48 protein-coding genes and 1 riboswitch (2 of these 49 cut by a window edge) are annotated in these 57,671 nt (G+C 71.6%); of the genes, 23 read left to right on the forward strand and 25 right to left on the reverse strand.

Translation table 11 applies throughout. The features are described 5' to 3' along the window. Positions 1–880: the 3' portion of a PHP domain-containing protein gene (locus ACWDVW_RS08675; RefSeq protein ID WP_449946161.1), read on the forward strand. The gene continues 20 nt to the left of window position 1, outside the view; the window shows 880 of its 900 coding nt (coding positions 21–900); its start codon lies off the left edge, out of view; the stop codon is at positions 878–880. On the opposite strand, the gene ACWDVW_RS08680 is transcribed toward ACWDVW_RS08675, so the two are convergent. Beyond that, positions 833–2,335 (reverse strand): class I adenylate-forming enzyme family protein, encoded by a 1,503-nt coding sequence (locus tag ACWDVW_RS08680; protein WP_449946163.1) that lies wholly within the window; start codon positions 2,333–2,335, stop codon positions 833–835. The two genes, ACWDVW_RS08675 and ACWDVW_RS08680, sit on opposite strands and share 48 nt — an antisense overlap. Positions 2,336–2,443: 108 nt before the next feature. Between ACWDVW_RS08680 and ACWDVW_RS08685 the strand changes: the two genes are divergently transcribed. After that, on the forward strand, positions 2,444–4,111 hold the full coding sequence (locus ACWDVW_RS08685; RefSeq protein WP_449946165.1) for a thiamine pyrophosphate-binding protein: 1,668 nt from the start codon (positions 2,444–2,446) through the stop codon (positions 4,109–4,111). 43 nt (positions 4,112–4,154) lie between these two features. Then, on the forward strand, positions 4,155–5,462 hold the full coding sequence (locus tag ACWDVW_RS08690; protein ID WP_449946167.1) for a protoporphyrinogen/coproporphyrinogen oxidase: 1,308 nt from the start codon (positions 4,155–4,157) through the stop codon (positions 5,460–5,462). Here the strand turns inward: ACWDVW_RS08690 and ACWDVW_RS08695 are convergent. After that, positions 5,451–6,344, reverse strand: a complete 894-nt coding sequence (locus tag ACWDVW_RS08695; RefSeq protein ID WP_449946169.1) for an aminoglycoside phosphotransferase family protein — start codon at positions 6,342–6,344, stop codon at positions 5,451–5,453. The genes ACWDVW_RS08690 and ACWDVW_RS08695 overlap by 12 nt on opposite strands. Positions 6,345–6,517: 173 nt before the next feature. Between ACWDVW_RS08695 and ACWDVW_RS08700 the strand changes: the two genes are divergently transcribed. From ACWDVW_RS08700 to ACWDVW_RS08725, 6 genes are read left to right on the forward strand one after another with little or no spacing between them, the layout of a single operon-like run. After that, positions 6,518–7,528, forward strand: a complete 1,011-nt coding sequence (locus ACWDVW_RS08700) for an ABC transporter ATP-binding protein (RefSeq protein ID WP_449946170.1) — start codon at positions 6,518–6,520, stop codon at positions 7,526–7,528. Continuing rightward, the gene (locus ACWDVW_RS08705) at positions 7,529–8,353 is read left to right on the forward strand and encodes an ABC transporter permease (protein ID WP_449946172.1); all 825 of its coding nucleotides are present in this window, start codon (positions 7,529–7,531) and stop codon (positions 8,351–8,353) included. It begins immediately after the preceding gene. Further along, positions 8,350–9,171: an ABC transporter permease gene (locus ACWDVW_RS08710; protein ID WP_449946174.1), complete on the forward strand. Its 822-nt coding sequence runs from the start codon at positions 8,350–8,352 to the stop codon at positions 9,169–9,171. The genes ACWDVW_RS08705 and ACWDVW_RS08710 overlap by 4 nt, the downstream gene beginning before the upstream one ends. A gap of 16 nt (positions 9,172–9,187) precedes the next feature. Further along, positions 9,188–10,264 (forward strand): hypothetical protein, encoded by a 1,077-nt coding sequence (locus ACWDVW_RS08715; protein ID WP_449946176.1) that lies wholly within the window; start codon positions 9,188–9,190, stop codon positions 10,262–10,264. 2 nt (positions 10,265–10,266) lie between these two features. Beyond that, positions 10,267–12,111, forward strand: coding sequence for a GMC oxidoreductase (locus ACWDVW_RS08720; RefSeq protein WP_449946248.1), 1,845 nt, complete (start codon positions 10,267–10,269; stop codon positions 12,109–12,111). A gap of 22 nt (positions 12,112–12,133) precedes the next feature. Further along, positions 12,134–12,610, forward strand: coding sequence for a hypothetical protein (locus tag ACWDVW_RS08725; protein WP_449946177.1), 477 nt, complete (start codon positions 12,134–12,136; stop codon positions 12,608–12,610). 18 nt (positions 12,611–12,628) lie between these two features. On the opposite strand, the gene ACWDVW_RS08730 is transcribed toward ACWDVW_RS08725, so the two are convergent. Further along, entirely contained in the window at positions 12,629–13,843 is a 1,215-nt protein-coding gene (locus ACWDVW_RS08730) for an aminotransferase class V-fold PLP-dependent enzyme (protein WP_449946250.1), read from the reverse strand. 51 nt (positions 13,844–13,894) lie between these two features. After that, a riboswitch (SAM riboswitch) is annotated at positions 13,895–14,015 on the reverse strand. 209 nt (positions 14,016–14,224) lie between these two features. On the opposite strand from ACWDVW_RS08730, the gene ACWDVW_RS08735 reads away from it, so the two are divergent. The 8 genes from ACWDVW_RS08735 to ACWDVW_RS08770 all read left to right on the forward strand — a co-directional run bounded on the left by ACWDVW_RS08735 (position 14,225) and on the right by ACWDVW_RS08770 (position 30,356). Beyond that, the gene (locus ACWDVW_RS08735) at positions 14,225–15,160 is read left to right on the forward strand and encodes a cyclase family protein (protein ID WP_449946179.1); all 936 of its coding nucleotides are present in this window, start codon (positions 14,225–14,227) and stop codon (positions 15,158–15,160) included. 395 nt (positions 15,161–15,555) lie between these two features. Beyond that, entirely contained in the window at positions 15,556–19,134 is a 3,579-nt protein-coding gene (locus ACWDVW_RS08740) for a hypothetical protein (protein ID WP_449946181.1), read from the forward strand. Between the two features lie 53 nt (positions 19,135–19,187). Beyond that, a complete protein-coding gene (locus tag ACWDVW_RS08745; RefSeq protein ID WP_449946183.1) occupies positions 19,188–19,373 on the forward strand; it encodes a hypothetical protein in 186 nt (61 codons plus the stop codon). Continuing rightward, entirely contained in the window at positions 19,370–21,613 is a 2,244-nt protein-coding gene (locus ACWDVW_RS08750; protein WP_449946185.1) for a LamG domain-containing protein, read from the forward strand. Before ACWDVW_RS08745 ends, ACWDVW_RS08750 begins: the two co-directional genes overlap by 4 nt. 33 nt (positions 21,614–21,646) lie before the next feature. Then, a complete protein-coding gene (locus tag ACWDVW_RS08755) occupies positions 21,647–22,921 on the forward strand; it encodes a ComEC/Rec2 family competence protein (RefSeq protein WP_449946187.1) in 1,275 nt (424 codons plus the stop codon). Between the two features lie 2 nt (positions 22,922–22,923). Next, entirely contained in the window at positions 22,924–27,399 is a 4,476-nt protein-coding gene (locus ACWDVW_RS08760) for a DUF6603 domain-containing protein (RefSeq protein WP_449946189.1), read from the forward strand. Beyond that, entirely contained in the window at positions 27,392–29,230 is a 1,839-nt protein-coding gene (locus tag ACWDVW_RS08765) for a hypothetical protein (RefSeq protein ID WP_449946191.1), read from the forward strand. Before ACWDVW_RS08760 ends, ACWDVW_RS08765 begins: the two co-directional genes overlap by 8 nt. Before the next feature lie 148 nt (positions 29,231–29,378). After that, on the forward strand, positions 29,379–30,356 hold the full coding sequence (locus ACWDVW_RS08770; protein ID WP_449946193.1) for a phosphotransferase family protein: 978 nt from the start codon (positions 29,379–29,381) through the stop codon (positions 30,354–30,356). A 37-nt stretch (positions 30,357–30,393) separates the two neighbouring features. On the opposite strand, the gene ACWDVW_RS08775 is transcribed toward ACWDVW_RS08770, so the two are convergent. Further along, on the reverse strand, positions 30,394–30,930 hold the full coding sequence (locus ACWDVW_RS08775; RefSeq protein ID WP_449946195.1) for a TetR/AcrR family transcriptional regulator: 537 nt from the start codon (positions 30,928–30,930) through the stop codon (positions 30,394–30,396). Positions 30,931–31,017: 87 nt separating this feature from the next. Between ACWDVW_RS08775 and ACWDVW_RS08780 the strand changes: the two genes are divergently transcribed. After that, positions 31,018–31,908, forward strand: coding sequence for an NmrA/HSCARG family protein (locus ACWDVW_RS08780; RefSeq protein WP_449946196.1), 891 nt, complete (start codon positions 31,018–31,020; stop codon positions 31,906–31,908). 72 nt (positions 31,909–31,980) lie between these two features. On the opposite strand, the gene ACWDVW_RS08785 is transcribed toward ACWDVW_RS08780, so the two are convergent. The 12 genes from ACWDVW_RS08785 to ACWDVW_RS08840 are packed head-to-tail and all read right to left on the reverse strand — an operon-like array spanning position 31,981 to position 42,194. Then, positions 31,981–32,367: a RidA family protein gene (locus ACWDVW_RS08785; RefSeq protein ID WP_449946251.1), complete on the reverse strand. Its 387-nt coding sequence runs from the start codon at positions 32,365–32,367 to the stop codon at positions 31,981–31,983. A gap of 59 nt (positions 32,368–32,426) precedes the next feature. Continuing rightward, on the reverse strand, positions 32,427–33,158 hold the full coding sequence (locus ACWDVW_RS08790) for a 2-keto-4-pentenoate hydratase (RefSeq protein WP_449946198.1): 732 nt from the start codon (positions 33,156–33,158) through the stop codon (positions 32,427–32,429). After that, on the reverse strand, positions 33,113–34,192 hold the full coding sequence (dmpG, locus tag ACWDVW_RS08795; RefSeq protein ID WP_449946200.1) for a 4-hydroxy-2-oxovalerate aldolase: 1,080 nt from the start codon (positions 34,190–34,192) through the stop codon (positions 33,113–33,115). The genes ACWDVW_RS08790 and dmpG overlap by 46 nt, the downstream gene beginning before the upstream one ends. Further along, a complete protein-coding gene (locus ACWDVW_RS08800) occupies positions 34,189–35,124 on the reverse strand; it encodes an acetaldehyde dehydrogenase (acetylating) (RefSeq protein WP_396694482.1) in 936 nt (311 codons plus the stop codon). Before ACWDVW_RS08800 ends, dmpG begins: the two co-directional genes overlap by 4 nt. Next, a complete protein-coding gene (locus ACWDVW_RS08805) occupies positions 35,121–35,915 on the reverse strand; it encodes a 2-keto-4-pentenoate hydratase (protein WP_449946203.1) in 795 nt (264 codons plus the stop codon). The genes ACWDVW_RS08800 and ACWDVW_RS08805 overlap by 4 nt, the downstream gene beginning before the upstream one ends. Beyond that, positions 35,912–37,423 carry a 2-hydroxymuconic semialdehyde dehydrogenase gene (locus ACWDVW_RS08810; RefSeq protein WP_449946205.1) on the reverse strand — a complete coding sequence of 504 codons (1,512 nt, stop codon included), beginning with the start codon at positions 37,421–37,423 and terminating at the stop codon, positions 35,912–35,914. Before ACWDVW_RS08810 ends, ACWDVW_RS08805 begins: the two co-directional genes overlap by 4 nt. Before the next feature lie 18 nt (positions 37,424–37,441). Continuing rightward, complete coding sequence (locus ACWDVW_RS08815) at positions 37,442–37,717, reverse strand: EutN/CcmL family microcompartment protein (protein ID WP_449946207.1); 276 nt, start codon at positions 37,715–37,717, stop codon at positions 37,442–37,444. Further along, positions 37,717–38,043 (reverse strand): BMC domain-containing protein, encoded by a 327-nt coding sequence (locus ACWDVW_RS08820; protein ID WP_396694474.1) that lies wholly within the window; start codon positions 38,041–38,043, stop codon positions 37,717–37,719. The genes ACWDVW_RS08815 and ACWDVW_RS08820 overlap by 1 nt, the downstream gene beginning before the upstream one ends. 22 nt (positions 38,044–38,065) lie before the next feature. Further along, a complete protein-coding gene (locus ACWDVW_RS08825) occupies positions 38,066–38,356 on the reverse strand; it encodes a BMC domain-containing protein (RefSeq protein ID WP_117230022.1) in 291 nt (96 codons plus the stop codon). A 10-nt stretch (positions 38,357–38,366) separates the two neighbouring features. Next, entirely contained in the window at positions 38,367–39,206 is an 840-nt protein-coding gene (locus ACWDVW_RS08830) for a DODA-type extradiol aromatic ring-opening family dioxygenase (RefSeq protein ID WP_449946210.1), read from the reverse strand. Beyond that, positions 39,199–40,179 carry a DODA-type extradiol aromatic ring-opening family dioxygenase gene (locus ACWDVW_RS08835; protein ID WP_449946212.1) on the reverse strand — a complete coding sequence of 327 codons (981 nt, stop codon included), beginning with the start codon at positions 40,177–40,179 and terminating at the stop codon, positions 39,199–39,201. The genes ACWDVW_RS08830 and ACWDVW_RS08835 overlap by 8 nt, the downstream gene beginning before the upstream one ends. After that, the gene (locus tag ACWDVW_RS08840) at positions 40,176–42,194 is read right to left on the reverse strand and encodes a hydantoinase B/oxoprolinase family protein (protein ID WP_449946214.1); all 2,019 of its coding nucleotides are present in this window, start codon (positions 42,192–42,194) and stop codon (positions 40,176–40,178) included. The genes ACWDVW_RS08835 and ACWDVW_RS08840 overlap by 4 nt, the downstream gene beginning before the upstream one ends. A gap of 165 nt (positions 42,195–42,359) precedes the next feature. On the opposite strand from ACWDVW_RS08840, the gene ACWDVW_RS08845 reads away from it, so the two are divergent. Next, positions 42,360–43,184 (forward strand): IclR family transcriptional regulator, encoded by an 825-nt coding sequence (locus ACWDVW_RS08845; RefSeq protein WP_449946216.1) that lies wholly within the window; start codon positions 42,360–42,362, stop codon positions 43,182–43,184. Positions 43,185–43,189: 5 nt separating this feature from the next. On the opposite strand, the gene ACWDVW_RS08850 is transcribed toward ACWDVW_RS08845, so the two are convergent. From ACWDVW_RS08850 to ACWDVW_RS08885, 8 genes are all read right to left on the reverse strand, one after another. Next, entirely contained in the window at positions 43,190–44,809 is a 1,620-nt protein-coding gene (locus ACWDVW_RS08850) for a thiamine pyrophosphate-binding protein (RefSeq protein ID WP_449946217.1), read from the reverse strand. After that, positions 44,806–45,555 (reverse strand): enoyl-CoA hydratase/isomerase family protein, encoded by a 750-nt coding sequence (locus ACWDVW_RS08855; protein WP_449946219.1) that lies wholly within the window; start codon positions 45,553–45,555, stop codon positions 44,806–44,808. Before ACWDVW_RS08855 ends, ACWDVW_RS08850 begins: the two co-directional genes overlap by 4 nt. After that, on the reverse strand, positions 45,552–46,910 hold the full coding sequence (gene purB, locus ACWDVW_RS08860) for an adenylosuccinate lyase (RefSeq protein ID WP_449946221.1): 1,359 nt from the start codon (positions 46,908–46,910) through the stop codon (positions 45,552–45,554). The genes ACWDVW_RS08855 and purB overlap by 4 nt, the downstream gene beginning before the upstream one ends. After that, positions 46,910–48,460, reverse strand: a complete 1,551-nt coding sequence (locus ACWDVW_RS08865) for a class I adenylate-forming enzyme family protein (RefSeq protein ID WP_449946222.1) — start codon at positions 48,458–48,460, stop codon at positions 46,910–46,912. Before ACWDVW_RS08865 ends, purB begins: the two co-directional genes overlap by 1 nt. A 4-nt stretch (positions 48,461–48,464) precedes the next feature. Beyond that, on the reverse strand, positions 48,465–50,474 hold the full coding sequence (locus ACWDVW_RS08870) for a hydantoinase/oxoprolinase family protein (protein ID WP_449946224.1): 2,010 nt from the start codon (positions 50,472–50,474) through the stop codon (positions 48,465–48,467). 73 nt (positions 50,475–50,547) lie between these two features. Next, positions 50,548–51,378, reverse strand: coding sequence for an ABC transporter permease (locus ACWDVW_RS08875; protein WP_449946226.1), 831 nt, complete (start codon positions 51,376–51,378; stop codon positions 50,548–50,550). Next, complete coding sequence (locus ACWDVW_RS08880; protein WP_449946228.1) at positions 51,375–52,199, reverse strand: ABC transporter ATP-binding protein; 825 nt, start codon at positions 52,197–52,199, stop codon at positions 51,375–51,377. Before ACWDVW_RS08880 ends, ACWDVW_RS08875 begins: the two co-directional genes overlap by 4 nt. A gap of 17 nt (positions 52,200–52,216) precedes the next feature. After that, a complete protein-coding gene (locus ACWDVW_RS08885) occupies positions 52,217–53,173 on the reverse strand; it encodes an ABC transporter substrate-binding protein (protein ID WP_449946230.1) in 957 nt (318 codons plus the stop codon). Positions 53,174–53,506: 333 nt separating this feature from the next. On the opposite strand from ACWDVW_RS08885, the gene ACWDVW_RS08890 reads away from it, so the two are divergent. The 3 genes from ACWDVW_RS08890 (at position 53,507) to crcB (ACWDVW_RS08900) (ending at position 55,387) form a co-directional block, all read left to right on the forward strand. Continuing rightward, on the forward strand, positions 53,507–54,280 hold the full coding sequence (locus tag ACWDVW_RS08890) for a MaoC/PaaZ C-terminal domain-containing protein (protein WP_449946232.1): 774 nt from the start codon (positions 53,507–53,509) through the stop codon (positions 54,278–54,280). A gap of 208 nt (positions 54,281–54,488) precedes the next feature. Continuing rightward, positions 54,489–55,016 carry a fluoride efflux transporter CrcB gene (crcB, locus tag ACWDVW_RS08895; RefSeq protein ID WP_449946234.1) on the forward strand — a complete coding sequence of 176 codons (528 nt, stop codon included), beginning with the start codon at positions 54,489–54,491 and terminating at the stop codon, positions 55,014–55,016. Then, positions 55,013–55,387: a fluoride efflux transporter CrcB gene (gene crcB, locus ACWDVW_RS08900; RefSeq protein ID WP_449946236.1), complete on the forward strand. Its 375-nt coding sequence runs from the start codon at positions 55,013–55,015 to the stop codon at positions 55,385–55,387. The genes crcB (ACWDVW_RS08895) and crcB (ACWDVW_RS08900) overlap by 4 nt, the downstream gene beginning before the upstream one ends. A 38-nt stretch (positions 55,388–55,425) precedes the next feature. Here the strand turns inward: crcB (ACWDVW_RS08900) and ACWDVW_RS08905 are convergent, their stop codons facing one another. Beyond that, positions 55,426–57,000: a DUF4139 domain-containing protein gene (locus ACWDVW_RS08905; protein ID WP_449946238.1), complete on the reverse strand. Its 1,575-nt coding sequence runs from the start codon at positions 56,998–57,000 to the stop codon at positions 55,426–55,428. Positions 57,001–57,455: 455 nt separating this feature from the next. On the opposite strand from ACWDVW_RS08905, the gene ACWDVW_RS08910 reads away from it, so the two are divergent. Then, the coding region annotated (locus tag ACWDVW_RS08910; RefSeq protein WP_449946240.1) for an endo-1,4-beta-xylanase crosses the window boundary (this coding region is incomplete at its 3' end): on the forward strand, positions 57,456–57,671 show 216 of its 1,325 nt. The annotated region continues 1,109 nt past the right edge of the window.

A 57,671-nucleotide genomic window follows, 5' to 3' on the forward strand; every position in this document is an offset into this window, starting at 1 on the left:
CGTCATCGCCGACCTGCACGGGCACTCCCGGCTCTCGGACGGCTGGAACCGTCCCGCCGAGCTGGTCACCGTGCAGGCCCGCGCCGGTGTCGAGTTGGTGTCGCTGACCGACCACGACACGCTGACCGGCACCGCCGCCGCAGCGGCCCGGGCCGCCGAACTCGGCGTGTCCTACGTGGTCGGTGTGGAGATCACGGCGGCTCCGGTGCGGCACGACAACCACCTGTTGGCGCACGGCGTACGCGCTGACGACCCCGGCCTGGCCGCGGTGCTGGCCACCAACCGGCGGATCTGGCGACGGGACGCGTTGGCCGCCCGCGCGGCGCTGCGTGAGGCCGGGTTGACGGTGCCGGACAGTGCCGCGTACGACGACGGCGACGCCCTCGTCATGCCGCACAGTGTGGCGCGGGACGTGATCCGGACCGGGCGGGCGACCCACCCGCAGGTTTGGCAGGTCATCGACGACGCGCTGGCGCGACAGCCCGCCGAGGCGTACGCGGGGATGCCGGAGCCGGCGGAGATCGCCGAGGTGGTGCACCACGCGGGCGGACTGCTGGTGTGGGCGCACCCCGGACGGTCCCGCAGCCCGGAGCGGATGCGGGCGGTGCTGCCGCTGCTCGACGGGATCGAGGTGCACACCCCCCGACACGACAGCCACGCCACCGCCGAGTGGGCCGCGCTCTGCGCCGAGACCGGCATTCCCGCCTGCACCGGGCGCGACCACCACGGCTATCCGAGGTACCAGCCGCCGCCGGTGCCGTTGGACGCGCGCTACCTGGAACGGTTGGCGGACCGGATCGTCCGGCCGGACGGTCCGGTCCCGCCGGCGCGGTCAGCCGCTGGTGGCGGCGGGCGACCCGACCAAAGTGGACCGGCGTAGCTTGCCGGTGTCGGTGTGCGGGATCGCCTCCCGGAACTCGTAGGTCAGCGGCATCTTCGCGGTGGAGAGCAGTAGCTGGCAGTGCCGCCGCAGGTCCGCCTTCGCCGGTGGCGCGTCGGCGACCGCCGGGACCACCACCGCGTGCACGGCCTGCCCGAGTACGGCGTGCGGGCGGGCGGCGACGGCCACGTCCGCGACACCGGGATGTTGACGCAGCACCTCCTCCACCTCGGCCGGATAGACCTTCACCCCGCCGACGTTGATCATTTCGGCGCGCCGACCGACGATGTGCAGGTAGCCCTCCTCGTCGAGGAAGCCGGCGTCACCGAGGCTCATGAAGCCGTCCCGCTCCGGCAGGGCCGGCCCGTCGCCGAGGTAGCTGGGCTGGCGGGTGAAGCGGGAGCGCAGGAACACCTCCCCCACCTCGCCCGCTGTCGCGACGCCACCGTCCTCGCGGTACACCCGTACCTCGCAGTCCACCGGTCGCCCGACGCTGCCCGGGTGCCGCAACCACTCGTCACCCCGGATCCACAACGCGCCGATGCGCTCCTGACTGGAGTAGCCCTCGTAGAGGGTCTCCGGCGCAAACACCTCCATCCAGGCGCGCTTGAGCTCCGGCGGGGCGCCCGCCGAACTCTGGTGCACACAGGTCACCGAGGAGACGTCGACCTCGCGCAACGCCGGCACGGCCAGCAGCCGACGCATCAGGCTGGGCACGATGATGAAGTAGTTGACCCGGAATCGCTCGATCAGTTCGGGGATCCGGGCCGGCACCACCTGCGGCACCAGCACCACCGTGTGGCCGAGCGCCAGACCGTGGTAGAGCTTGGTGAACCCCGCGTGGTGCAGCGGGATCATGGCGAGCTGGACCTGCCCGACGTCCAGACCCACCGCCCGGTCGCCGGTCGACGGGAAGTCCTCGGCGGCGTACACCCAGTCGGGTCGGCGCAGGATGATCCGGGGACGTCCGGTGCTGCCGCCGGTGGCGTGTGCGGAGCGTGGGGTGCCGGCGGGGAACGCCGCGCAGTCGACCTGCGGTGCCGTCCACAGCTCCGCCGCCGGCACGGTGGTCACCGCGTCGTGCGGTGCGGTGGCCACGACGACGGCCGGGTGGGCGGTGTCGAGCAGGACGGCGAACTCCCGTTCGGTCGACTCGGGGTCCAGCGGCAGCACGGTGGCGCTCAGCTTCCAGGCGGCCAGGGTGGCCACCACATGGTCCAGGCCCATCGGCAGGCGTACCGCGACGAGTACGCCGGGGCCCACTCCGGCGGCTGCCAGTCGACCGGCCGCCGCGTCGCTGGTCCGGTCCAACTCGCCCCAGGTCAGCGAAGGGGTCCCGACGGCGTCCGGCACGGTGACCGCCGTTCGCTCGGGATGCCGGGCGGCCAACTCCCTGATCCGGTCGCCGATGCGGATCGTCGGGGCCGTCGTTGACAGCTTCTCGGAATGGATCATAAGGTCAATCATATCGAGAACTGTCTTTCGCAAAGACCTCCGAGCCCGGTCCGAGCCGAACCGTCCACGGCCCTGCTGCCGGTCCGCCTCGATGTCAGGGAGTCCTGAATGCGGGTGCAGGAAGCGATCGCCGCCTCGGTCCACCGGCTCGGGGTTCGGCACGTCTTCGGCCTGATGGGTCGGGGCAACATGGGCTTCCTGCTCGACATGGTGCACCGGCACGGGATCGGCTACATCGGCGCGCGGCACGAGACGAACGCGGTCACCATGGCCGACGCGTACGCGCGCAGCACCGGTCGGCTCGGTGTCGCGACGGTCAGTGTCGGTCCGGCGTTCAGCAACGCGCTGACCGGGATCCTGGAGAGCGCGCGGGGCCAGACGCCGCTGTTGCTGTTCGCCGGGGACACCGCCACCACGCACGGGGACTACGGGCAGTTCCTGGCGCAGGCGCCGCTGCTCGACGCGGTCGGGGTCGCCCATCGTCGGCTCGACGCGCCGCACCGGATCGGCCCGGAGATCGCCGAGGCGGCCCGGCGTGCCGTGCACGAGCGTCGGCCGGTGGTGTTGACGGTGCCGCTGGACGTGCAACGCCAGCCGGTCGAGACGTTGGTCGAGCCGGTCGGGCCGCCCGAGCCGGCACCGCACCCGCTCCCGGACGCCGCCGCCCTGGACGCCGCGGTGGAGGTGATCCGGCGTAGCCGTCGACCGGTGCTGGTCGCGGGCCGTGGCGCGCTCGCGCCGCAGGCCCGGGCGGCGCTGATCGAGCTGGCCGAGCGGGTCGGCGCGGTGCTCGGCACGACCCTGCACGCCGACGGGCTGTTCGCCGGTGAGCCGTGGAACGTGGGACTGCTCGGCGCGCACTGCACCGCGTACGCCGCCGAGCTGAGTGCGACGGCGGACACGATCATCGCCTTCGGCACCGGCCTGGACCGGTACACCACCCGGGGCGGGCACCTGTTCCCGCAGGTGCGGGAGATCGTGCACTGCGAACTGGATCCCCGGCGTAGCGCGTCGGCTCCGGTGACCGTCCGGTTGACCGGGGACACCACGGCCACCGCCCGCTCCCTCGCCGCCGAACTGCGGCGCGGCGGACACCGGGCCACCGGGTTCCGGACCGGCCCGTGGGACCCTCCGCCGCCGTCCCCGGCACCCGCGACCGGCGCGCCGGCACCCGGCTTCGTCGACCTCACCGAGTTGCTGTCCACGCTGGACGCCTGGCTGCCGGCGCACCGCTCGGTGGTGCAGGAGAGCAGCCACGCGGCCGGGAACGCGGTGGGTCACCTGCGGGTGGCCGCGCCCCGGGCACGGGTCAGCACGTTCGACTTCGAGTCGATCGGGTTGGGTCTGGCGACCGCCGTCGGCACCGCCGTGGGCCGTCCCGACGCCCCCACGGTCGCCGCCGTCGGTGACGGCGGCGCGCTGATGGCCCTCGGTGAGCTGGAGACGGCGGTCCGCCACCGGTTGCCGATCCTGCTGCTGGTGCTCAACGACAGCGCCTACGGCGCGGAGGCACGGGAGTTGGAGATGCGCGGCCTGCCCATCACCGACGCGCTCTTCCCGACCACCGACTTCGCCGCCGTCGGCCGGGCGTTGGGGGCGGCCGGGACGGTGGTCCGGGACGTCTCCGACCTGGTGGCGATCCGGGACTGGATCGCCCGCCCGGAGGGGCCGTACGTCCTGGACTGTCGGCTCGACCCGACCTTGGTCTCCGGCTGGTTCCAGCTCGCCATCGCCTCGCCCGACGGTTACCTGCGCAAGCCCCGGTGGCAGCCATGACGAGACGACGGCCGGCACCGGTCGGGCAGGAGGGACGAGACACGTGATCGTCATCATCGGAGCCGGACCGGCCGGTCTGTCGGCGGCCTACCACCTCGGCGACGAGGAGTACACCGTCCTGGAGTCGGAGGACGAGCCGGGTGGCCTCTGCCGCTCCTTCGACCTGGGGGGCGCCACCTTCGACCTCGGTGGGCACGCCTTCTTCACCAAGCACGACTACGTCCGGGACCTGGTCGAGCAGCTCTGCGAGCCGGGGGTGTACGCGCAGCCCCGCGAGGCGTGGGTGCACAGCCACGACACCTTCGTCCGGTACCCGTTCCAGAGCCACCTGCACGGGCTGCCGTCGGAGGTGGTGGAGGAGTGCCTGGTGGGCCTCTACGAGGCCGCCCGTCGGCAACCGCTCGCCGCGCCACCGGCGAACCTGCGGGAGTGGATCGAGCTGACCTTCGGGCCCGGTATCGCGGCCCGCTTCCTGCTGCCCTACAACGAGAAGCTGTGGGCCTTTCCGCTGACGGACATCGCGCCGGGCTGGACCAGCAACCGGGTGGTCACTCCGGACGTGGCGGCGATCGTCGGCGGGGCGCTGCGCCCGGACCGATTCTCCGACTTCCCGAACGCCGTCGTGCGGTATCCCGCCACCGGTGGCTTCGCCAACCTCTACCAGGGCTTCCTGCGTACGGTCGGCGAGCGGATCCGGCGGCACAGCGTCGTCGAGGTCCGCCCCGGGGAGTCGACGGTCCGGGTCGAGGGTGGCGCCACGATCGGCTACGACCACCTCGTTTCCACCATGCCGCTGGACGAGCTGGTGCGGCGTACCGACGGTCTCGACGACTGCTGCCGGGACGCCGCGAACGAACTACGCCACAACAGCCTCTATCTGGTGAACCTGGTCTTCGAGCGGCCGGCCATGACCGAGATGCAGCGGGTGTACTGCGCCGATCCCGACATCCCGTTCCACAAGCTGGTGCTCAACTCGAACTCCAACCCCGAACTGCGCGCACGCCCGTGCTTCGGCATCCAGGCCGAGGTGAGCTTCTCCGCGCACAAACGGGTCGACCCGGAGGGCCTGTCGGAGCGGGTGCTGGCCGCGCTGCGGCGAATCGGCATCGCCGGGGCCGACGACCAGGTCAGCGCCGCGAGTGTGGTCACCGTGCCTCGGGCGTACCCGGTGCAGACGTCGGCGACCGTCGAGGCACGCGCGCATCTGCTGGAGGAGTTCCAGCGGCGTCGGATCCACTGTGCGGGCCGGTTCGGCGAGTGGCTCTATATCAACTCGGACGACGCGGTGCTGCGCGGCCGGGCCCGGGCCGAGGAGATCCTGGCACACCAGGCCGGCAGCTCAGTCGACTGACTCCGCCGGGGGCAGCCCCAGCACCGCGGTCATCCACGGCAGCGCGACCTGGAGTTGGCGCAGCTGGAACTCGCGGACCAGCGGCAGCTTCGGCAGGAACGGCAGACCGGCCCGGCTGGCGAAGAAGCCGGTGACCAGGGTGACCACCGTCGGGTCGGGATCGGTGAGCACCTCTGCCGGCTGCGGACCGCCTTCCAGGGTGAGACTGGGCAGCCAGAATGCGAGGTCGAACTGCGGATTGCCGAGGGCGGCATGATTCCAGTCGAACAGCACCGGTTGGCTGCCGCGAAAGCAGAGGTTGTCACTTCGGACGTCGAGGTGGGTGACCGAGTCGCCGTCCATGCCGGTGAAGTCGGCGGCATCGAGAATGGTGGGCAGGCATTTGTCCAGCCACTGCGGGGAACAGACCCGCAACGCCAGGAACTGCGCCGGGTCGCGGGCGATCTCGGGCCAGCCGCCCTGGCCGTACTGGGTGTGCGAGGCGGGGACCAGACCGTCGATGGCGGGGCGGGCCGCCAGGTCACCCAGCGTGTCCCGGACCGCCCGGAGTTGCTCGGGTGACCAGGGCGGCGGCCAGGTCGAGGCGGAGAGGTCCTCCAGCACGAGTACGGGCAGCTCACCGTCGTCGTACCAGCCGAGCAGCTCCGGCATGAACGGCGCGTGCAGTTGCCGGTAGACGGCGTGCTCGCGGCGCAGCCAGATCGCGCCGGGCTCGTCGTCGGCGTGTTTGACGAAGACGGTGCGGCCGTCGTCGAGCCGCGCGAGCCATCGTCGGTTGTTGGAATATCCGCGCCGGACGCGGACCGCGTGCACCACCCGTTGCCCGGTCGCGTGGGCGATCCGTTCCGCCTCGTCGATCGCGATCACCGCGTCCGCCTGCATCGAGTCACGATAACAGAGGGCGTGATCAACCGATTCACGGCAGTCAGCCGTGACCGGGGACGGCGATCAATGGGTATTGCCCGCTCGACGGCCACCCCATATCGTCTGGCAATGCTGATTCGACCGGGCCGATCCGCCGTCACGACGGGTGTTCGCGGCCGGGCCGACGCGCGGTGATCAGGGCGGAGGGACTCTCCAAGACGTTCCGGCGGTACGAGCGCGAGCCGGGCGTCCTGGGCAGTCTCCGGACCCTGTTCAGCCGCCGTCACACCATGGTGACCGCAGTGGACGAGGTCTCCTTCGAGGTGGCGGCCGGGACCCGGGTGGCGTACCTCGGGGCGAACGGCGCGGGCAAGTCCACCACGGTCAAGCTGCTGACCGGCGTGACGACCCCGACCAGCGGGCGGTGCACGGTCGACGGGATCGAGCCGTACCGCGAGCGGGTTCGCAACAGCGGCAACATCGGTGTCGTGTTCGGCCATCGCAGCCAACTCTGGTGGGACCTGTCGGTCCCGGACTCCTTCCGGATCCTCAAGCACATCTACGACATCGACGAGGCCGCCTACCGGCGCAACCTGTCGCTGTTCCGGGACGTGCTCGACATCGACGCGCTGGGCAACACCCCGATCCGGGAGCTCAGCCTCGGGCAGCGGATGCGCGCGGAGATCGCCGCCAGTCTGCTGCACACCCCCGCCGTGGTCTTCTGGGACGAACCCACGATCGGTCTGGACCTGGTGCTCAAGGAGGCCGTCCGGGCCCTGGCCAACCAGATCAACCGGGAACACGGCACGACGATCTTCCTCACCAGCCACGACATCAGTGACATCTCCGCCATCTGCGACCAGGTGCTGGTGGTCGACCAGGGCCGGATCGTGCACCAGGGCACGCTCGCGGCGCTGCTGCGGACGGCCCGCCACCGGGCGGTGCACTTCGACCACCGGGGAGACGAGTCGCCCGAACAGGTGGCGGCCCAGATCGAGGAGGCACTGACCGGCACCACCGTCACCGTCGACGACCAACGGCGGGTGACGATCGACTTCCCCGTCGACCGGCTCACCGCCCGGGAGGTGCTCACCTGGGTGTTGCACCGCTTCGACGTGACCGACTGCTTCGCGCCGGAGCCGGACCTGCAGACGGTACTGCGGGAGATCTACGGTGGTCGTCAGCCGGCGGAGCACGGCTGAATGACGGTCGGTGTCCGCTCTCCCCGTCTGCGCCGCTACCTGCCGTTCGCGGTCAGCGGTCTGCAGGCGACCCTGCAGTACCGCGCGAGCTTCTTCGTCAGCCTGGCCACCACGGCGACCAGTACGGCGGTGGTGGTCTTCCTGTGGCGTACGGTCTATGCGGCCAGCCCGGACGCGGGTCCCGGCGGTTTCGGGATCGAGGGCATCACCACCTATCTGATCGCCGCCCAGGTGCTCGGCGTGCTGCACGCCAACCAGGTCGACAGCGAGATCGGGCAGGACATCCTGCGCGGCGACATCGCCGTCGCGCTGATCCGCCCGGTCAGCTACCCGGTGATGCGGATCTTCACCGCCCTGCCGGTGCTGATCACGAATCTGCTGATGGTGGGCCTGCCCACGTTGCTGATCTTTGCGGTGCTCTTTCCCCTGCAGTCCCCGGCCCCGGTGGACCTGCTGCTGTTCCTGGCGGCGGTGCCGTCCTCGGCGGTCATCGCGTTCAGCCTCAACATGCTGGTCGGGCTCTGCGCCATCGTCACCACCAACATCTGGGGCATCCGCATCGTCAAGGAGAGCGTCGTGGTGTTCTTCGCCGGTCAGCTCGTACCACTCGACCTGATGCCGGCGCCGCTGGCCGCCGTCGCCTCGGTCCTGCCCTTCCAGTCCATGGTGTACGCGCCGGTCCGCCTGCTCACCGGCCGCTACGACGGCGCGCCCGACGCGGCGGTCATCCTGGCCGGGCAGGTGGGCTGGGCGGTGCTGCTCGCCGGCGCGTGCGCGCTGCTGTGGCGGGTGTTCGTCCGACGCGTACAGGTGCTCGGCGGATGACCCGCCCCGGTCGCGCGCCGCGCCGTTCCCCGCTGCGCTACGCGCGGCTGACCTGGTTCCTCGGCGGGGTCAGCCTCCGGCGACTGGTGGCGTACCGCACCGACTTCCTGCTCGGCGGCGTCGGTTTCCTGCTCCGGGTCGGCGTCCAGGTCCTGCTGATCGGCAGCATCTTCCAGTTGGTGCCCACGGTCGGCGGTTGGTCCCTGGACAAGGTGTTGTTCCTGCTCGGCTTCGCGCTGCTGCCGCGCGGGCTGGACCGGCTCTTCACCGACTACCTGTGGGTGGTCGGTGAGCAGTTGATCCGCAGCGGCGACTTCTACCGCCACCTGATCCGGCCGGTGAACCCGCTGTTCAGCGTCCTGTCGGAGCGCTTCTTCTGGCCCGACGCGCTCGGTGAGCTGCTGGTCGGGTTCGCGCTGCTCGGGTACGCGGGCCGGCGGCTGGGGCTGGACGTGGACGCCGAGCTGATCCTGGTCGGTGCCGGTCTGGTCGTCTGCGGCACGCTGATCTACACCGGGATCAAGCTCGTCTTCGCCTCGATCGCCTTCTGGACGATCACCAGCCAACCCGCGATGCACGCCGCCAACCAGCTCTCCGAGTTCGCCGCGTTCCCGCTGGAGATCTACCCGGGCGTGCTGCGGTCCGTGTTGACGTGGGTGCTGCCGTTCGCGTTCACCGCGTACATCCCGGTGGAATTCCTGCTCGGCGGCGACGGTCGGTTGGTCTGGCTCACCCCGCTGGTGGCGGCGGGCGCGCTGGGCGTCGGGTACGGCATCTGGAGCATGGGCATCCGCCGGTACGAGATGACCGGGAGCTGAGAGGAGAGGCATCGGCATGAGAAGACAGCTACCGCTCGGTGAGCCGCTGGCGCGGGGTTACCAGTTCTATGCCTTCCCGTTGGCGATCCTGGCCACCGAGGCACGGGCCCGGGACTGGATCCTGAGCAACTACATCCACGTCGCCTTCGACCCCAAGGCGCCGGACTCACCGGTGCCGTTCGGCTTCTATCTCTATGACCACGCGATCAGTCCGTGGCTGGAGGTGGTCCGGGCCAGCCGCGAGTGGGTCGCTTGCGTCGGCGGGGACATCGTCGCGCTCTGCCGCGACTCCATCGGCGCCGGCTACTACCCCTATCTCAACCTGGACGAGCACCACCTGCCCGGCCGGGCGCCCTACCAGCAGTGGCACCAGACCCACGACGTGCTGCTCAGCGGCGTCGACGACGACGAGGGCACCTTCACCATCTACGGCTACACGGCCAACGGGTCGCTGCGGACCACCACGGTCGGGCAGGACGACGTCGCCCGCGCGTACGCGAGCCTGGACGAGGTGGAGAACGACTGCTTCCAGGTCTACTTCTACCGCCTGCGACCGGACGCCAGCTATCGGATGCGGCTGCACGTGGTGGGCGGCGCGTTCGAGGAGTACCTGTCCGGCGCCAACCCGAGCAGCCGGGTCGACATGCTCCAGGAGGAGTGGGACCGGGCGTACGGTGTCGACTCCTACGCGCCGATCCGTGGATATCTGCGCGACTACCTCACCGGCGACGCGGCGTACGACATCCGGTACCTGCACGTGTTGTGGGAGCACAAGCGGCTGATGACCGAGCGGTTCGTCCGGCTGGCCGAACTCGCCCCGGCACTGGCCCCGCTGGTGGACGACTGCCGTGCGATGCAGACCGACGCGGTGGCGTTGCGCAACGGGATGCTGTGGCACGAACAGAAGGGACGGTCCTCCCGATTCGACGAGGAGGCCATGCCGCGCCTGGAGCGGATCTTCGACACCGAGGTACGGGTGCTGCGGCAGGCCGTCGAGGAGATCCGGCGCCATCGGACGCGGGAGTCGGACCCGGATCACCGGCACGACCGCGAGGGCCTGCCGGCGGGAACGAGAGGGGATGACGGAGCGTGAGCATGGACGCGATGTGCACGGTCGTCCTGCGGATGCCGGCGCTGCGGCCGGACGACCACCTCCGGTTGCGGATCGTCGGCGGCGGCACGCAGGACTTCCGGTACGACGAGCCGCCCGGCGAATGGACGACCACGCTCGATCCGGCGGCGCATCCCGACGGCCTCGACGTCGTCGTCGTCCTCGACGGTGACCCCCAGCTCGACGGGCCGCTGCACCTGACCGCCGCCGACCTGGCCGCCCCGACCTGCCGCATCGACGGGCGGGTCCACTTCGCACGGCACCACGACATCCTCGTCGGCGAGACGCACGTCGCCCGGCACTTCTTCCCCGGCGACCCGGACTCCGACCAGCGCTACGACGTCATCGTCGTCGGCTCCGGCGCCGGCGGCGGCACCCTGGCGTACCAACTCGCCGAGACGCCGTGGCGGGGCGGCCGACCACCGCGCGTCCTGCTGCTGGAGGCCGGCAGCTATCTGTTCGGTACGCACACCGGCAACCTGGCTCGCTACCAACCGGTCGGTCCCGACGTGTACCCCAACATCTTCCACCACTGGGGGGCCTTCGGGCGGCGGCGCTGGCGGGCCGCCGACGCCGAGAGCGCCAGGGCGCGGATCGCCCAGGGCTTCAACCTCGGCGGCCGGACCCTCTTCTGGGGAGCCTCGGCGCCCCGGATGCACCGCTGGGAGTTCCGCGACTGGCCGGAGACGGTCCGCGATGAGCTGTGCGACGTCTGGTACGACCGCGCGGAGCAACTGACCCGCGTCACTCCCCTGGTCCCGTCGTCCTACCAGACGATGGTCAAGGCGAGGCTGGGGGAGTTGCCGGCGTTGGCCGAGTTCCGGCACTTCGATCCGCCGATGGCGATCGAGTACTGCGGCCCGGTCCCCGGGGCGGTGCCGGCGGGTATCTGGTCAGCGGCCGAACTGCTGCTCAGCCGCGCCATGCAGGACGACCGCTTCGGCAACCTGCGGGTCCACCTGAACCACGAGGTGGTCGGGGTCGAGCGGGCGGCGGGCGAGGTCACCGGCGTGGTCGCGTACGACCATCTGGCCGGTCGGGACCGCACCTACCGACTGGCCGACGACGGCGTGGTGGTGCTGGCCGCCGGCACGGTCGGCACTGCCGCCGTCGCGCAGTCGTCCGGCCTCGCCGAGGACAGTCCGCTGGTCGGGCGCGGCATCACCGACCACCCGATCCACGTGGTCAAGTTCTGGGTGCGGCAGGGCGGCGACTGGTACAGCCGGTTCGACTCCAGCAAGACCGTCTCCCGGCAACTCACCGACGTCACCGACACCGACCCGGCGCATCCGTACAGCGTCACGCTGGACCTGGGTGCGAACCTCAACCAGTTCCGCTTCGTCAACTCCCTGGAGTTCACCGGCGCGAACCTGGCCACCGTCGACGGGAAGATGCCGGGCGAGCTGGTGTTCATGGTCGAGGCGCCGCTGGTCGAGCAGAACGCCGTCACCCGGACCGAGACCCGGCCGGACGGCGTGAAGCCCGCCGCGCTGCCCACCATCCGCATCCATCCCAGCCCGCGCGCCCACCAGGTCCAGGACACCCTCGACACGATCACCGCCGACGTCGTGTCCGCCTTCGGCGGCGAGGTGTACGAGCAGCTCTGGGCCCCGCTCGGCGGAGTGTCGCACGAGGTCGGCACCATGCGGATGGGTCGCGGCACACCGGGCCGGGAGCGGCCGGGGGTGGTCGACGAGGACCTGCGTGTCGTCGGCCACCGCAACCTCTACGTCTGCGACCTGTCCGTCTTTCCCAACTCACCGGCGGCCAACCCGACGCTGACGTTGGCGGCGCTGGCACTGCGCCTCGCCGCCCACCTCAGCACCTGACGGCACACCCCGAGGACGACGAATGACTTCCGATGACCATTCGTTCGAGGAGTTCCCGCTCCGCCAGGCTGCACTGCACCTGGTGAAGGAGAGCCCGGAGGGACGCGCTCTGAAGAGGAGGCTCGAAGCCTTCGACGATCTCGATGACCCGGCGAAGGAGAAGGCCGCCGCGGAAATCCGGGAGGTCATCGCCGGCATCGTCGCGCGCGCAGTCACCGAAGAGCACCACCGCGCCGAGATGTTGAACGCCTTCGTCCATTCCAGAAGGGGTTCCGACGCGATCGTGTCCGACCCGGGGACGGAGGACCAACACCCGATCGTGACTCACGTGCTGGAGGTCGCGGAGGACATCCTCGCGGAACTGGGGAAAGAGATGTTGATCGAGGCGATCCTCCCCGGTGCGCACCTCGTCATCCCACCCGACGACTTCGTAAGAAGCCTCTTCACGGCCGTAGAGATGATCGAGATCCAAGAAGATCCGTTCCATCGACCGTGGTGACGCCGGCCGCCCGGAAGCTCACCGCACGACCTCGCGTAGCCCGTGCAGGAGCCGGTCGACGTGCTCGGCGGTCGTGCCGATGCCGATACTGGCCCGGATCGCGTACCCGTCGGTCGGGCGGCCGAGCCGCTCGGCGGCGCCGGCCAGCAGCTTCCGGGTGAGCGGGTGGGCGCAGAACAAGCCGTCGCGTACGCCGATCCCGTGCTCGGCGGAGAGGCGGTGGGTGATGTCGGTTGCCTGTCGGTCGGCGACGGTGAAGCTGACGATGCCGACCCGGTCGTGGTCGGCGTCGAACGTGCGCAGCTCCGCCACCTGCGGCAGGGTGTCGAGCCCGTCGCGCAACCGGGTCAACAGCTCCTGCTCGTGGCGGGCGAGAACGTCCGGCGCGGCGGCGGAGATCGTGGTGCAGGCCGCGGCGAGCGCCACCGCGCCCAGCAGGTTCGGGGTGCCGGCCTCGTGGCGCGCCGGGCCGGTCTGCCACTGCACCTCGGCGGGCTCGTCGCCGACGTGTCTGGTGGCCCCGCCACCGGACAGGTACGGGTCGGCGGCGTCGAGCCAGTCGGCGCGGCCGGCCAGGACTCCCGCGCCGAACGGCGCGTACAGCTTGTGCCCGGACAGCGCCAGGTAGTCGATGTCGGTGCCGGCCATGGAGACCGCGCGGTGCGGGGCCAACTGGGCGGCGTCGACGACGATCCGCGCGCCGTGCCGATGCGCGATCTCCGCGATCTCGGCTATCGGCCAGACCTCTCCGGTGACGTTGGACGCGCCGGTGACCGCCACCAGCACCGGCCGCCCGCTGCCCAGGTCGGCCAGTGCACGGGTCAGCCCGGACGTCACCTCGGGCAGGTCGGTGGGCACCGGCAGTCGGTGCACGTTCGGCCAGGCCAGGAGGTTCGCGTGATGTTCGCCGGCCCAGGTCACCACCGTGGTGTGCGCTGGCAGGGCCCGGGCGAGCAGGTTCATCGCATCGGTGGTGTTCCGGGTGAAGATCACGTGGTCGTCCGGCCGGATGTCGAGGAAGTCCGCGACGGTCTGACGGGACTGCTCGTATGCCAGCGTGCATCGGCGCGAGGCGGCGCCGGCGCCCCGGTGCACGCTGGCGTACCAGGGCAGCAGCTCGGTGACCGCGGCGGCGACCGCGGCGAGACAGGGTGCGGTGGCGGCGTAGTCGAGGTTGGCGTACGCGACGGTGGTGCCGTCGGACAGGCGGACCGGAAGGTCGTTGCCGAGCACGGCAGGAGCGATCGTGGGCACACTGGTCCTTCGTGACGGTGGACCCGTGCGGGTCCGCGCTTGCCTCTCCGGCGATCGCCGGCGGCCTGGTCCTCACCCGGAGGCACCCCACCGCGGATGTACGAGGGTTGCCGGTCAGCAGGCCGGGGCCTTGACGCTGACACTCATGACCGCTGCCGATGCTGCCACACCGGCGAGCGCCTCCGCCAGAGCGCTTCGCGCACCCGGCACGTCCCCGTTCGTACGACACCGGACGGTCCCCTGAGTCGTCCCTCCCGGCGCGGTGTGGCAGGTGTGCGGGAGGGACGGGATAGCCTGCCTGCGGTGTCCGGCGACCGCGTGACCGGAGGAGTCGATGCTTCGATGACGGCAGGGCGGCCGATGCCGACTCAGGAGGACGTGCTCGGGTATTTCGACACGCTGTCGAACTGGGGTCGGTGGGGCGACGACGACCAACTCGGCACGCTCAACCACATCACCGACGACGTCCGGTTGGCGGCGGCGCGAGCCGTACGCCACGGCCGGAGCGTGTCGTGCGCGTGGGAGGTCGCCGTGCCGGGAGAGATGGAGCGGTCGACGACGGCGTGCCCGTGCGCCGCCGACATGCCGGGCGCCGAGAACATGCCGCCCGCGTTCCACGCCGACCGGCGCTGGGGCTTCTCGTCCGAGCGGCTCAGCCTCTCGTTCCACGGCAACACCGTCACCCACCTCGACTCGCCGTGTCACATCTTCTGGGACGGCGTGATGTACAACGGGCGGTCGCACGCGGTGGTGGACGCCGCGACGGGGTCGGCGTGGGCGGCAGTCACGGCGGCGGCGAACGGGATCGTCACCCGTGGTGTCCTGCTGGACGTGGCGAGGGCCCGGGACGTGCCGTGGTGGGAGCCGGGGCAGGCCGTGTTCCCCGAGGATCTCGAAGAGGCCGAGCGCCGGCAGGGCGTACGGGTGGGGTCCGGCGACGCGGTGCTGTTGCGGACCGGCCGTGGTCGGGTCCGGCACGAGGGCGGTACGGCCGGCGGTGTCACCCAGGCCGGCTGGCACGCGTCCTGCCTGCCGTGGCTGCACGAGCGCCAGGTCGCACTGATCGGCGCGGACACCCCGCAGGATGTCCAGCCGTCGGGATACGACGACGTCCTGATGCCGGTGCACGCCGTGAGCCTCGTCGCGATGGGTCTGTGGTTGCTCGACAACTGCGACCTGGAGGCGTGCGCGACGACCGCCGCCGACCTCGGTCAGTGGGACTTCCATCTCGCCGTCGCGCCGGTCCGCCTGGCCGGGACGTCCGGCAGCCCGGTCAACCCGATCGCCACGTTCTGACCGGAGCGGGCCTGACCTCGACCGGCCCCCCATGTGCGGGTCGCGGCACGGGACGAGACGCGAATCCGACGCGGTGAGCGCACGGTTGCCCGGCCCGCCGCCACCACGCGCAGTGACTACGGTCACTCGCCGCCGTCCGACTCCGCGTCCCTGCGGCCCGGTGTGGTCGGCCGTGTGGACGTGGGTCGGCCCGGCGTGTCGACGATTCGTCGGAACACTGTCCGGAAAGCGTCTCCACCACGGGGAATAGCACACTCCATCGTGGACGTAACAGCGGTTCGACTGTCAACTTTGCGAAGCACTTTCGCACTCGGATCTGCCCTACGGTGAACCGGCGTTACCGCAGCGACCAAGCCGCAACCATTGGGGAACGCATCACCATGCGCATACTCGCCGTGCCCGTCAGGGTGGACGCCCTGTGGCTCGCCACCGATCGAACCGTCACCGGACCGACCGCCGACTTCACCCGCCTGCCGTACATCGACGCCGACACCGGCCGGGACGCCGACTTCGGTGAGCGCAACCTCAGCGACGCGATCCTGCCAGGGCCGTTCCAGCAGGATCTGCTGTTGCCGGCCGGCATCCACCTGCACTGGTCGCTGCCGGACGCGCTGACCCGGTTGACGCACGGTGCCGCGCCCGGTGGCGGCGCGCCGGTCGTCGACCTCCCCGGGGTGCCGAACCGGTGGCTGGTGACCCGGACCGCGCCGGACGGAGCCCAGGACCGCTGGATGGTGGAGAGCGACGCGCTGGGAGACGTCGACCGGGGCGGGGTGACCTATCCGCTGCTGGCGGCCGATCCGCGCGGCACCACCGGACGACCGTGGCGGTATCTCGGCCGGACGCTGCCGCTGTCGGCCTGGCCCGGTGCGCCGACCGACCGGGTGGCCGCGCTCACCGCGCTCGGCTACGGCGAGCCGACCTTCGCCGCGTTCTATCCGAACTCGTCGAGCGTGTTCGGGTTGCACGACGACGGCTACGGGACGGTGCCGCCACCGAACGGCATGCGCTACGACGTGGTCGGGTGGTACGCCGAGACGGCCGACGACGAACTGCTGGCGGTGGTGGCGGCGGCGCAGGGACGAAGCTGGCCGCAGACCATCGCCGACGAGCTGGACTGGGCGGTGCCGACCGACACCGGCGGTGACGCTCCGGCGCGGATGCTCTGCTTCGGCCGGCTGACCTTCGCCGCGACGGCGAAGCGGGCACCGGTGCCCGGCCCGGCGACCGACTCCGAGAGCGGGGTCTGGGTGGCGAACACCGCCACCGAGGCGCTCGCCGCACACCTCGGCGCGGTCCTGACCGGGGTGACCGAGACGGAGACCGAGGAACTGCTGGAGGCGCTGACCGTCGCCGACGAGTTGGAGAGCGGCCTGCTGGATCTGCCGACTCGGCTGGCCCAGGCCCGGCACGAGGCGTCGTTCGGCACGGTCGCCTCGGGCGTGGCCTGGACGGTCCGACGGCAGGACGACCCCCTCGACGGCGGCGACGAGGGCTCGCCGGTCACGGTGCCGCAACGCCAGGCCCGGGAACGGCTGTCGCTGCCGGAGGACCTCGGCGACCTGCTGGTCACGCTCAACGAGGCGCAGTCGGCGTACGACGCGGCGGCGGCGGAGCTCACCGGGGCACGGCGGCGGATCTTCGCGGACTGGACCCGGTACCTGGTCTGCGCGTACCCGCCGCCGGGTGCCCGGGAGGACTATCCGGACCCGGATCTCGTCGGCTGGTACCTGCGCCGGGAGGTGTCGGCGTTGTCCGCGCGGCTGGCCCGGCTGGGTAGTTGGCCGCCGGTCGGCACCGGCACGAGTCTGGCGCACCGGTTGCAGGCCGCCCGGCAGGCGGCACAGCAGGCGCTGGAGACGGTCAACGTGACGGCGACGGCCACCGCGCGGAGCAGGTTCGAGTTGCAGCAGGTCCCGGGGACGCCGTACCAGGTGCCGAACGAACCGGTGGTGCTGCTCACCGGCGCGGCGGCCACACCGTCGGACCGGTACGGCCAGGACGGCACGGACCAGCCGGGTGGACTGCTGCCGTGCGTGGCGGTGGATCTGGCCGTGGCCGAGGCCGACCTGCGGACCGCAGCCGGTGTGGCCCGCCTCGGTGACCTGGTCGCGGCGTTGGCCACCAAGCTCACCACCGGGCAGCCGCAGCATCCGGCGCTGCGTTCGTGGACCGGACAGCCGTGGCATCCGGTGCTGTTGCACTGGGAGGTGGAGTTCTTCCCGGCGCGGGCGGGCAACAACCTCGACCCGTCCGGGCGGGACTTCGACCCGACGTTCGTCACGACGAACTACGAACTACCCGACGGGGACCGGGAGCTGCGCCCACGGCCGGACAAGGACGTGCTCGACACGGCGGCGAACGTCTACACCGGCAGCACGGTGTTGTCGGCGGCGGCGCGGCCGGTGCTCTCCACCCGGATCATGCGGTACCTGCGCGGCACACCGTTGGCACGGGCGAACGGCGAGCGGACGGCGGCGGGGCTCGTCCCGTGGACCGCCGACCAACTGGACGACGATCCGGGCCCGTTGCTGGACTGGTGCGCGGCGCAGCAGGACGATGCGCGGTGGGGCACGCTCGCGGCGGCGTACCGGCATCTCGCCGAGCACGAGGGAAGCAACCTCGCGCAGAGCCTGGGTGGTTTCAACGACGCCCTGGTGATGCTGCAGATGGTGCGTCAGTTGCCGATCACCGATCCGTTGGGTTTCCCGAGCGGCCGGGCGCTGGCGGCGCTCGTGCAGCAGGCGGTGGCGGGTGAGGGACGGTACGCGCCGGTGCCGCTGAGCGACTTCAACCCGGTCCGGGCGGGGGCGCTGCGGGTACGGCGGCTGCGGATCGTGGACAGCTTCGGCATCGGGTACGACGTCGACACCGACCAGCCTCGCACCACCACCTGGTTGAGCATGCCGAACCGGCCGACCTGGGTGGCGATGCCGCCCCGGTTGGCGGTGCCGGCGCGGGTACGGCTGGACCTGCTCGACGCCGAGGCCGCCGGGCGACCGCTGAGCGGGTTGCCGCAGTCGTCCCCGGTCTGCGGGTGGCTGCTGCCCGATCCGCTCGACGACGGGCTGCGGGTGTACGCGACGGACGGGGACTGGCTCGGCACGCTGTACCTGACCGCCGACCCGGCCGCCCCACGGCAGGCGTTGTGGGAGTCGGCCCCACAGGGACCGGTCACCGAGGTCGGGTCGATCGGCAACGTGCGGCTGCGCGCGGTGGTGCAGCGGCTGCGCGGGCTGGGGGCCGACGGGCTGGCCGGCTTCGTGTCCCGGCTCGACGAGTCGCTGGACGCGGTCGAACCCGAGGACCCGGCGCAGCACCGGGCCCGGGCGGTGCTGGTCGGTCGGCCGGTGGCGGTGGTCCGGCTGGCGCTCGATCTGGACGCGCCGGGCCTGCCCGTGATCCACCAGGACTGGAACGTGTTCCGGCAGGATCTGCGTCGCGTCGGTCGGGAGACCAACGCGTACCCGTCCGTCCGGTTCCCGGTGCGGCTGGGCGAGCACGGCCGGCTGGGCGACGGCACGCTCGGCTACTGGCGGGAGCAGCCGGACGGCACCCTGGGCGAGCAATACCACGACGTGATGACGCTGGCCGAGCAGGACGGTGACCCGCCGCTGGTCGTGGGGATCGACCTGCCGACGCTGACCCTCACCGCACTCGTGGAACCGGCCGGGGCGGTGCACGCCACCACCGGGGTGCTGCCGACGGTCTCCTGCCGTCTGGATCCCACGCACCACCAGGAGCCGCTGGCCCGGCTGGAGGTCGGCTTCCTGGCCGCCCCGGTGCTGACCGACGCCGACGCGCCGGCGCTGGTCTCACCGGCGGCCGACCCCGACCGGGTCTGGTCGTGGCGCGAACGCGACGGCGCCTCCTGGGTGGAGGTCGCCGAGCCCTCGGAGCTCGCGGAGGCGTTCCCCACCGCGCTGACCGCCCGTGAGGGCTGGCTCAGCCTGCGTCCGCGCCCGACCGTCTGACCGCTCTCCCCCTCTTCCGGCACGTCCACACCTCGACCCAGAAGGCGACCCTGATGCCACAGATCACCCTCAACCTGTCCCTGGAACAGACGAACATGGTCCTGGAGGCGCTCGGCCAACTGCCGTACGTCCGGGTCTACGAGCTGATCGAGACGATCGGCCGGCAGGCCGGCGCCCAGGTGCAGGCCCCGTCCGTCGAGGCCGAGCAGGCCCGTCTCACCCCGGTGCGGTCGGCATGAGCGCGGAGCCGCTGCTGTTCTGGCAGCTCGACGACATCGCCCCGGGCAACGTCATCGTCGACTACGGCAAGGGGCAGCTCGACGGCCGCATCGAGGGCGATCCGACCGTGTCGCCGGACGACCAGTTCGGCGCGGTGGTGACGCTGGACGGGGTCGGTGACGCAGTGGTCTCGCCGGTGAACCTGCCGTCGTACACGACCTACACGATGTGCGGCTGGTTCCGGGTGCCGACCCAGGGTTCGGGCATGCAGACGCTGATGGGCCGCGACCGCCACGGCGTGCACGTCAACGTCCTCGGCCACATCTCGGCCGACCTGCCGGGCACCAACACCCGGTACACCAGCGGCGCCGGCCTGTTCACCTACGACACCTGGCACCACCTCGCGGTGACCCGGGACACGACGGTGTTCCGGATCTACCTCGACGGTGTGGTGGCGCTGGAGACGAACGTGGCGGCGCCACCGGTGGTGCAGGGCAACTTCGTGGTCGGGCGGCCACCCGGCAACGCCAGTCAGTACCAGCCGATGTCGGTGGCCGCGGTACGGCTGTACGGCGCGGCGTTGAGCGGTGCCGAGGTCAGCGAGCTGATGGCCGTCGACGAGTCGCCGGTGACGTCGTTCGTCCGCACCCACCCGCTCGACTTCGAGTTGGCCAACGTCGACCAGCAGCCGGTGTTGTACATCGACGACGCCGCCACCAGTCAGACGCTCACGTTGCGCGTGACCAACTCGTCCCGGCACGACATCACACTCTGGCCGCTCAGCGGAGCGCCGTCGGCGGCGAACCGGCACTTCACGTTGAACCTCCGGCCGGGCACGATCGCCCCGGCGAGCACGGTCGGGCTGGCCGCGAGCGGATGGGCGCTGGCCGCCAACGAGGCCCGTACGGAGCTGTATCTGCGCGGTCTGGCGAACGCGGTCGTCCCGGCCGCCGCGTCGGTCGAGTTGCCGTTGACCGGACTGCGTGCCGACGGCACCGACGGCACCCGGGTGACCCGGGTCGAACTGGCCTACCAGCGGCTCAGTTACACCGGTGAGACCAGCGAGATCGTCGGGACCCGGCAGCAGTCGCTGGAGGTGGTGAACCACCGGGGTCGGCCGGACATCCCGCTGGACGTCGCCTTCGTCGGCGGCAACCGGGTGCTCAGCGACGGGTCGGGCACCAGTTCGCTGCGGCTGCGGGTGGCCAACGTCTCCCGCCGGGTGGCGATCGCGCTGGCCGGTTCCGCCACCGTCGGCAAGGAACGGGCGTCGGCACTGGTCCTCTCGTTCGACGTGCAGTTGGCCAACGAGACCCGGGACTGGGCGTTGACCACGGCCGGCCAGGTCGGCTCGGTGCAGGTGGCGTTGAGCGGGGCCACCGGTGTGGCATGGGACGTCGAGAAGATGATCGACGACGAGCGTGCGATGTGGACGCTGACCCCGAAGCAGGACACGACCATCGCCGCCGAGGGCTGGTTGGAGCTGGGAATCGGGCCGATCCACGGGCTGGCCACACCGGGCCACGCACCAATGGTGCTGTCGTACCGCAACGTCCCCGGGTTCCAGGACGGGTTCGTCAGCGTCGACGTGGAGCGGAGCCCGCTGCTGTTCACCGGCACCAACGTCGCGGTGGGCGGTGTCGCCGCGCCGTTCAAGCTGACCGTGCGCGCCGCCACCGAGCACCTGCAGCTACGCCGGGAGGAGCAGACCGGCGGCAACAAGATCTATCTGGAGCTGTACCAGTCGGAGACGCCCGCTGGCGTGACCACCTATCCGAGCATCCGGTTCCACCACGCGGGCAAGTTCTGGCACCGGCTGGAGTGCCGCCCCGAGGGGTTCATGTTCAAGTGGGGGCCGCCGACCAGCGACGACCTGAGCGACATCTTCGCCCGCCTGGGCGTGTTCACGTCGATGCGGGTGGACAAGGTCGCGGTCAGCGGAGGTGAGGGCCACCTCCGGGTGGAACGGCGGGATCAGGCGGCCGGCAAGCAGGTGTTCCTGGAGTTGTTCCAGGCGGACATCCCGACGAACCAGGGGACCTTTCCCAGCCTGCGGTTCCATCACGCGAACAAGTTCTGGCACCGGATCGAGGGCCGTCCCGAGGGCTTCCTGTTCAAGGACGGCAACACCGGCTCCGACGACTTGCGGGACATCTTCGCCCGCACCGCGTCGTTCACCTCGCTGCGTCTGGGCTCCACCGGCATCGGTGAGTCGGACCTGCGCCGGTTGCTCGATCTGGCACGGCGCTTCCCGTTCTAGGTCATCGGTAGCGAAGCGGAGGAGCACGGCACGATGCCGAACGGCAAACGGACGCGGACCACGAACAAGACCACCGACTCCGGCAAGGCACCCAAGAACACCGAACGCAAGGACGTCAAGGCCAAGAAGGCGATGACCGACGCCGACCGTAAGGCGGCCGTCGCGGCGAAACTCGCGGTGGAGCTGCTGCAACTGGCCACCACGCTGGAGCCGATCACCCGATCGACGCCGGCGGTGGTGGGGGCACGCGCGGACACGAACTTCTACGCCACGTTCCTGCGGTCGGGGCAGGGCGACTGCATCGTGTTCAAGACGCCCGGCGGCAAGACGGTGCTCGTCGACTGCGGCTCGACCACCCTGGACACCACGACCGGTGAGGCGCACGCTCAGTACATCTGGAACAGCCTGAACGTGCCCCGCTATCTGCTGGGCAGCAGCACGATCGACGTCATGGTCTTCACCCACCCGGACGAGGACCACTACAACTACCTGGCGTCCGTGCTCGACGACGACCGCACCGGTCGGAAGATGACGGTGGGGCGGGTCTACCACAGCGGCGACAGCCAGGACTACGTCGGCGCCATCGACTGGCTCCGGAAACACATGGCCGACGCCACGAAGATCTACAAGGTGGTGCACAACCTGGAGGTCAGTCCGTCCGACCAGAGCGTGGTTCGCGGCGAGATCACTCTCAACGGCGCGGCGGTGGTCGCCGCCACCGACGGCAACCAGGTGGATCGTCTCGACGTCAAGGGCGGCATCCGGATCATCGCGGAGCCGACCTGCACCGTCACCATCCTCGCCGGTGGGGTCGCGCACGACCACAAGACCGACAAGGACACCAAAAAGGCCAGGAACCGCGCCAGCCTGGTGCTGCTGATCGAGGCGCACGGGAAGAAGCTGCTGCTCTGCGGTGACGCCACCACCAGCACCGAGCACTACCTGATCGAGGCCGGCAAGTACGCCGCACCGACCAAGGAGCGGATCACCGGGGTCGACGTGATGCACATCGCCCACCACGGCAGCAAGGTCACGTCGGGCTCGAAGGAACTGCTGGACGTGGTGAAACCCAAGACGGAGGCGATCATCAGCGCGGCCCGGGAGGGCAGCACCTCGCACCACCTGCCGGCCTGGCCGACGGTGGAGAAGTACATCGACAATCTCACCGGCCGCGTCCCTGCCACCACCCACAAGGGATGGTGCTGGGACATGAACGTGAGTCGGTACAAGGTCCAGCAGATGGACATCCCGGTCCCGGTGTACATCACCGGGTCGCACGGCAACCTCGACATCGCCTGGACGGCCTGATCATGAATCGGCACACCCTGGAGACGTTGCTGGCCACGGTCGCCACCGGCCAGCTCGACCTGCCGTTGTCCAGCCTGGACGCGGACCACGCCACCTATCTCGGCCGTTTCCTACCCACCGGCCGACTCACCCTGACCGACTGCGTCCGCGCCGACGAGGCCGACGCGGTCGGGATCCACGGCACCGGCGCGCCCGGCCCGTTCGCCGGGCTGGCGGTCACCGTCCGCTTCGCCCTCACCGCGGACACGGTCACCGGGGTACGGGTCACCGCCACCGGCGGGCCGACCTGGTCGGTGGCGGACACCTTCCCGGCCCTGGCCGGCACCCTGCTGGCCACGCTGCGCTTCACCGGCCCGGTGATGACGCTGGACACGGCGGTGCTGGCACCGACCGGAGACGACCCGTCACCGGATCCGGCCGACGCGCCGATGCGCTTCGTCGGGGACCTGCGGATCACCACCGAGATGGCCGCCATCGCCCTGCTGTTCCCGGGCACGACGCACCCGGTCGTCGGCGACATCACCATGGTCACCCTCGCACCGGACGGCTACTCGCTGCCGCACCCGACAATGCCGAGCGTCATCCTCTACGGCGCCGACGGGGAGACCCTCCCCCTCGGCCTGTTCGACGTCACCGACCTGCGGTACGAGATCTTCGGCACCCCCGACCTCAACCTGCACACCGCTGACAGCGAGGTCGTCGCGGTGCTGGTCCTCACCGGCGCGATCGACGTCCGCACCACTGGGCAGACCCACCGGGTACTGCTCTCCGCCCAGGTCGGCGGCTGGGACAACGACATCATCCTGGCCGCCGACTTCAGTGGACTGGGCACGCTCACCCTCGACGACGTCGCCGACCTCGCCGGGTTGGACCAGTTGACCCTGCCGTTCGACATCGACCCGGACGCCGGGATCAGTCTCGGCGAGGTGGTGGTCTCCCTGGCCCACAACGGCGGCGCCTGGTCGATCAACCACATCGCGCTGACCGTCCGCGCCGAGGCGGACTGGGTCATCGTCGACGACCTGCTGGAACTGCAGGCCCTGGAGCTGACCGTACGGGTCGACCGACCGGGCCCGAGCGCGACACCGTCGTTCCTGGTCAACGGGCTGCTCGGGATCGGTGACGAGGGTACCCTCCAACTCGTCGCCGATCCTCGATCCCGGTACCTCGGCGGTGGTCTCCACGGCGACGCGCCGCTGCGGATCCGCGAGGTCTACCAGCACTTCACCGGCGCCGACCCCGGCCACCTGCCCGACCTGGCGGTCACCCGATTCCAGGCCGACGTGACCCTGCCGGTCGGCACGACCGGCACCACGTTCGGCGGCGAGATCGTGGTGGCGGGCAACTGGCCCCTCACCGACCAGGTCGAGCTGACCAGCCTCACCTTCGACCTGGACCACGACACCGCCGGGACGCGGATGCAGGCGATGGCGGGTTTCGTCGTCGACGACGTCACCGTCACGATGACCGCCGACTACGACCCGGCGCCGGAGCGCAGGTGGGAGTTCGTCGGCGAGACCGGCCCCGGGCAGCTCATCCCGATCGGGTCGGCGGTGGAGTCCCTGGCCGAGCGCTTCGGCGGCCTCACCCTGCCGGCCCCGCTGGCCGGGCTGACCATCGACAATCTCGGCGTCGACGTCTCCACCGGCGCCAAGCGGGTCTTCGTCACCGGTCAGGCCCGGTTCCCCGTCGACGACACCGACGTGGCGATCACCATCACCGTCGACACCGCGCAGCGCTCCTTCGACGGGCTGATCGAACTCACGGTGCCGGTCGGCGACGGCAGCACCTTCCACCCGCAGCTCGATCTGCATCTGGCCGGTGACGCCACCGCCCGTCGGCTGGCCGCCTCGTACACCCATGCCTCCACCGATCCGGTGCCGGACGTGCGTGCCCTGGTCGGCGCGGTCTCCCCGACCGCCGCCGGCTACGTGCCGCACGGCATCGTCGTCGACCCCCGGCACCTGCTCTTCGCCCTGACCCGTCCGGTCGGCGGGACCGGGACGGCGTACGTCTTCGGGGTCGATCTCGCGCTCACGGTCGACCTGGCCGACCTGCCGGTGGTCGGCGAGCACCTCACCGGCGACACGACGATCGGGATGGACCTGCTCCGGGTCGTGGCGGCCACCGCCGCGCTCGGTGCCGCCGACGTCACCGCGCTGAACGGGCTGCTGCCGGCGGAGGTCCCCGCGCTGCCGGCGGCCGGTCTGCCGGCCGGATTCACCGTCGACGGCACACTGCGCCTGGGGCCGTTTGACCAGCCGGTGTCGGTGCCCGTCAGCGGGGTGAACGGCACGACGAACCCACCGGCCGGGCCGGTGCCCGCCCCGCCGAACCAGACCGTCACCGGCGACAACACCTCGTGGCTCGCGGTCCAGCGCGCCTTCGGTCCGGTGCAGCTCGCCCGGGTCGGTGTCGCCTTCCGGCAGCACGACGGCCAGGATCCGCGTCTCGCGCTGCTGCTGGACGCGTCGGTCACCATCGCCGGTCTCACTCTCTCCCTGGACGGGCTCGAGGTCGGGATCTCGCTGACCGACCCGCTCTCGGTGCCGTCGTTCGGGCTGTCCGGCATGGGTCTGTCGTACACCGCCGGGCCGGTCAGCATCAGCGGCGCGTTCCTCCGATCCGAGATCGAGTACGACGGGGTCAGCTATCCCGCGTACGGCGGCATGGCGCAGCTACGCACCGAGTCGCTGTCGCTGGCCGCGATCGGGTCGTACGCGCAACTGCCGGCGGGGCCGTCGGTCTTCGTCTACGCGTACCTGGACACGCCGATCGGCGGACCGCCGTTCTTCCACGTCCGGGGCATCGCCGCCGGATTCGGCTACCACCGGCGTCTGGTCCTGCCGCCGGTCGACGACGTGGCGTCGTTCCCGTTGGTGGCCGAGGCGACCGGAGCCGCGACCCCGGGCACCAGCCTCGGTGCCGAGCTGCGCAGTCTCGCCACGTGGCTGCCGCCGTCGGTCGGGGACATCCTGCTCACCGCCGGGGTGCACGTCAGCTCGTTCGAGATGCTCGACTCGTTCGTGCTGGTCGCGGCGACGTTCGGGCACCGTTTCGAGCTGGACGTGCTGGGGTTGTCCACGCTGACCCTGCCGGCCCGCGCGCCGGGGACCGAGGCGATCACCCCGGTCGCCGAGGTGCAGTTGGCGCTGCGGGCAAGCTTCGTACCCGACGACGGCTACCTGGGCGTGCAGGCGCAGTTGACCCGCAACTCCTACCTGCTCTCGCGGGCCTGTCACCTCGTCGGCGGCATCGCGTTCTCGACCTGGTTCGCCGGCCAGCACTCCGGGGACTTCGTACTGACCGCCGGTGGCTACCATCCGCACTTCCCGGTGCCCGCGCACTATCCGACCGTGCCCCGGCTCGGGTTCTCCTGGCAGGTGTCGCCGCAGTTGAGCATGTCCGGGTCGGCGTACTACGCGCTGACCCCGGGGGCCCTGATGGCCGGTGGCGGGCTCAGTGCCGTCTATCAGGACGGGTCGCTGCGGGCCTGGTTCGACGCCGCGATGGACTTCCTGATCTCGTGGCAGCCGTACCACTACGAGGCGTCGCTGCACGTCAGCATCGGGGCGTCGTACACGTACCACTTCTTCGGCACGCACACGATCAACGTGCACGTCGGGACCGACGTCGACCTGTGGGGTCCGGACTTCGGCGGCACCGCGACGATCGACCTGCACGTCACGTCGATCCGCATCTCCTTCGGCGCCGACCGGGGCGGCGGACCGCAGCCGCTGTCCTGGACCAGCTTCCGGTCGACGCTGCTGCCGGCCCCGGCCGAACTGGTCAGCGTCACGCTGCGCGGCGACAGCCATCGGGCGGCAGCCGACGCCGCAGCCGACGACCTGGGCCTGGTCGATCCGACCACGCTGGTGCTGAGCACCGACAGCAGCGTCCCGAGCAGCAGGGGCAGGCGCGGCACCGGCACCGCCGAGGCGGCGTTGCCGGCCGACGCCGGTAGTACGCGGTTCGGGGTCGGCCCGATGGGGGTGGCCGTCGGGAACGCGACCGCCACCCACCGGATCACCATCACCCGCGACGGCGTCCCGGCGGAGGACCAGTTCGACTACCAGCCGGTGGTCAAGCGACTGCCGAGCGCGTTGTGGGGCGGGCGGCTCACCCCGTCGCCGACCGATCCGGCGCTGACGCCGGACCTGTTGACCGGGTACGCCATCACGCCCCGCCCGGCGTCGAAGCCGGAGCCGGCGTGGCTGGACCGGAGCGCGGTGCAGGCCGACACCGCCCTGTTCCAGGTCGCCGACGCGATCCGGTTGCGCGCCCCGGCGGCGGTGGCGGATCTCGACGGCAGCGACGCCGAACGAGCGAAGCTGATCATCGGCAGCATGGCCGCGCCCGCCGTGACCGCTGCCCGAGCCGGTCTGCTGACGGACCTGCTGCCCGACGCGTCGGTCGACCTGACCGGCTTCGACACCAGCCAGTTCCACGAGATCCCCCGGGTGGCCGCTCATGTCTGACAACACCGTCACGTTCGCCGCGCACCGCCGCCCGGCGTTGGAGGCCGGCGACTACACGATCACCGTGACCCAGGCGGTCGCGGTCGGCTCCGCGACGGAGTCGTTCGGCACCAGCCGCCGGTTCAGCGTCGGCGGTGACCGGTTCGCCCTACCGCCGACCGCGATCCGCGCCGTCTTCCCGCCCGACGGCAGTCTCGGCGATCACAGCAACGTGCTGCCGCACGTGGTGCTCGATCGACCTTCGCTGCCCTGGGAACGCGATCCGGGCGGGGACGGCGACGACCGGCCGCCGTGGTTGGCGCTGCTGCTCTTCGACGAGGACGAGAAGCCGCAGCCACGGACCACCACGGTGGGGGCGCTGGCCCGGGAGGGCACGCTACCCGAGCCGGCGACCGCCCTGGAGAGACACGACTCCGACGACGCCCCGGTCACCGTGATCGACGTACCCACCGATCTGCTGCCCGGCCTGGTGCCCGCGTACACCGAGCTGCGGCTGCTGGCCCACGTGCGCGGCGGCACCGGACCGACGGCCGAGCCGGACGCGGCGGTGGTCGTCGGCAGCCGACTGCCCGCCGCCGGTACGACCAGCACGGTGCACCTGGTGTCGCTGGAACACCGGTTCCGGGCCGACGGACTCGGCGCCCCCGGGCTCGACCTGCCGCATTCGAGGGTGGGTGGGGCCGGGGGTGCCACCGTGCCGCTGGTGAGCCTGGCCAGTTGGCGGTTCGCCTGCGTCAGCGCCGACCACTCGTTTCCCGCGCTGGTGCGGGACCTGGCCTCGGACGGCGGCGACCTGCGGCTGCCCGACGTGGGCAACGCGACCGCGGACGGCTTCCTGGCCCAGGGGCTGGTGCCGCTGCGCCACCGGCTGCGCCAGGGTGGCCGCAGCATCGGCTGGTACCGGGGACCGCTGAGCACCGGGGCGACCGACGGTGGCCCGGTCACCCCGGTCCGCAGCGCGGACGCGTTACTGAGGCTGCACACCGACGTCGGCATGTTCGACGTCAGCCACGCCGCGGCCTGGCAGCTCGGTCGCCTGCTCGCGCTGCGCAGCACCGGCATCAGCAGCAGCCTCTACACCTGGCGGCGGCGTCGGGACATCGGTGCCAAGCAGAGCGTTCCGGTCGACTATCCGCTGGCCGTGCCGGCGGCCGACATCGACATGCCGGAGAGCCTGCTCACCTGGCTGCGCAACCTCGCGCGACTGGACGGTGTGCCGTTGGCCTATCTGCTGCCCGACGAGAAGCTGCTCCCGGTGGAGAGCATCCGCTTCGTCGGTCTCGACCAACGCTGGATCCGTCACCTGGTCGACGGCGCGACCAGCATCGGGCGGCTCGGTCCAGCCGACGCGCAGCGGGACGCCGACGATCCGCCGTCGATGGAGTATCCGACGGTGACCGGGGCGCTGATCCGGTCGGCCATCGTGCCCGGCTACCCGGGACTGCTCGTCGACGCGTACGCCGACACGGCCGGCGACCGGCGTCTGACGCCGTGGCGCACCGCGCGGTTGGCGCCGGACATCCTGATCTGCCTCTTCCAGGGCGAGCTTGCCCGGCTGGACCTGCACCAGCCGCCGGAGGGTCAGCACCTCGCCGTCGAGCAGCTCGGCGACGGCACGATCGGCAAGACGCTGCGGGCCCCGGGTGGCGCCTCGACCACCCCGGCGCCGGTCGGTCCGCTGCCGTTGGGCGCGCTGCGGACCGTACCGGTGGCCGGGTTGGGTGCGGCGATCGCCGACGCGCTCGGGGTCGACCCCGCCGACCTCGGCTCGGACGATCTCGCGTTGCAGCTCACCGAGACCGCCGAGCGGGTGACCTTCCTGCGCGGGTGAGCCGGGCGGCCCTGTCGAGGCAGGGCCGCCCGGCTGACGAACACCTGGACGACCGTGGGCTCATCCGGGGCCACCGAGGACCCCTATTCAATTGCGCGAGTGCCGACACGTCGGGAACCATCCCCGAACGACCTGAGGGAAGGGCCTCATGACACGGGTGTTCCTGCAACCCGACGACCTGCGCGATCTGATCGCGGACCAGTGGGGTGCCGATCGGCGACTCACCGCCCTGCACCGCCTGACCGGTGGCAGCAAGAAGGGCGTCTACCGGCTCCACCTCGACGACCACGGCACCGTGGTCCTCTATGTCTGGGCGACCAGCGAGAACTACTGGCCGCCGGCGCCGAGCGTCCCCGACGATCCGTTCACCGACGCGTCGGGCGCTGACCTGTTCGCCACCAACTACGCGGCCATCACCGCTGCGGGCGTACGGACGCCACGGTTGCTGATGCTCGATCGTGATGGCCGTTATCTCGGGTCGCCGCTCGCGCTGGTCGAGGACGTCGGTGGGGTGACGCTCGAGACCCTCATGGCGCGGGATCCGGCGGCCGCGGTGACACCACTGTCGACACTCGGAGCAGCGCTGCGCCGGATGCACACCACACGCGGCTCGCGCTACGGCAGACTCACCGCCATCGCGTGCGGTGAGGCGCCTCAGGGCCGCACGACCGAGGACATAATCCAGGAACGGGCCCTGGGTCATCTCGAGGCGGCGGCCGTCCGGGTGGCTCGGCTCGCCGACGCCCGCGACCGCGTCGCGCGCCATGTCCGTGACCTGCGGAGCGCGGTCACCGCCCGCCAGGAGTACGGGCTGGTACACGGCGAACTCGGGCCGGACCACGTGCTCGTCACGGCCTGCGGTGAACCGGCGCTGGTCGACATCGAAGGGCTGACGTACTTCGACGTGGAGTGGGAGCACGCCTGGCTGCAGATGCGCTTCGGTGACGCCTACCGGGCGTTGCACCCGGTCGACCTCGACCACGACCGGCTGGAGCTCTACCGGTACGCCCAGGTCCTGTCGCTGATCGAGGGACCTCTTCGGATCGCGGACACCGACTTCCCGAACGGCCGGTGGATGCGGGATCTCGCCGAGTGGAACGTCACCAAGGCCCTGGCCGCCATCTGACGGGACACCACGCGGCGTCGTCATCCTCTGCGTGGGTTCACCGCCGGGACGGGCTGATTCCGTCCAGGGCGAGTCGCACCAGCCGCTCCGCCTCGGCCGCGCTCGTCGATTCCGCCGCCAGTGCGATCGCCTTGACGAGGGTCACCAGGTCGATCATTTCGACGTCCGCGCGTACGGTCCCCTCCTCGGCGGCGCGGCGCCGCAGCGGTTCACCGGCCGTCACGAGCATCGCGGAGCAGGACTCGCTCTCCGGTGGTGCCTTGAGCAGGGAGGTGACCAGGCCGCGGGTCGTCGTGCTGTAGACCGCCAGCTCGCACAGCCAGGTCGTCAGTGCCTGACGGGCGTCCGGCCCGGTCGACAGCTCACCGGCGCGGGCACAGAGCGCTTCGACCCGGTCGTGGAAGACCGCCTCCAGCAGTGCCCAGCGGGACGGGAAGTGCCGGTGCAGGGTCGCCGAACCCACGCCGGCAGCTCGGGCGATCTCCTCCAGCGACGCGTACGCGCCGTCCCGGGCGACCGCCTCGCTGGCCGCCGTGACGATCAGCGCGCGGTTGCGTTGTGCGTCAGCTCTCATCGCCTGCCGTTTGAATAAGTGGGGTGTCCCCCCATATCGTAACCGACAGGAAGTGGGGTGCCACCCCATTTGTTCCGAGGAGGAGACATGGCCGTCCTTGTCATCGGCGCCACCGGCAAGCAGGGCGGATCCACCGCCCGGGCACTGCTCGACCGGGGCGTCGCGGTACGCGCTCTGGTCCGCGACACCACCAGCGCGGCCGCACTCGCCCTCCGCGACCGAGGAGCCGAACTGGTCCGGGGCGACCTGGACGACCCCGCCTCGCTCCTCGCCGCAGCGCGCGGAGCGGACGGCGTCTTCTCCATCCCCTTCCCGGATCTCACCGACCTGCAGGGCGATGCCGAGCTGCGCCGAGGGCGGCACCTCGTCGAGGCCGCCCGCAGGGCCGGGGTGCCGCAGTTCGTCCACAGCAGCGTCGCCGGCGCCGGTGACTTCCACCGCAACCAGCCGGGCTGGGCCGAGGGCCGCTGGGACCGGCACTACTGGGAGAGCAAGGCAGCAATCGACGAACTGGTCCGTACCAGCGGATTCGCCCGCTGGACCGTCCTCAAGCCCGCGACCTTCATGGAGAACCTGCTGGAAAAGTCCTTCCTGTTCGGCGACGCGTCCAGCGGCACCATCGTCACCGGCTTCGCCGAGGACACCCGCATCGCCTGGATCGCCGTGGACGACATCGGTGCGGCTGCGGCGACCGCCTTCACCGGACCGGGCACGCTGGACGGCAAGGAGGTGGAACTCGCCGGTGACATGCGCACCATGACCGAGGTCGCCGCGATCCTCAGCGAGGTCACCGGCCGGACCGTCACCGCGCCGGTCCTCACCCCGCAGGAAGCGGTCACGCGCGGCCTGCCGCCGTTCATGGTCAAGGTCGTCGAGCAGATCAACGAGAACGGCACCCCCGCTCGACCGGAGATCGCCCAGGCACTCGGCCTGCCCACCACGGACTTCCGCACCTGGGCCCGCCGCACCCTCACCTGACCGCTCGGGTGCCGGGCCGGCTGCGGGACGGCCGGCCCGGCAAGCCCGACGAGGTCACCCGCCCGGTCGAGGTCAGGACGGTCGTCGGGCCACCGCCTGGATCTCGATGAGCAGGTGCGGATGGGGCAACTGGTGCACGGCCACGGTGGTGCGGGTGGGCCCGGTCTCGTCGAAGTACTCGGCGTAGACCTCGTTGTAGCCGCCGAAGTCGTTCATGTTGACCAAATAGGTGGTGATCTGGACGAGGTCGTCGAGGTCGGCGCCGACCGAGCGCAGGATGTCGCGGACGTTGTCGATGACCGCCCGGGTCTGCGCGCGGATGTCGAGGTCGGTGACGCCCATCGGGTCCGCTGCGGCGCCGACGATCGTGTTGTCCGGCCGCCGGCTGGACGTACCCGAGACGAAGATCAGATCGCCGGCGACCTTGACGTGCGGAAAGCGGCCGCGCGGCGTGGCCATGCCGGGCACCACACCGTCGGGCCGACGGTCGCGTCGGGCGCCGTCCTCGTTGTGTGGGATCACGACGCGACCCGCAGGGACGCGGTGCCGAGCGTGTCGACGGTCACCCGGACGTGGGATCCGGCCCGCAGCGGCACGGCGGCGGTGGCCGCACCGGCGAGCAGGATCGCGCCGTCGGCCAGGTCCACACCGCTGGCGGCGGCGAGCCGGACCGCTTCGGCGAGCGCCCGGCGGGGATCGCCGAGGATCGCGGCCGTGGATCCGATCTGCACGGGTCGCCCGTCCACCTCCAGCAGTACGCCGAGGTTGTCGATCCCGTCCGGCAGCGGTTGCCAGGCGCCGAGGACGAAGCCGCTCGCGGAGGTGTTGTCGGCGATGACCTCGGGCAGGGTGAAGCGGAAGTCGACGTACCGCGAGTCGATCACCTCGAGGGCCGGCGCGACCGCCGTGATCGCACCACCGTGGACCAGGAAGGCGACCTCCGGTTCGACCTTGGGGTGGATGTGGGCGGACAGTCGGAGCGTGCCGCCGTCGGGGATGTGCATGGCGTCGGTGAGCCGACCCCAGATGACCTCGTCGACGCCCATCTGCGCCATCTTGGCCCGGCTGGTCAGCCCGAGCTTCAGTCCGACGGGACGTTCACCGCGCGAGAGCCGGTGGTCGACCACGGCCTGCTGCACCCGGTAGGCGGTGGGTACGTCCAGCGCGGTGTCGGTGCCGAGCTGCGGGATGGCGGTACGGCTGGTCACCGCAGCGTCGAGGCGTCGGGCGAGGTGGTCGGTGGTGCCCATCGGCTTCCTCCGGTCGCGGTGGTCCGGTCGGTGGCGGCGACCAGGTCGAGGGCGACGTCGACGATCATGTCCTCCTGTCCGCCGACCATGCGGCGACGGCCCAGTTCGACGAGGATCGAGCGGACGTCGATCCCGTAACGCTGCGAGGCCCGCTCGGCATGACGCAGGAAGCTGGAGTAGACCCCCGCGTAGCCCAGGCTCAGCGTCTCCCGGTCGACCCGGACCGGCCGGTCCTGCAACGGCCGGACCAGGTCGTCGGCGGCGTCCATCAGCGCGAACACGTCGCAGCCGTGGTCCCAGCCGTGAAGTTCGGCGACGGCCGCGAACACCTCCAGGGGTGCGTTGCCCGCACCGGCGCCGTGCCCGGCCAGGGAGGCGTCGACCCGGGTGGTGCCGTGCTCCACGGCGGCGACGCTGTTGGCCACACCCAGGGACAGGTTGTGGTGCGCGTGGATGCCGATCTGCGTGGCCGGGTCGAGGACCTGGCGGTACGCGTCGACACGTTCGGCGACGTCCCGGGTCAGCAGCCGACCGCCGGAGTCGGTGACGTAGACGCAGTGCGCGCCGTAGGACTCCATCAGTTTCGCCTGCGCCGCCAGTGCCGCCGGGTCGTTCATGTGCGCCATCATCAGGAACCCGGACACGTCCATGCCATTGTCGCGGGCCCATCCGATGTGCTGGGCGGAGATGTCCGCCTCGGTGCAGTGCGTGGCGATCCGTACGCTGGTCACGCCCAGGTCGCGGGCGGCCTTGAGGTCGGCGATGGTGCCGATGCCGGGCAGCAGGAGGGTGGTCAGTCTCGCGGTGGTGACCGCCTCGGCCGCCGCGGCGATCCAGTCCGCGTCGGATGCGGCGCCGTGCCCGTAGTTGACGCTCGAACCGGCCAGTCCGTCGCCGTGGGCGACCTCGATCGCCGCGACCCCGGCCGCGTCGAGGGCGGCGGCGATCGCGCGGACCTGGTCGACGGTGAACTGGTGCCGTACGGCGTGCATGCCGTCGCGCAGTGTCACGTCCTGGAGATAGAGCCTGGTCATGCCGGCACCTTCCGGTCGGCGCGGGGTGCGACCATCCGTTCCGCCGTGCGAAGTGCGGCGGAGGTCATGATGTCGAGGTTGCCGGCGTACGCGGGCAGGTAGTGCCCGGCGCCGGAGACCTCCAGGAACACCGACACCTGTACGCCGGTGAACCGGGTGCCCAGCGCGGGCACGTACGTGTCGACGTGGTCGAACTGCACGCGTTGCTTCAGCCGGTAGCCGGGCACGTATCCGGCGACGGTGGCGACCATGGTCTCGATCGACGCCGCGACGGCGGCCCGGTCGACGTCCCGGTCGGGGCAGAGGCAGTAGACGGTGTCGCGCATCATCATCGGTGGTTCCGCCGGGTTCAGCACGATGATCGCCTTGCCGCGACGGGCGCCGCCGACGACCTCGATCGCCCGTGCCGTGGTCTCGGTGAACTCGTCGATGTTGGCCCGGGTGCCGGGGCCCGCCGACCGGGAGGCGATCGAGGCGACGATCTCCGCGTAGTGCACGGGTGTCACCTGGCCGACGGCGGCGACGATCGGGACGGTCGCCTGCCCGCCGCAGGTCACCATGTTCACGTTCGGCTCGTCGAGGTGCTCGTCGAGGTTGACCGGGGGCACCACGTACGGGCCGACGGCGGCCGGGGTCAGGTCCACCACCAGGCGGCCGTGCTCGCGCAGCAGTGCGGCGTGGCGGCGGTGCGATCCGGCCGACGTGGCGTCGAAGACGACCCCGACGTCGGCGAACTCCGGCATCGTCAGCAGCCCGTCGATCCCGTCGGCGGTGGTGGCCACGCCGAGCCGGCGGGCTCTGGCGAGGCCGTCGGAGTCCGGGTCGACGCCGACCATCGCCGTCATCCGCAGCGACTCCGACAGGCGCAACACTTTGATCATCAGGTCGGTGCCGATGTTCCCTGGCCCGATCACGGCCACTCCGGTGCTCATGCTGACTCCCCCGGGCTGAAGCAGGCCCGGACCGAGCCCAGGCCGGAGATCCGCGCCTCGTACGTCGCGCCGGGGGTGACCGGCACCATCGGTCCGAGTGCGCCGGACAGCACGATGTCACCGGCGGTCAGCGGTGTACCCGTGCCGGCCAGGGTCTGCGCGAGCCAGGCCACCGCGTGGACGGGGTTGCCGAGGCAGGCGGCGCCCGCCCCGACCGACACGGGTTCACCGGCGTGTTCGAGCACCATCCCGGCCAGTCGGAGGTCGACGTCCGCCAGCGTGCGGGGCTGGTTGCCGAGCACGAACAGGCCGGAGGAGGCGTTGTCGGCGACGGTGTCCACGATGGAGATGTCCCAGCCGGTGATCCGGGAGTCGACGATCTCGATCGCGGGCAGGACGTGGTCGGTGGCCCGGATCACGTCGGAGGGTGTCACCTGCGGGAACGGCAGGTCGGCGCCGAGCACGAACGCGACCTCGGCCTCCACCCGGGGTTGCAGCAGTCGACCGACGTCGATCTCGGTGCCGTCCGGGACCGCCATGTCGGCGAAGAGCACCCCGAAGTCGGGCTGGTAGACGCCGAATGCCTGCTGGACGGCGGACGACGTCAGGCCGATCTTCGCGCCGACCCGGCGGCGGCCCGCCGCCTCCCACTGCGCGACCTGTGCCTGCTGCACCTGGTACGCGGCGTCGACGTCGCCGACCGGGAGGAGGTCGCCGCGCAGCGGCGCGACGGGGGTACGTGTCTCGTAGGCGGTCCGCAGCAGTCGGGCGGCCCGGGCGACATCACTCATGACAGGTCCACACAGACGTTGGTCAGCTCGGAGTAGAAGTTCAGGGAGTGGACGCCGCCCTCGCGGCCGACGCCGGAGGCTTTGGCTCCGCCGAACGGGGTCCGCAGGTCTCGCAGGAACCACGTGTTGACCCAGACGATGCCGGTCTCCAGGCGTGTGCCGGACCGGTGGGCGCGGCCCACGTCCCGGGTCCAGACGGTGGCGGCCAGGCCGTAGTCGCTGTCGTTGGCCAGGTCGAACGCCTCGTCCTCGTCGTCGAACGGCGCCACGTGGCAGACCGGGCCGAAGACCTCCTCCCGGTTGACGCGGGCGTCGGGACCCAGGCCGGTCAGGACGGTGGGACGGACGTAGGCGCCGCCGTCGCGGGCGTCGGCGAAGGACGGGATGTCGCCGCCGGCGAGCACCGTGGCGCCCTCGGTGCGGGCCAGGTCGTAGTAGCCGAGCACCTTGTCCTGGTGGGCGTGGGAGATCAGCGGCATGTTCGCCGTCGCCTCGTCGGCGGGCCAGCCGAAGGTCAGCTCGTCGGCGCGTGCGGCCAGCCGGGTCACGAACTCGTCGAACACCGGTCGCTGCACGAGCAGGCGTTCGGTGCAGAGGCACACCTGGCCGCCGTTGGTGAACGAGGAGCGCACCGAGCCCTCGATCGCGGCGTCGAGGTCGGCGTCGGCGAAGACCAGGCCGGCGTTCTTGCCGCCCAGTTCGAAGGAGACCGCCTTCACGCCGTCGGCCGCCGCCCGCATGATCGTCTGGCCGGTGGCCGACTCGCCGGTGAAGGTGATCGCGTCGACGTCCGGGTGCTGGGTCAGGAACTCCCCCGCCGAGTTCGGTCCGAAGCCGTGTACGACGTTGAAGACGCCGTCGGGCACGCCGGCCGCCGCCATCACCTCGGCCAGCAGCGTCGCCGACGACGGTGTCTCCTCGGAGGGTTTGACCACCACGGTGTTGCCGCAGGCGAGGGCCGGGGCGACCTTCCAGGTCAGCAGCAGCAGGGGCAGGTTCCAGGGCACGATCACGGCGACCACGCCGACCGGTTTGCGTACGGCGTAGTTCAGGGCGCGTCCGCCGGTGGGGGTCGGGGTCGTGAAGGACTCCGTCGGGGTGGTCGACACGATCTCGGCGAACGCGCGGAAGTTCGCCGCGCCACGGGGGATGTCCAGGGTGCGGGCCTGTGAGATGGACTTGCCGGTGTCGCCGACCTCCGCCGCCACCAGGTCGTCGAAGCGGCGTTCCAGTTCGTCGGCGACCCGGTAGAGCACCGCGGCCCGCTCCCGCTCCCCCATGCGTCCCCAGGGTCCGCGCAGCGCCGAGCGGGCGGCGGCCACTGCGGCGTCCACCGTGGATCGGTCGGCCTCGGCGACGTGGCGGATGGTCTCGCCGGTGACCGGGGAGACCTTGGCGAAGTGCCGGCCGGACGTGTCGAACACGCCGTCGACGAAGTTCGGCAGGACGGTCGGCTCGCCGGCCGGTCGGCCGGCGAGCAGACTCGGGGACCAGAGCCCGTCGGTCATCACAGGCGTGCCTTTCGGTCAGGACGTGGTGGGTGCGGGGTCGGGGGTTTCGGCGGTGCCGGGATCGGCGACCAGGGCGACCACGGCGGCGTCGACGGTGGACTCACCGGTGACCGAGGCGGCTGCTTCGTCGGTGACGACCAGCACGGTGGTGCCCACGCCGACGTTGAGCGGGTCGACGGCGACCAGTTCGGCGCCGTCGGGCCGGACCCGGACCCGGACGAGGCGTCGGCCCTGCAGCGAGGGCAGGATGCGGTCCGCCCACACCTTGCCGACGACCTCGCCGAGCACCATCAGGCTTCCCCGCGCAGGCCGGCCATGACCTCGCGGATCCGGGCCGTCTCGGGGTTGTCGAGCAGGGCGGCGGTGGTCGGGTGCGGTTTCGGGTAGACCTGCGAGCTGCGCAGGTCGCCGTGGGCGCGAATGGCGGCCTCGCCGGCGGCGACCGCCTGACGCACGGCGGCGAGGGTGCCGCGTACGGCGACGGCGAGGTAGCCGCTGGTGACTCGTTCGACGCCGACGCAGCGTACGTCGGCGGTCTTGATCATTGCTTCGATGCCCGCGGAGAGGGCGACGACCCCGCGGGTCTCGACGATGCCGATGGCGATGTCGGAGGACATGTCTGGGTCTCCTTACCGGCTGTCAGTTGCCGACGAGTTGGGGGTCGGCCGCCAGCGCGCTGACGGCGTCGCAGGGGCTGGCGAAGACGATCGAGCGCACCGAGCGGCTCTTGGCCCGGGCGGTCTCCTCGCCGATGTCGACGGCCTCCTCGACGGTGGCGAGGTCACCGCGGACGGCGACGGCGATGATGCCGCCGCCGAGCCGGACGACCTTGGTCACCTCGACCTCGGTGGCCTTCACCATCGCGTCGACGGCGTCGAAGATGGGGGTGAAGCCTTCGGCTTCGACGAAGCCCACGGCTGTGTTCCGCATGCTCTCTCCTCTAGTGGTGGTCTGGCAGGTTCCAGGACAGGACGGCGCCGCCGGTGCCCCAGATGGGGCCGTAGGCGTGCAGGTGTGCCGGGCCGGTGCTCGCCCCGGCGCCGGCGGCGAAGGCCAGGGCCCGGAACTGGCTGTCGGCCTGGGCCTGCCGGGCGAACTCCTCGCGCACGGTGAGGGCTTCGTCGATCTTGCCGGCGGTGAGCAGGTCGAGGATCCGGGTGTTCCACTGCTCGTGGGCGGGTGCGCCGATGTGGTCCTGGGCGGGCTCGATCCACTGTTGGATGAGCCCGGAGGACATCCCGGTCACCACGACGACGGCGGCGCGCAGTCCGGCGTCGCGGGCGGCGGTGGCACCGGCGCGTCCGACGGTGGCGAGGGTGTCGGCGTCGGCGTAGAGGTTGCAGGAGACCTGTGCCCAGCGCAGCTTCCGCTCCGGGTCGAGCAGTGCGGAGGTGACGATGGTGCCGGTGTCGATCGGGAATCCGTCGTAGCGGGTCCGTCGGGCCTGGAGTCCGTCGGACTGGACCCGGGCGGCCCAGCGTTCGGTGAAGTCGACGTCGAAGCGGAGGTCGTAGTCGAGCAGGCCGTAGTCGTAGGCGTACCAGTTCTCGTCGACGTGCCGGCCGCGCGGGTTGGGGTCGCACTGGAACTGGTGGCCCAGCACGGTGAACCACTGGGTGGACAGCAGCAGCACCACGTCGGGTTCGAGTCGGCGCAGCCGGGCGCCCACGTCGCGGGCGGCGTCGGCCAGTGCCGACCAGCTCGGTGCGGCGTGTTCGGCGAGCAGGTGCGGCATGCCGGGCAGCAGCGCGCCGGCGACGACTCCGGTCCGGTCAGCCATGGTGGTCCCCCTCGGGTACCCATTCGACGACCGCGTTGCCGGTGCCGATGATCGTGCCGTAGCCGAGGACGTCGCCCGCCACCTTGGGCCAGCCCATCGCGGCGAGCATCCAGGTGAGGCTGCCGGCCTTGGTCTCGCTGGCGGTGGCCTCGATGTGTTCGGGGATGAGTTCGCGCAGCGGTGCGGTCGGTCCGCGTCGGATCGCTTCGAGCAGCTTCATGTCCCAGCGGTACTGGTGGTTGTTGTAGGGGTGCTCCCGTTCCATGTCCTCGGGCAGCTCCGGTTCCTCGTGCCAGTGCAGGTGCGACAGCGAGTTGGAGGCGAGCAGGACGGCGCGGCGGCCGGTGGCTTCGACGGCCCGTCGGGTGGCTTCGCCGAGGACTTCCATCTCCTCCAGGGAGGCGTCGGAGTAGAAGTACGGGTTGTTGTTGGCCGAGAGGGAGACCACGGGGATGTCCCAGGCCGGGTTGGCCAGGTGCAGGGCGCCGATGGTGGCGTAGTCGACGCGGACGCGCGGGTCGTGCAGGGTGCGGGTGACCAGGCCGAGTCCGTTGGCCTCGTCGGCGATGGCCTCGCCGAGTTCGACGTCGGTGCGGAAGTCGTAGTGGTAACGGAACAGGTGCGGGAAGATCGGTTCGACGGAGGTGCCACGCGGGTTCGGTACGCAGTTGACGTGGTGACCGACCATCGTGATCCAGTGCGGGGCGTGCACGATGAGCACGTCGGGCTTGTGGACCTCGCGGATGCGTGTGCGCAGACGCTCGTACGCCCAGCGCAGCGTCTCCCAGCCGCCGGTGGAGCGTGGTTCGTTCTGTGGCGGGTTCTCGGCGTAGATCAGGTGGGGTGGGTGCGGGCTGAGGCAGCCGGCGACGATGCCGCACCGCCGCGTCGCGGTGGTCGGTGGCGGGGTGCGTCCGGCGGTGGTGGCACCGCCCCGGGCCGGTGCGACCGGCACCCGGAAGACCTTGCTCATGAGAGTCCTTCCCCGCGCAGTACCCGCACGTGGGAGCGGTCGTGTGGGGCGGTGCCGAGGATCTGCAGCCCGTCGTCGTCGAGGGCGAGTTCGTCGGCGGCCAGTGCGGTGTCGTGTCGGATCCAGGCCCGCAGCGGCGCGGGATGTCCGCCGTGGACCTCGACGAGGGTGTCCTCGGCCAGGCCGCTGTCGGGGGCGACGTAGGCCAGGCGTCGCTGGCCGCGCTGGCCGGTGTAGGCCGGCTGGGTGGTGACGGTGGTCCGCAGCCAGCGTCGCTGGTCGCGGAGGCGTTCCCGGGTGGCGGCGGTCGCGGTGGGGTCGACCCGGCCGTCGGCGTCGAGTTCGACGCCGTAGCGCTGTCGCGCCTCGGCGGCGGTCAGGTACTCCTGGGTGACGTCGTCGGCGACGTGCTCGGGCAGCCGGTCCAGCGGGTCGCCCCAGCCTCCGCCGCCGGCGGACTCCATCACCAGCAGGTCCCCGGTGCGCATCGGGAAGCCGGCGACCTTGCCGGGGGTGGCGAAGTCGACGCGTTCGCCGTCGGACCGTCGGATGTGGGTCACGGTGGGCGCGCCGGGGCCGCCGTGCCGCAGACCGTACGGCGGGACGGTGGTGCGGTCGGTCTGCACCGAGTACGCGCCACCGCTGGCCAGCAGGCGGGTCTCGCGGCGGCTGCCGAGTCCGCCTCGGCGTGCGCCGTCGCCGCTGGAGCCGGTGCGCAGCTCGCAGGACTCGACGAGGATCGGGATCTCGGTCTCCAGCCGTTCGACGGACTGGATGGTGGAGATGTCGCCGAGGTCGACGGGGTTCATGGCGCTGGGGCCGTCGGATTCGAGGAACCCGCCGTTGCCGCCGGCCGGGTAGTCGTAGTAGAGGTATGGCCGGCCGGTGTGTTCGTCGACGCCACCGATGAGGTTCTGGAAGGTGGTGCCGAACTGGTCGGCGGCGATGAGGTCGGGTGCGACCTGGCTGAGTGCGGCCATCACGGCCGAGATGACGCGTTTACGGACCTCGCTGTGGGCGTTGGCCGGGGCCGGGTAGCTGACGTGCACGACGGTGCCCGGCTCGGTGTGCACCCGCAGCGGCCGGAAGGCACCGTGGTTGACCAGGCCGCCGGGGTCCAGGGCCGATTTGACGGCGATGAAGACGCCGGCGACGGTCATCGCCCGCGAGGAGTTCACCACGGCGGCGACCTGGGTCGACGAGCCGCGGAAGTCGGCCTCGATCTCGTCGCCGTCGACGGTGAGCGCGCAGCGGACGATGGCGGCGTCGTAGTGTCCGTCGGTGTAGAGGTCGAGGTAGTCCTCGTAGCGGTAGGTGCCGTCGGGCAGGGCCTGGATCATGGTGCGCAGGCGGTGCTCGGTGCGGTCCATGTTGGCGGCGACCGACTCCAGGATCAGGTCGGTGCCGTGCCGGGCGACGAGTTCGCGCAGGCGGCGTTCGGCGGTGTGGCAGGCGGCGATGCTGGATTCGAGGTCGCCACGTCGCTCCTCGGCCATCCGGACGTTGGCGAAGACGATGTCGAACGCGGCCCGGTTGGGTCGCCCCTGCTCGATGAGCCTGATCGGGGGGATCCGCAGCCCCTCCTGGAGGATCTCGGTGGCCTGGCCGGAGACGCTGCCCGGGGTCATGCCGCCGATGTCGGCCCAGTGCATGCGGACGCAGGGGAAGAGGAAGAGTTCTCCGTCGACGAAGACCGGGCTGATCAGGGTGACGTCGTTGAGGTGGCTGCCGCCTCGGTAGGGGTCGTTGACGATGTAGAGGTCACCGGGGCGCATCTCGTCGGCGAAGTCGGCGAAGATCTCGGCGACCGATGCCGGCATGGCGATGACGTGGCCGGGCATGTCCCGGCCCTGGGCGACCATCTGTCCCTGGGGGTCGAACAGGGCGCAGGAGAAGTCCTGTGCGTCGGCGATCACCGGCGAGTGCGCGGTGCGGAAGATCGTTTGTCGCATCTCCCGGACGATCGAGATGAGACCTTCGGTGACGACTTCCAGGTCGATCGGGTTCACAGTCATGCGGATGCCTCACTGGTTCCGGCTCGATCCCGATGGTGGGAGAACGGACCATCTGGGGTGGGCCACCGTGGGTGGGCCATCTGGGGTGGACCATAACGCGCTGGACCATAATGTGGTCCTAGGGTTATATTATGAAACCTAGCAACCGAGAAGGTGGGAAGCAAGATGTCGTACGCCACTGACACCAGCCCGGACGACGGGCCGACGCCCCGGGAGTCCGGCACCCAGGCGCTCGACCGCGCCCTGAGCGTGCTGCTCGCCTTCCGTGGCAACGACGCCGAACGCAAGGTCAGCGACGTCAGCCGCGAGCTCGGCCTACACAAGTCGACCGCCAGCCGACTGTTCCGCGCGCTGGCCGACGCCGGCTTCCTGCACCGCAACGAGGACAACGGCAACTACCGGCTCGGGGTCACCGTCTTCGAGCTCGGCGCGCGCTACCTCGCCGGCCTGGACCTGCACACCCTCGCCCGCCCTCTGGTGCACCGGCTGGCCGAGGAGGAGGGCGAGAGCGTCAACCTGTCGGTCCTGGAGGACCTCGACGCGATCTCCATCCACGTCGTGCAGGGCACCCGCAACCTGCAGCTCGTCTCCCGGCTGGGCCGACGCATCCCGCTCTGGTGCAGCGCCGCCGGCAAGGCCCTGCTGATCGACCAGGACGACGCCGCGCTGCGCGACACGCTGGCCGACGCACCGTTCACCGCGCTGACCGCCCACACGATCACCGACCTGGACACGTTCGTGTCCCGGATGGCGACCGTCCGCGAGCAGGGCTGGGCGCTCAACGACCAGGAGAGCGAGGAGGGACTGCGGGTCGTGGCCGCGCCGGTGCGCGACCGCCACGGCCGGGTCACCGGCGCCATCAGCGTCTCCGGCCCGATCTTCCGCCTCGACGAGGCCCGGGTGACGCAGCTGGCCGAAGCGGCCCGCCGCACCGCCGACGAGCTGTCCCGGCAACTCGGGTACGGCTTCGGCGACGTCTGGGGCGACTGACCCGGTCAAAACTTCTCCTGCACGACGTCCGGGCGGATCCGTACGTGGAGCAGGGCCGGCCCGGCCAACGGCAGCACCTCGTCGAAGGCCGCCCGCGCACCCGCCTCGTCGGTGACCGTCCACGCCGGCACCCCGAGTGCGCGGGCCACGGCGGCGAGGTCCCGCTCGGGGAAACGGGCCAGCTCGGGGTCGACCCCGCGCGGGGCGAGTTTGCGGACCTCCGCGCCGTACGCGGCGTCGTCGAGGAGCACCAGCAGCACCGGTGCGCCGACCCGGGCCAGGGTGTCCAGCTCCCCCAGACCGGTGAGCAGGCTGCCGTCGCCCTCGAACGCGACCACCGGCCGGTCGGGGCGGCCCACGGCGGCGCCCACCGCGAACGGCAGTCCGACGCCGATGCTGCCGAACTCCCACGGGGCGAGGAAGGACCGGTCGGTGGCGGCCGAGTCCAGCAGCAGATTGGGCCAGCCGCCGAAGTGACCGACGCCGACCACCGTGGTCCGCTCGCGGGGCAGGCGTTCGGCACAGATCCGGATGAAGGCCCGAGGGTCGATGCGGCCGGGCCGGGACTCGATGTCCAGGCCGGCGAACGGGTCGGCACCCGCCAGTTCGGCGGCCAGGTCCGTGCTGCGCCAGTGCGGTCGGCGTACCGGCGTCAGCACCGCCGACACCGCCTGCGCCGTCTCCCCCGCGTCGCCCAGCACCCCGGCCGACACCGGCCAGCGGGCCCCGATCGCGGCCGGGTCGACGTCCACCGCGACCAGCACCGCGTCCGGGAAGAGCGCACCGTGGTCGGCGGTCCACCGGTTGAGTCCGGCCCCGAACGTGACCACCAGGTCCGCCTCGGCCAGGGTCCGCCGGGTCAGCGGCCGGGACAGCCCACCGGCCACCCCGAGGTCGTACGGGTGCCCACGGAACAGACCGGCGGCCATCAGCGTGGTGGCGAGCAGGGCTCCACTACGGTCGGCGAGGTCCCGGATCGCGGCCGCCGCCGGTTCGGCGCCTCGGCCGGCGAGCAGCACCGGGCGGTGCGCCGTGCGGATCCGGTGGGCCAGCGCGTCGACGTCGGCGGGGTCCGGCGCGAGTGGTCGGGGCGCGCGGAACACCATCGGCGCCGGGGCGGGCGGGTGCTGCGGGACCTGCGCGTCGGCCAGGTCGATCGGCATGTTCAGCACCACCGGGCCGGTCAGCTCTCGGGCGGCCCGGAACGCCAGCCCGACGTCCCGCATCGCGGTGCCGGCGGTGTGCACCGGGACGAACGTGCCGGCCGTGGCCAGCGCGTACGGCTGCTGGTCGAAGTGCTGCACGTGCAGCGGATCGCCGGGCGGGGTGTCGCCGGCGAGCAGGACCAGCGGGGTGCGGGCCTGCCGGGCGATGGTCAGCGCCGCCCCGGCCACCGCCAGTCCCGGCCCCTGGGTGACGGTGGCGACGCCGCAGCGGCCGGTGGTGCGGGCGTATCCGTCGGCCATCATCACCGCGGCGTTCTCGTTGCGGGCCGCGACGAACCGGACGCCGTGCCGACTCACCAGGTCGGCGACCAGGTACATGTTGGCGTCGCCGAGCAGACCGAAGACGGTGTCGACGCCGTGTGCCACGACGGCGTCGGCGATCGCCTCGAACACCCTCACCGCGCGTTCCCGTCGAGGTAGCCGCCGGGCGGGCGCAACGCCACGCTCAGCGCGCCGAGGAAGGAGTCGTTGGCCGCCGCCTCGAAGCGGGGACCGGCCAGCCGGGCGGCGCGTTTGGTCATCGTGCGGCCGACCACCGAGGTGGCCAGCAGCCGGTCGGTGATCGCGTCCACGGCGGCGGGCAGGTCGTCGGCGGTGACCACCCGGGTGACCAGGCGCAGGTCGAGCAGTTCAGCGGGTTCGACCCGCTCGCCGAGCAGCAGCCAACGCTTGGCCAGGTCGGCGCCGACGAGGTCGGCGAGGATCGCCATGCCGCTCCAGGTCAGCGGGATGCCGTAGGTCACCTCGGGGAAGGTGAAGAAGGCGCTGTCGGCGGCCACCCGCAGGTCGCTGGCGAGCCCGATGATGGCGCCCGATCCGATGGCCGGGCCGTTGAAGGCGGCGACCGTGGTCTGGTCCAGTCGGTACCAGCGTTCGACCAGGTCGGCGGTGCGCCGTTGGACGTGCATGGTGGTCTCGGGGTCGAGGTCGGCCAGCTCGCGCAGGTCGGTGCCGGCGCAGAACGCCGTGCCCTCGCCGGTGAGCACCACCACCTCCACCGTGCGGTCGCGGCCGAGTTCGTGCAGCACGTCCTCGAAGCGGCCGAGCATGTCGAGGTCGAAGCTGTTGCGCCGCAGCGGTCGGTGCAGGGTCACCCGGGCCAACCGGCCGGAGCGGTGCAGCAGGACGGACTGATCAGTGGTCATGGTGACTCCGAGGTCAGGAGGGCTCGGTCGACGAGCGCGGCGGCGTGGCCGACGTACGACAGCGGGTCGAGCAGCCCGGCCAGTTCCGGGCCGGGCAGGGCGGCGGCCACCTGCGGGTCGGCGCGCAGCACCTCGACGAACGGCCGGTTCTGCTCCAGGCTGTCGCGGACGATCCGCATCACCAGGTGGTGGGCCTGCTCCCGGCCCAGCGGGTCGGCGAGGCGGAGCATGATCGCCTCGGAGAGCACCAGCCCACCGGTGAGGTCGAGGTTGGCGCGCATCCGGTCCGGATCGACGCCGAGGTCGCCGAAGACCTCGACCAGCCGTTCCAGGGCACCGCCGATGAGGATGAAGCACTCCGGCAGCAGTTTCCACAGCGTCATGCCGACGCCCATGTCGCGGTCGTCCTGCGCCACCATGGTCTGCATCGCCAGCGGCACCTGGGCGCGCAGCGTGCCGGCGGCGGCGATCACCGCCTCGCAGCGGATCGGGTTGCGTTTGTGCGGCATGGTGCTGCTGCCGACCTGGGTGGCGCGCTGCGGTTCGTGGGCCTCGCCGACTTCGGTACGCCCGAGGAAATAGATCTCCCGGGCCAGTTTCTCGGCGCTGGAGGCGACCAGTCCGAGGACCATCAGGCACTCGGCGAACCGGTCCGAGGTGGCGTGCCACGGGGTGTCGGCGACGCCGAGACCGAGTTCGTCGGCCACGGCCCGTTCCAGGGCGAACGCCTGCGGACCGTAGCCGGCCATGGTGCCGGCGGCGCCGCCCATGCTGGTCACCAGCAGTCGTTCGCGCATCTGGGCCAGGCGGGTGCGGTGTCGTTGCAGCTCGCTCTGCCACACCGCGCAGCGCAGGCCGAACGTGGTCGGCAGCGCCTGCTGGCCGTGGGTGCGGGCGGCCATCGGGGTGGTGCGGTGTCGCAGGGCCAGCCGGCGCAGGATGCGGACCAGTTCGTCGACCTGGCGGGAGACGATGTCCAGGCCGGCCCGGGCGCGCAGCACGAATCCGGTGTCCATCACGTCCTGGGTGGTGGCGCCGAGGTGGACGTAACGGCCGGCGTCGCCCTGGCATGCGGCGGTCAGCGCCCGGACCAGCGGCACGAGCGGGTGCACGGTGTCGGCGGCGTCGGCGGCGAGCACCGCGGTGTCCAGCCGGTCGAGCCGGGCCGCGTCGGTGATCGCCTGGGCTGCGGACGAAGGGATGACGCCGAGGCCGGCCTGTGCGCGGGCCAGGGCCGCTTCGACGTCGAGCCAGGACTGCATGAGTTGGCGGTCGTTGAAGACGCCACGCATCTCGGCGTTGCCGAAGAAGCTGGTGACGGTCAACGAGTCCAGGAAGCACGAGCCGAGCTGCATCAGCGTTGCTCCTCACCGGTGAGCAGGGCGAGCGCGGCGCGTCGGTCGACCTTGCCGGACGGCAGCAACGGCAGGTCGGGGACCGTACGGATCAGCGTCGGCACCTTGTGTCGGGCGAGTCGGGCGGCGGCCGCCCCGGTGAGCCGCTCGGGGTCGGGGGTGGTGTCCGGGACGGCGACGACGAGGGCGGCGACCTCTTCGCCCCAGCGCGGTGACGGCAGGCCGAGTACGCACACCTGGGCGACGGTCGGGTCGTCGAGCAGGGCGGCCTCCACCTCGGCCGGGCTGATGTTCTCGCCGCCCCGGATGATCAGCTCCTTGACCCGGCCGGTGAGGGTGAGGACCCGGTCGCTGTCCAGCGCGCCCAGGTCGCCGGTGCGCAGCCAGCCGTCGGTGGTGATCGCGGCCTCGGTGGCGGCCGGGTCGTCGACGTACCCGACGGTCACCGACTCGCCCCGGACCAGCAGCTCACCGGGGCGGCCGGCGGGCAGTTCGGTGCGGGTGCCAGGGGTGACGACGACGGCGTCCAGGTCCGCGACGATCCGTCCGACGGTGTCGCCGGGACTGCCGCAGCTCCCGTCGCCGGGGTCGACGCTGATCGTCGGGCCGGCCTCGGTCTGCCCGTAGATCACGGCGATGCGGTCCAGGCCGAGTACCCGCCGGGTGCGGGCGAGCAGCGCCGGCGCACACGGCGCGCCGCCGAGGAAGCCGACCCGCAGCGACGACAGGTCGAAGCGGTCCGGCGCGGCCTCCACGGTGTCGACGAGCATCGTGGCCATCGTCGGGACGGCCTGGAGCACGGTGCACCGGTGCCGGGCGATCTGGGTGAGCACCGGTTCGGTGCGGAAGCGGCTCACCGACACCCACAGTGCCCCGGTGACCAGGGCCAGCACGGCACCGCTGCTGAGCCCGGCCGCGTGGGCCAGGGGCAACGGTGAGGCGATCCGGTCGGTGGCGCCGAGTCCGGCGGCGTCGGCCGTCCATCGCGCGTTGGCGATCAGGTTGCGGGCGCTGAGCGCGACCATCTTCGGCGGGCCGGTCGAGCCGGAGGTGAACTGGATGTTCAGGGTGGCGTCCGGGTGTCCGGCGGGGGCGGGCACGGCGCCGTCGCCGATCCCGGCCAGGTTGTCGCCGAGGACGTGCCAGCCGTAGGGGCGGGCCGAGCCGGGCAGCGCGGCGAGCGCCTGCGCGGCGGTGGCGGCGCCGTCGCGGTCGCGGAGGCGACGGGCGACGAAGAGTCGGCGGGGACGGCTGCGGGCCAGAGCCGTGGTCAGCTCCGGGGTGCTCAGCCCCGGATGCAGGGTCACCAGGGCGGCGCCCCGCCATGCCGCAGCGGCCAGCAGGACCAGCCAGTCGAGGCTGTTCTCGGCCCACACCGCGATCCGGTCGCCCCGGCCGACGTCGAGCGCGGCCAGCGTGGCCGCCCGCCGCCCGGCGAGGTCGGCGAACTCCCCCGCCGACACCGGCCGGTCCTGGTCGAAGGCGTACAGGGGGCGGTCCGGGTGCTGGGCGGCGTGGTCCAGGACGGTAGCGTCGAGGGCGTTGATCACCGGATCACTCCTTGACGAGCAGCAGGTTTCCGTGGTCGTCGACGGTCGCGGTCCACCCGGCGCCGACCACGGTCGTGCTGCCGCTCTCCCGGATGACGGCCGGACCGGGCACCGTGCGGCCGGGAGCCAGGTCGGTGCGGCGGTGGACGGTGGCGTCGACCCAGCCGTGCGCGCCGTAGACGCGGGTCGGTGCGGGCTGCGGGGTGGTGCCGGCCGGGGGTGCGAACCGTACGGCGGGTCGGGGGCCGTAGGCGGTCAGCCGGCAGTTGACGATCTCGACCGGGTGTCCGGAGCGGGCGTAGGCGTACCGGTCGGCGTAGGCGACGTGGAAGGCCGCGACCAGGTCCTCGGCCGTGGCCGGTAGCTCCTCGACGGGAACGGCGAGGTCGAAGGACTGGCCCCGGAACCGCATGCCCACCGACAGGCCGAAGGTGACCTGGTCGGGTTCGACGCCGTCCTCGGCCTTGAGTTGGGCCCGCGCGGTGTCGCGCAGTTCGGCCACCACGGCGCGGACGGCACCGAGTCCGCTCTCGTCGGCCGGCACCAGCACGGTGCGGACGTAGTCGTGCCGGGCCTGGGCGGTGACGAAGCCGAGGGCGGAGAAGTTGCCCGGTACCGGTGGCACGAGGACCCGGCGGATGCCCAGGTCGTCGGCGAGCACGGTGGCGTGCATGGGGCCGGCGCCGCCGAAGGGCATCAGCACGAAGTCGCGGGGGTCGTGGCCGCAGGCGACCGAGATCTCCTTGATCGCGCTGGTCATCTTGGCGGTGGCGATGGTGAGGATGCCGTGTGCCAGTGCCAGGTCGTCGAGGCCGAACTCGGTGGCCAGGCGGTGCATGGCCGTGCGGGCGGCGGCGACGTCGAGGCGTACCTCGCCACCGAGGCTCTCCTCGGGGTCGAGGTGGCCGACGAGCAGGTGGGCGTCGGTGGTCGTCGGCTCGGTGCCGCCCCGGCCGTAGGCGGCGGGCCCGGGGGTGGAACCGGCGCTGCGGGGGCCGATGCGGAGCTCGCCGCCGAGGTCGCGCCAGGCGATCGAGCCGCCACCGGCACCGATCGTGTTGATCTCCACCTGGAAGGTGCGGTTCGGGTAGCCGGCGATCGTCCCGTCGTTGGTCATCAACGGGGTGCCGTTCTTGATCAGGCAGACGTCGGTGCTGGTACCGCCGATGTCGCAGGTGATCACGTTCGGGTAGCCGGCCAGGCCGGCGACGTGGACGCTGGCGGCGACGCCGCCGGCCGGACCGGACAGGGCCAGGTTGATCGGCAGCCGGCCGGCCTCCTCGGTGGACACGACGCCGCCGCTGCTGGTCATGATCGACAGCGGGTGGGCGTAGCCGCCGGTGGCGAGGGTGTCGCCGAGCCCGCGCAGGTAGTCGGAGACGGTGGAGCGGACGCTGGCGTTGAGCACGGTGGTGGCGAAGCGCTCGTACTCGCCCTGTTCCGGCACCACGTCGGAGGAGATGGTGCAGACCAGGTCGGGATAGCGTTCGGCGAGGCGGGCGGCGGCGGCCCGCTCGTGGGCCGGGTTGCGGTAGGAGTGCAGCAGGCAGACGGCCACGGCTTTCGGTCCGGCAGCGGCCACCCGGTCCAGCACGCTGTCGAGGGCGGCGGTGTCCAGTGGCCGCACGACGCTGCCGTCGGCGCCGATGCGCTCGGGCAGGACGTGCCGCAGGCGACGGGGGGTCAGCGGGGGGCGTCCCGCCTCCTTGACGCTGTAGAGCTGCGGCCGGTGGCCGAGCCCCATCTCCAGGACGTCGCGGAAGCCCTCGGTGGCGACCACGCTGACCGGCTCGCCGGAGCCTTCCAGCAGCGCGTTGGTGACCCGGGTGGTGCCGTGGACGAAGCGGTCGACCTCGTCGAGGCGTACGCCGAGCTTGGCCAGTCCCTCGAAGATGGCCGCGGCCGGGTCGTCGGGCGTGGACAGGGTCTTGGCCTCGGCGAGCCGGGCGGTGGCCGGCTCGTACACGATGACGTCGGTGAAGGTGCCACCGATGTCGACGCCGATGCACAGCATGGCGAGCCTTTCGATAGTGGTGGGCGCGCGGGCTCCGGCGGCCGGCAGCGGCGCGCCGACAGGGGCGGGCGGGTCAGAACGTGACGCCGTAGCGGCGCAGGGTCCTGCTGGTGACGGCCCGAAGGATCCAGTCGAAGACGTAGCCGAGCAGGCCGAGGGTGATGATGCCGACGAAGACCCACTCGGTCTTGGCGTAGTTGCGGGCGGTCCAGATGAGCGATCCGAGGCCGCTCTGTGCCGCGACGATCTCGGCGGAGACGATCGTCAGGAAGGAGTTGCCCATGGCCAGCCGGGCGCCGGTCACCACGTGTGGCACGGTCGACGGCAGGACCACCGACGCCAGGGTGCGTACCGCGTTGGCGCCGAGCGCGCGGGCGGCGCGCAGGCGGAGTTCGTCGACGGACAGGACGCCGGCCAGGGTGTTGAGCGCGACGATGAAGACGGTGGTGTAGAAGATCAGCGCGATCTTCGACGCCTCGCCTGGTCCGAGCCAGATGATCGCCAGGGTGACGAAGGCGATCGGCGGGACGAACCGGAAGAACTGGATGTACGGGTCCAGCATCAGCCGCAGCCACGGTACGCAGCCCATCAGCAGCCCGACCGGTACGCCGATGACGACACCGAGCGCCCAGCCGGTGAGGATCCGGGTCGACGAGGCGCTGATCGAACTGGCCAGCGTGCCGTCCTGGATGAGTTCGACCGCGCCGCGCCAGGTGAGCAGCGGTGAGGGCAGGAAGAAGGCGGTGTAGTTGCGGCTGACCAGGTCCCAGATGACGACGCCGAGCAGCACCGACAGGGCCGACAGGCCGATCCGGGTCAGCCGGGGTCGGCTGGTGCGGCGGCGGGCCGGGCCGGTCGTGTCGCGGCTGGTCTTCTCCGGCACCGTGCGCAGGTCCACGCTCATCGTCGTGCCTTCCTGTCGGCGCCGTCGGGTGTCGGGCGCTGCCGACCGTCGTGTCCGTCGTCGAGGCCCTGGGCCTGCAGGGTGCGGGCCACCTCGGCGCCGATGTCCTCGCGGAGTTCGCGGAAGAGTGCGGCGCTGGCCGGGTCGGTCAGGTCGCGGGGTCGGGGCAGGTCGCACGGGTAGACGTTCTTGATCGCCGCCGAAGGGCCGGCGGTCATGGTGACGATCCGGTCGCCGAGCAGGATCGCCTCGCCGATGTCGTGCGTGACGAACACGATGGTCGCGCCGGTCTCCCGCCAGATCCGGTCGAGTTCGACCTGCATGACCAGTCGGGTCTGGGCGTCCAGGGCGCCGAAGGGTTCGTCCATCAGCACGACCGACGGTTCGTTGGCCAGCACCCGGGCCAGTTGTGCGCGCTGGCGCATGCCGCCGGAGAGTTGGCCGGGGAACCGGTCGGCGCTGTGACTGAGGCCGACCATGGCCAGGTAGCGGTCGACGTCGGTGGCCCGCTGGGCCTTGGCGACGCCGCGCATGCGCGGGCCGAAATCCACGTTCTGTCGGACCGTCAGCCACGGGAAGAGCGCTTCGGCGCTCTGGAACACCACGCCGCGGGAGACGTCGGGGCCGGTGACCCGCGCGCCCGCGCAGGTCACCTCCCCACCGACGGGTGTGACGAATCCGGCGATCGCGTTGAGCAGTGTCGACTTGCCGCAGCCGCTGGGGCCGAGCAGGCAGACGAACTCCCCTGCGGCGATGTCCAGGTTCGCCTGGCGGACCGCTACGAAGTCGCCGAACCGGATGTCGACGTCGCTCACGGACACCGGGGAGCCGGTACGGTTCACGCCACTCCCCTGATCATGACGGTCGCCGGGTCGGCCTTCTGGCTGACGATGTTGCTGTCCTGCTGGAACTGGGCGATCTCGTTGTAGCGCTGGATGTCCTCGTCGGTGAAGTCACGGACCTGGCACTGCACGCCTTCGAGGAGGGTCTGTGCCTCGGCGGCGGGCACCTTGATCGCGGTCTCGGTGACAGTGCCGGCCTTGGCGGGGTCGGCGGTGAGCTGCTCGCAGGCCTGGGCGATGGTGTCGACGACCTTCTTGGCCGTCTCCTTGTTGCCCTCGTACCAGGCGCCGTCGACGCCGATCACGAGGTTGTAGACGTACCCGATCTCGCCGCTGGTCAGCAGTACGGTGCCGCCGTTGGCGACGCCCCGCGAGGGCCACGGCTCCCACATGATGTAGCCGTCGACGTCGCCGCGTTGCAGCAGTGCCGGCATCTCGGCGGGTGAGGCGTTGACGAACTCGACCGTGTCGCGGGCGATGTCGCGGCTGTCGAGGACCTTGTTGGTGGCGTACTCGTTCACGGTGCCGGGGACGACGCCGTACTTCTTGATGCCGGCGACGTCGGTGATGCCGGAGCGGGCGACGAGCTTGATGAAGCTGGGCGACTGCGAGAAGACCGCGAGTCCCTTGATGTCGCCCCGGGTCGCGCGGTTGAGCAGGCTGGATTCGGTGCTGGCGGTGACCTGGCCCTGCTTGGCCAGGATCGCGTCGAGCCCGCCGGTCCCCTCCTGGTACTGGGTGACGGTCACGTCGAGCCCGGCCTGGTCGAAGAGGTTCTCCTGGTCGGCGAGGTAGATCGGGGAGTACGCCGGGTCGACGCCGACGCCGAAGTTGACGGCGGGGTTGGGGCCGCTGTCGCCGTCGGACTCGCCGGAGGACTGGTTCTCGGAACACGCCGCCATGGCGACGGTCATCAGCAGGGCGGCGGCCGCGGCCGTTACGCGCATTCTCATGGCTACCCCAGACTTCAGCGGCTCATATTGTGGTCTTGGTTGCTTAATATGGGACGCTACTGTGAGGTGCTTTACAACGTCAAGAGCTGCGAGCGACAGCCTCTCAACACAGACAGTAGCCAAAGCCCCCTGGACGTCCCGTCGCGCTCACTGCGCACCGAGGAGATAGCGACCATGAAGTACCTGAACAACCCACTTGGTGCGACGAATCCGAAATCTCAGGCGGGAGCGTCACACGAGAAGCTCGTCACGCACCGTGTTGACCGCTCTGCCGTGGAGCGGCTTCTCTCCCCCGATCGGGACGCGCCGACGACGGCCGAGCGGACCTGGAGCGTGACCGACACGCTCCTCTACGCCCTCGGCGTCGGCGCCGGAGCGCCCGATCCCGCCGACGAACTCCGGTTCACCACGGAGAACTCCACCGGGCAGCCACACGCCGCACTCCCGAGCTTCGCCACCCTGCTCGCCGCCGACCCGCCCTACCTCGGCGAACCGGCCGTCGTCCGGCACGCCGGGGAGACCCTGACCCTGCACCGGCCGTTCCCACCCGCCGGCCGGGCCCGCAGCACCGCCACCGTCACCGGCGTGTACGACCAGACCAGCGGTGCTCTGGTCCACCACCGATCGGAGATCCACGACACCGACGGCGCGCACCTGGCCACCGTCGAGCGGGCCATGTTCGTCATCGGGGCCGGTGGCTTCGGCGGCCGACGCGCACCGCGCGCCCACTGGCAGCGACCGGCCGAACGCCCCCACCACACCGCCCACCACCACACCCGTCCCGACCAGGCTCTGCTCTACCGTCTCAGCGGCGACCGCAACCCGCTGCACTCCGACCCGGCGGTCGCCGACGCCGCCGGACTGCACGGACCCGTCCTGCACGGACTGTGCACCTTCGGTTTCGCTGTCCGGACCCTGCTGCGCAGCGCTGCCGACGACGACCCCGACCGGGTACGCCGGATCAGCGCACGGTTCACCGCACCGTTGTTCCCCGGCGACACTCTCACCGTGCTGGTGTGGCGCCGCCAAGATGGCGCGCTCTTTCAGGCCGTCGACGGCCGAGGCCACCCGGTCCTCGACCGGGGGACGCTGGACCTGCGCGGATGACCATGACGCGACGTCTGCGCGCCGGAGCCGCGCAGCCGTTCCGACGTGCGGGGCGGTAGCCTGGAGCAGCAGCCGTCTTCCGAGACGGCCGCACGGCGGTGGGGCCCGCCGTACCCGAACCGTGCCGTTCCCGGCCACCAACGGTCCCTACCTGATGATCCTCGTGCACGCCCGCGCCAGGGCGTGGAGACCGACCAGGTAGGAGCCCGTGTCCGTGCCGCGTGACCACCACCGCGATCCCGCCGCTCCCGGCACGCCGCGCGCACCGGTCGATCCCGACGTCGACGTCCCCCCGTGGCCGCCCGGCACCGGCCGGGTACCGCGACAGTTCGAGATCCTCGCCGCGATCGCGGCCGGCGGTGTACTCGGCGCCTGCGCCCGCTACGGCGCCGTCGTGCTGTCTCCGACCGCGCCCGGCGCGTTCCCGTGGACGACGTTCTGGATCAACATCACCGGCTGCGCGGTGATGGGTGCGCTCATGGTCCTGATCACCGATCGGCGCACCGTGCATCCACTGGTGCGGCCCTTCCTCGGCACGGGCGTGCTCGGCGGCTACACCACGTTCTCCACCTACGCGCTGGACGCCCAGCACCTGATCGACGGTGGACGGGCCGGCACCGCGGTGCTCTACCTCGCCGTCACCCTCCTGGCGGCGCTGGCCGCCGTGTGGGGTGCCTCGGCGCTCACCCGGCTACTCGTCCCGACCCGCCCCACCCGAGACGGAGCCGCCGGATGAACTGGCTGATGGTCATCGTCGGCGCCCTCGTCGGCGCACCGCTGCGCTACCTGATCGACCGCACCGTCCAGACCCGGCTCGGCACCGCCTTCCCGTGGGGCACCCTCACCGTCAACCTCCTCGCCTGCGTCGGCCTCGGCGTCCTCACCGGCGTCAGCACCGCGACCGCCGTGCCCCCTGCCCTCCAGCACCTGATCGGTCCCGGACTGTGCGCGACGCTGAGCACCTACTCGACCTTCTCCGTCGAGACGATCCGCCTGACCGAGACCGGCGCGACGCTGCCGGCGATCGCCAACGCCGTCGGCAGTGTCCTGGCCGGGCTGGCCGCGCTCGCCCTCAGCAGCCACCTCGCCAACGCGCTCCTCAGCTGAGTACGACGGCCCGTACACCCCCTCCGCGCACCGCGGCGCTACTCCCGCCAGCCGGTCAGCTCGACCCCCTTGGCCAGGTCCACCCGGAAGCCCAGCGCGATCTCGCCGCTCTCGCCCGGCGCGAGCGACAGCCGCCAGGTCACCTCGCCCAGCTCCGTCCGCTCGACCGGCGGCGGTACGACGGCCGTCTCGCGTACCACCACCGCCTCGTCCCGCGAGACCGGAAGCTGATCACGCACCTCGACGGTCGCCGGGCGGGACGTGTGGTTGTCGACGGTGATCCGGTACTCCACCTCGCGCCGCCGGGTCGACCCGAGCGTGGCCTTGGTCTCGGCGCGTCGGTGCAGCTTCCGCTCCACCCGCATCCGGTCGTCCACCCCGAGCGCCACCTCGGTCTCCTCACCCGGCGCCCACATCGGCAGCCGGGTGGAGGCGACGAAGTCGGCGTCGTGGAACACCGCGGCCGGGCCGGCGAGCAGCGCGTGCTCCGACGTGTTGCGGATCGTGGCCCGCAGGTGGGCCTCGGCGGCGCGGACCGGGGCGGTGACATGGTCCAGCCGGGCCGGCAGGTCCAGCACGGCGATGGTGGCCCGGTGGGTACTGCCGTCGGCGGGCACCGCCACCGGCCGGGCCGGTCGGTAGGTGGCCGCAGTGATCCCCTGCTCGACCTCGGCGACGCTCTCCTGCATCCGCTGCGGGACCGGCGGCGCGGCACGGGCCGGGCTGGCGGCCGGCGCGGCGCCGAACGCCGGCATTCCGGCCACCATGTCCGGCGCCATGCGCGGTAGTGGCGGCCGGAGCCGGTCCAGATACCAGGGCGACAGGTCGGGTACGCCGGTCGTCGCCGCCGGCCGGGCGGTGGAAAGGCGAAGGTCGCACTCCGGCCAGTCCTCACCGGTGCTCTGGCTGACCATCCCGAACCAGGTCACGGTCATCGTCTCGTCGACCAGCCGCAGATCGTAGGAGGGTTGCCACCGGGCGCCCTCCACCAGGTAGGTCAGCTCCAACTCGACGTCGGTGTCGTCGGCCTCGACCGCCACGATCACCTCGGCGGCCAGCCGGTCCGGCTGTTGCTTGCCGTGCAGGGCGTCGAGGTCGCGCCCGACCGCCGCCAACTCCTCCCGCAGCTCGGTGCCTCGACGGGTCAGCCCCCGTCGACGGGCCCGCGAGTCGGCGAGCTGAGCGGCCACCGAATCGGTGAAGGCGGCCACGTCGCCGGGCGCGGCGTCACCGGCGGCCAGCGCGCGGGCGTACGTGCCACCGGCCCGCTCGGCCAACCGGGTGAGGAACTGTCCACGCTGCTCCTCGATGCCGTCCGCGTCGTCCACCTCGGCCAACTCGTCGGTCAGCTCGCGACGGCGCTGCTCCAGGGCGACCACCTGCGCGTCGGTGCTGCGGGCCTGTCGCCACGTGGTCACGTCCACGCCGAGGACGGTGGCCGCGCCCCGACCGCCGACCCGGACTGAGTCGCGCCGCAGGCCGAGCGGGAGCGGCGCGACGCGTACGCGGTGCTGACCGGCCGCCAGTCGGGTGCCGCCGCGGCGGGTGACCCGGGCCCGGTCGGGATAGACGGTGACGCCGACGACGGGGGCATCGATCTCCGCAGTGTCCACGGCGGCGAGGGTAGTCGACCCCTGTGACCGTTCTTTTCGCCGCTGGTGACCCGCGTCGTGGCGGCGCCGAGCGGCCACCGAAACACTTCCGCCAACTTTCCGAAACTACCGGTTGAAAACCCTGGAACATTCTGCCAGCCTGATAGGCGTCGATCTATGAGATCGCTAACATCGATCTTCCTCATCAGGGAGGTGTCTCGCACCGTCACCAGGCTCGACCATCCAGATGACACGTCCACACCGGAGTCCTCCGCCCGCGACCACGTCCCGGTGGGCGACGGACTCGATCACCGCCACCCTTCACCTGCCGATCAGACGGTCGAACACGACTCAGCACCGCACGGATGCCGGTCGCGAGTCCTGGCGTCGATCGGCGGACCCGGCATTGCGGGGCGCCCTGGCGAGCGCACCCGATCAGTGACAGATACGTCCCATCCCATGAGTGGAGGATCAGCATGATCTCCCGGACCCGTCCCCCCAGGCGTCGACTCAGAGCGCTCTACGTTCCCGGAGCCGCCGCGCTGGTCGCCGTCTTCGTCGCATCGCTGCTGCCCACACTCGCCCACGCCGCCGAGACCACCCTCGGCGCGGCGGCGAACCAGTCCGGCCGGTACTTCGGTGCGGCGGTGGCGGCGAACAAGCTCAGCGACGGCGCGTACACGACGATCCTG

It is taken from the genome of Micromonospora sp. NPDC003241 (genome assembly GCF_053589795.1).

Excerpts from the sequence above, each read along its gene's own strand:
- ACWDVW_RS08725 (WP_449946177.1), top strand. The coding sequence starts at position 12,134 with ATGACTTCCGATGACCATTCGTTCGAGGAGTTCCCGCTCCGCCAGGCT.
- ACWDVW_RS08750 (WP_449946185.1), top strand. The coding sequence starts at position 19,370 with ATGAGCGCGGAGCCGCTGCTGTTCTGGCAGCTCGACGACATCGCCCCG.
- ACWDVW_RS08820 (WP_396694474.1), bottom strand. The coding sequence starts at position 38,043 with ATGTCCTCCGACATCGCCATCGGCATCGTCGAGACCCGCGGGGTCGTC.
- ACWDVW_RS08765 (WP_449946191.1), top strand. The coding sequence starts at position 27,392 with ATGTCTGACAACACCGTCACGTTCGCCGCGCACCGCCGCCCGGCGTTG.
- ACWDVW_RS08875 (WP_449946226.1), bottom strand. The coding sequence starts at position 51,378 with ATGAGCGTGGACCTGCGCACGGTGCCGGAGAAGACCAGCCGCGACACG.
- purB (WP_449946221.1), bottom strand. The coding sequence starts at position 46,910 with ATGCAGCTCGGCTCGTGCTTCCTGGACTCGTTGACCGTCACCAGCTTC.
- ACWDVW_RS08710 (WP_449946174.1), top strand. The coding sequence starts at position 8,350 with ATGACCCGCCCCGGTCGCGCGCCGCGCCGTTCCCCGCTGCGCTACGCG.
- ACWDVW_RS08835 (WP_449946212.1), bottom strand. The coding sequence starts at position 40,179 with ATGAGCAAGGTCTTCCGGGTGCCGGTCGCACCGGCCCGGGGCGGTGCC.
- ACWDVW_RS08825 (WP_117230022.1), bottom strand. The coding sequence starts at position 38,356 with ATGCGGAACACAGCCGTGGGCTTCGTCGAAGCCGAAGGCTTCACCCCC.
- ACWDVW_RS08770 (WP_449946193.1), top strand. The coding sequence starts at position 29,379 with ATGACACGGGTGTTCCTGCAACCCGACGACCTGCGCGATCTGATCGCG.
- ACWDVW_RS08735 (WP_449946179.1), top strand. The coding sequence starts at position 14,225 with ATGCCGACTCAGGAGGACGTGCTCGGGTATTTCGACACGCTGTCGAAC.
- ACWDVW_RS08855 (WP_449946219.1), bottom strand. The coding sequence starts at position 45,555 with ATGACCACTGATCAGTCCGTCCTGCTGCACCGCTCCGGCCGGTTGGCC.
- ACWDVW_RS08720 (WP_449946248.1), top strand. The coding sequence starts at position 10,267 with ATGGACGCGATGTGCACGGTCGTCCTGCGGATGCCGGCGCTGCGGCCG.
- ACWDVW_RS08705 (WP_449946172.1), top strand. The coding sequence starts at position 7,529 with ATGACGGTCGGTGTCCGCTCTCCCCGTCTGCGCCGCTACCTGCCGTTC.
- dmpG (WP_449946200.1), bottom strand. The coding sequence starts at position 34,192 with ATGACCAGGCTCTATCTCCAGGACGTGACACTGCGCGACGGCATGCAC.
- ACWDVW_RS08785 (WP_449946251.1), bottom strand. The coding sequence starts at position 32,367 with ATGGCCACGCCGCGCGGCCGCTTTCCGCACGTCAAGGTCGCCGGCGAT.
- ACWDVW_RS08840 (WP_449946214.1), bottom strand. The coding sequence starts at position 42,194 with ATGACTGTGAACCCGATCGACCTGGAAGTCGTCACCGAAGGTCTCATC.
- ACWDVW_RS08760 (WP_449946189.1), top strand. The coding sequence starts at position 22,924 with ATGAATCGGCACACCCTGGAGACGTTGCTGGCCACGGTCGCCACCGGC.
- ACWDVW_RS08790 (WP_449946198.1), bottom strand. The coding sequence starts at position 33,158 with ATGGGCACCACCGACCACCTCGCCCGACGCCTCGACGCTGCGGTGACC.
- ACWDVW_RS08810 (WP_449946205.1), bottom strand. The coding sequence starts at position 37,423 with ATGACCGACGGGCTCTGGTCCCCGAGTCTGCTCGCCGGCCGACCGGCC.
- crcB (WP_449946236.1), top strand. The coding sequence starts at position 55,013 with ATGAACTGGCTGATGGTCATCGTCGGCGCCCTCGTCGGCGCACCGCTG.
- ACWDVW_RS08780 (WP_449946196.1), top strand. The coding sequence starts at position 31,018 with ATGGCCGTCCTTGTCATCGGCGCCACCGGCAAGCAGGGCGGATCCACC.
- ACWDVW_RS08685 (WP_449946165.1), top strand. The coding sequence starts at position 2,444 with ATGCGGGTGCAGGAAGCGATCGCCGCCTCGGTCCACCGGCTCGGGGTT.
- ACWDVW_RS08715 (WP_449946176.1), top strand. The coding sequence starts at position 9,188 with ATGAGAAGACAGCTACCGCTCGGTGAGCCGCTGGCGCGGGGTTACCAG.
- ACWDVW_RS08745 (WP_449946183.1), top strand. The coding sequence starts at position 19,188 with ATGCCACAGATCACCCTCAACCTGTCCCTGGAACAGACGAACATGGTC.
- ACWDVW_RS08815 (WP_449946207.1), bottom strand. The coding sequence starts at position 37,717 with ATGGTGCTCGGCGAGGTCGTCGGCAAGGTGTGGGCGGACCGCATCCTG.
- ACWDVW_RS08870 (WP_449946224.1), bottom strand. The coding sequence starts at position 50,474 with ATGCTGTGCATCGGCGTCGACATCGGTGGCACCTTCACCGACGTCATC.
- ACWDVW_RS08885 (WP_449946230.1), bottom strand. The coding sequence starts at position 53,173 with ATGAGAATGCGCGTAACGGCCGCGGCCGCCGCCCTGCTGATGACCGTC.
- ACWDVW_RS08680 (WP_449946163.1), bottom strand. The coding sequence starts at position 2,335 with ATGATCCATTCCGAGAAGCTGTCAACGACGGCCCCGACGATCCGCATC.
- ACWDVW_RS08830 (WP_449946210.1), bottom strand. The coding sequence starts at position 39,206 with ATGGCTGACCGGACCGGAGTCGTCGCCGGCGCGCTGCTGCCCGGCATG.
- ACWDVW_RS08845 (WP_449946216.1), top strand. The coding sequence starts at position 42,360 with ATGTCGTACGCCACTGACACCAGCCCGGACGACGGGCCGACGCCCCGG.
- ACWDVW_RS08800 (WP_396694482.1), bottom strand. The coding sequence starts at position 35,124 with ATGAGCACCGGAGTGGCCGTGATCGGGCCAGGGAACATCGGCACCGAC.
- ACWDVW_RS08755 (WP_449946187.1), top strand. The coding sequence starts at position 21,647 with ATGCCGAACGGCAAACGGACGCGGACCACGAACAAGACCACCGACTCC.
- ACWDVW_RS08805 (WP_449946203.1), bottom strand. The coding sequence starts at position 35,915 with ATGAGTGATGTCGCCCGGGCCGCCCGACTGCTGCGGACCGCCTACGAG.
- ACWDVW_RS08775 (WP_449946195.1), bottom strand. The coding sequence starts at position 30,930 with ATGAGAGCTGACGCACAACGCAACCGCGCGCTGATCGTCACGGCGGCC.
- ACWDVW_RS08695 (WP_449946169.1), bottom strand. The coding sequence starts at position 6,344 with ATGCAGGCGGACGCGGTGATCGCGATCGACGAGGCGGAACGGATCGCC.